Genomic DNA, 57,671 nt, shown 5'->3' on the forward strand with positions numbered 1-57,671 from the left:
ACCGTCTGCCGCCGGCAGGCTGGCGTCCGGAGGGCTGGACCCCGCCGCAGTCGAAGGCCACCACCATGATCACCCAGCACCATGTGCATCTGAACAACGCGCACAAGACGCCGCAGTTCTGGATGATCTGGATCGTGCTCTGCATGAACGTCTCGGCGGGTATCGGTGTGATCGGCATGGCCTCGCCCATGCTGCAGGAGATCTTCTCCGGCAAGCTGATCGGCCTGCCCGAACTCACCTTCACCGATCTGTCGGGCGAACAGAAGGCCGCCATCGCGGCGATTGCCGCAGGCTTCACCGGCCTCCTGTCCCTGTTCAACATCGCGGGCCGCTTCTTCTGGGCCTCCCTGTCGGACCGGATCGGGCGGAAGAACACCTATTTCACCTTCTTCCTGCTCGGCATCGTGCTCTATGCGCTGGCCCCGACGGCGGCGCAGCTTGGCAACCAGCTGCTGTTCGTCGCCATCTTCGCGGTGATCCTGTCCATGTATGGCGGCGGCTTCGCCACAGTACCGGCCTATCTCGCCGACATCTTCGGCACCCAGTTCGTCGGGGCCATCCATGGCCGCCTGCTGACGGCCTGGGCAACGGCCGGCATCCTCGGCCCCGTGGTGGTGAACTACATCCGTGAGGCGCAGATCAATGCCGGCATCCCCCGGGCGCAGGTCTATGACTTCACCATGTACATCCTCTGCGGCATGCTGCTGATCGGCCTCATTGCCAATGCGCTCGTCCGGCCGCTGGACAAGAAATGGTACATGTCCGAGGCGGAAGTTGCGGCCCTGCAGGCCAAGGCCCGCACGGCGGATTCCAGCATTACCCATGGCTCCTTCGGCATCGGCAAGGGCGGGCTCGACGGCAAGGCGGCGCTCGCCTGGGCCGTGATGATCATCCCGATCCTCTGGGGTGTCTGGATCACGCTGGAAAAGACCGCCGCCCTCTTCGGCTGAGGCTTTTTCCTGCTAGAACAGGCCGGCCGGGCACTTTCCGCCCGGCCGGTTCCCAGAAATGGAACTGCAGTGACCCTGCCGGTAGCGGACCCATGATCGACAAGCTGGAAATGTTCATCGCCCTTGCCAACGAGCAGCACTTTGGCCGCGCCGCCGAAGTGATCGGCGTGACGCAGCCAACCCTTTCATCTGCCATGAAGCAGCTGGAAGATCAGCTGGGCGTTCAGCTTATCCATCGTGGTTCCCGGTATCAGGGACTGACACCGGAAGGCGAAAAGGCATTGGAATGGGCGCTGCGCATCGTCGCCGATGCAAGGGCGCTGAAGGCCGACATGCGGCAAGCGCGATCGGCACTGTCGGGCAATCTGCGCATTGGCGTCATCCCTACGGCCCTGCCGATGGTGACGGACCTTTCCGTGCCCTTCACCGAGCGCCACCCCAATGTGCGCGTCTCCATCCTGTCGCGCACCTCCGCCGAAATCCTCGAACAGCTGGAGCGGCTGGAGCTGGATGCCGGCATCACCTATCTCGACCCGCCGCCCGCCCGCCGCCTGACGGTGACGCCGCTTTACCGGGAGACTTACCGTCTGCTGTGCCGCGCCAACTCAGAGGTAGCACGCAGGGGCTCGCTGACGTGGGCGGAAGTCGGCACCCTGCCCCTCTGCCTGCTGTCAGGCGACATGCAGAACCGGCGCATCGTCGACCGCTATCTGCAGGAAGCAGGCATCAGCTCCATGCCGATGGTGGAATCTAATTCCATCATCGTGCTGGCCTCGCATGTGATGACCGGGCGCTGGGTCTCGGTGGTGCCGGAAAAGCTCGCCGTGCATTTTCTGGACCGCAAGGATCTGGCCGCCGTGCCCATCACCGCAGACCTGCCAGAGGACAAGATGCCGGGACAGGATGTCGGCCTCGTCATCGCGCACCGCGAGCCGCTGACGCCGATGCTGACCGCATTGCTCGACCTTGCCCGCAAGTTCAACGCCGCCCTGGAGGAGGGCCGCAACGATAGAAGGTTTCAATCAGCTGACGAATAGCCGGAATTGAAGTGGGAGAAATTCCGCCTAACATGCGGAATTGAGAGGAAAAACACATGACGGCACATCTGTCTGCCGCCACGATTCGCTCCCTGACGCAGGAGATCGTGACGGCCCATTCGGCTCTGGAAGGGCCGCTTTTGCCCATTCTCCATGCTGTTCAGGAGGCCTTCGGCTACGTGCCGCAGGATGCCCTGCCCGTGATCGCAGACGGTCTCAATCTGTCGCGTGCGGAAGTTCACGGCGTGATGAGCTTCTACCACGACTTCCGCCCGGAGCCTGCGGGCCGCCACGTGCTGAAGGTCTGCCGGGCTGAAGCCTGCCAGTCCATGGGCACGGATGCGCTGGCCGAAAGGCTGAAAGCAAGGCTCGGAATCGACTGGCACGGCACCACGAAGGACGGCGATGTGACGCTGGAACCGGTCTATTGCCTCGGCCTCTGCGCCCAGAGCCCTGCCGCCATGCTGGATGGCGAGCTTTACGCCCGGCTGGATGACGAAGGCATCGACGAAATGCTGGGAGGGATCGGCAAATGACCGTGACCGTTTTCGTCCCCCGCGATGCAGCCGCACTGGCCGTTGGCGCGGACAAGGTGGCCGCCGCCATTGCGCGGGAAGCCTCTGCCCGAAATCTCGATGTAAAGATCATCCGCAACGGCTCACGCGGCATGCTTTGGCTGGAGGTGCTGGTCGAGGTGCGGACCCCGCAAGGCCGCGTTGCCTATGGCCCGGTGAAGGCCTCGGATGTGCCTTCCCTGTTCGATGCCGGGTTCCTGACCGGCGGTGCACACCGGCTCGCCCATGGTCTCACCTCGGAAATTCCTTTCCTCAAGGGCCAGACGCGCCTCACTTTCGCCCGCTGCGGCGTCACTGATCCGCTGTCGCTGGAGGACTACCGCCACTACAAGGGCATGCGCGGCCTTGAAGCAGCGGTTGCCATGTCGCCAGCCGATATCGTGAAGCAGGTCACCGACAGCGGCCTGCGCGGACGCGGCGGCGCAGGTTTTCCGACCGGAATCAAGTGGAAGACCGTCGCTGACGCCAAGGCGGACCAGAAATACATCGTCTGCAACGCCGATGAAGGCGACAGCGGCACCTTCGCCGACCGGATGATCATGGAGGGTGATCCCTTTGTGCTGATCGAGGGCATGGCCATCGCCGCCATCGCCGTGGGCGCCGCAAAGGGCTACATCTATACCCGCTCCGAATATCCGCACGCCATCGCGGTGATGCAGGAGGCGATCGAGATTGCCCGGCGTGAGGGCATTCTCGGCGCATCGGTGCTGGGCTCGCCGCATGCCTTCGACATGGAAGTGCGCGTCGGTGCGGGCGCTTATGTCTGCGGTGAGGAAACCTCGCTTCTGAACAGTCTGGAAGGCAAGCGCGGCATCGTGCGCGCCAAGCCGCCCCTGCCCGCGCTGGAAGGCCTTTTCGGCAAGCCGACAGTCGTCAACAACGTCATGTCGCTGGCCTCCATCCCGGTCATCATGGACCGCGGGGCCCAGTTCTACCGCGACTTCGGCCTTGGCCGCTCCCGTGGCACCATCCCGATCCAGCTGGCTGGCAACCTGAAGCACGGCGGCCTTTACGAGACCGCCTTCGGCCTGACGCTTGGCGAACTGGTGAATGATATCGGCGGCGGCACGATCACCGGCCGACCGGTGAAGGCGGTTCAGGTGGGCGGGCCGCTCGGCGCCTACTTCCCGCAGGCACTCTTCGATACCATTTTCGACTACGAGGCCTTTGCCGCTGCCGGCGGGCTCATCGGCCATGCGGGCATCGTCGTCTTCGATGACACGGTGGACATGCTGGCGCAGGCGCGCTTTGCCATGGAATTCTGCGCCATCGAATCCTGCGGCAAGTGCACCCCCTGCCGCATCGGCGCGGTGCGCGGCGTGGAGACGGTGGACCGGATCGCCCGGGGCGATGCCGCCGCCATTCCGCTGCTCGAAAGCCTGTGCAGCACCATGAAGGCCGGATCGCTCTGCGCCCTGGGCGGCTTCACGCCCTACCCGGTCATGAGCGCCCTGACCCATTTCCCGCAAGATTTTGACAGGATGAAGGAGGCCGCGGAATGAAGGACTCCCGTTTGCTCGACCGTGACTTCGGCACCCCCGCCGCCCGGTCCGAAAAGATGATCGCCCTGACCGTCGATGGCTTCGAGGTCAGCGTGCCGGAAGGCACCTCCGTCATGCGTGCCGCATCCGAAGCGGGCATTTCCGTGCCCAAGCTCTGCGCCACCGACATGCTGGATGCCTTCGGCTCCTGCCGCCTCTGCCTTGTGGAGATCGAAGGCCGCGCCGGAACGCCAGCCTCCTGCACCACACCGGTGGCGCCGGGTATGGTGGTCCACACCCAGACCGGCAAGCTGAAGGACCTGCGCAAGGGGGTGATGGAGCTTTACATCTCCGACCATCCGCTGGACTGCCTGACGTGCGCTGCCAATGGCGATTGCGAGTTGCAGGACATGGCTGGTGCCGTGGGCCTGCGCGATGTGCGTTACGAGGCCGTTGACACCCACTTCCGCGCCCGCAATGCCGGGGGCGATGTCAATCCGCAATGGCTGGCGAAGGACGAGAGCAACCCCTATTTCACCTATGATCCGTCCAAGTGCATCGTCTGCTCCCGCTGCGTGCGGGCCTGTGAGGAAGTTCAGGGCACCTTCGCGCTGACCATCGAGGGCCGTGGCTTTGACAGCCGCGTCTCGGCGGGCATGATGAGCGACACGTTCCTCTCTTCCGACTGCGTCTCCTGCGGTGCCTGCGTTCAGGCCTGCCCGACGGCGACGCTGCAGGAAAAAAGCGTGATCGAGATCGGCACGCCCGAGCGGGCCGTGGTCACCACCTGCGCCTATTGCGGCGTCGGCTGTTCCTTCAAGGCGGAAATGCGCGGCGACGAGCTGGTGCGCATGGTGCCCTACAAGGATGGCAAGGCCAACCGTGGGCACAGCTGCGTCAAGGGCCGCTTTGCCTGGGGTTACGCCCAGCATCAGGACCGGATCCTGAAGCCGATGATCCGCGAGGCGATCACCGATCCCTGGCGGGAAGTCTCCTGGGACGAGGCGCTGGGATTTGCCGCAGCCCGCATGAAGGCCATTCAGGAAAAGCATGGCCGCCAGTCTGTCGGCGTCATCACCTCCTCCCGCTGCACCAATGAGGAAACCTATCTGGTGCAGAAGCTGACGCGCGCCGTGTTCCGCAACAACAACACGGACACCTGCGCCCGCGTCTGCCACTCGCCCACCGGTTACGGCCTCGGCCAGACCTTCGGAACGTCTGCGGGCACGCAGGACTTCGACAGCGTCGAGCACACGGATGTTGTCATCGTCATGGGTGCCAACCCGACGGACGGCCACCCGGTCTTCGCCAGCCGCCTGAAGAAGCGCCTGCGCAAGGGGGCCAAGCTGATCGTCATCGATCCGCGCCGCATCGATCTGGTGAAGTCGCCGCATATCAAGGCAGCCCATCACCTGCAGCTGAAGCCCGGCACGAACGTGGCCGTGGTTTCCGCCATCGCCCACACCATCGTCACCGAAGGCCTGTTCGACGAAGCCTTCATCCGCGAGCGCTGCGACTGGGACGAGTTCCAGGACTATGCCGAATTCATCTCCGATCCACGGCACAGCCCGGAGGCGACGGCGGCGCTGACCGGCGTTCCGGCGGAGGAGCTGCGCGCTGCCGCAAGGCTTTATGCCCGCGGCGGCAACGGGGCGATCTATTACGGCCTCGGCGTCACCGAACACTCGCAGGGCTCCACCACGGTCATCGGCATCGCCAACCTTGCGATGATGACCGGCAACATCGGCCGCAAGGGCGTGGGCGTGAACCCACTGCGCGGGCAGAACAATGTGCAGGGCTCCTGTGACATGGGCTCCTTCCCGCATGAGCTGCCCGGCTACCGCCATGTGAAGAACGACCACGTGCGGGAGATCTTCGAAAGCCTGTGGGGCGTGGAGCTGGACAAAGAGCCGGGCTTGCGCATTCCCAACATGCTGGACGCCGCCGTCGATGGCACGTTCAAGGGCCTTTACTGCCAGGGCGAGGACATTCTCCAGTCCGATCCGGACACCAAGCACGTGGCAGCCGGGCTTGCCGCCATGGACTGCGTGATCGTGCATGACCTGTTCCTCAACGAAACGGCCAATTACGCCCATGTGTTCCTGCCCGGCTCAACGTTCCTGGAGAAGGACGGCACCTTCACCAATGCCGAGCGCCGCATCAACCGCGTGCGCAAGGTGATGGCCCCGAAGAACGGCTATGCCGACTGGGAGATCACCCAGATGCTGGCCAATGCCATGGGCGCCAACTGGACCTACACCCACCCCTCGCAGATCATGGCGGAAATCTCGCTGACGACGCCGTCCTTTGCCGGTATCAGCTACGAGAGGCTGGAGGAGCTGGGTTCGGTGCAGTGGCCCTGCAACGAGAAGAACCCGGAAGGCACGCCCTTGATGCATATCGACGGCTTCGTGCGCGGCAAGGGCAAGTTCATCCGCACCGAATATGTGGCAACGGACGAGCGCACCGGCCCGCGCTTCCCGCTGCTGCTGACCACGGGCCGCATTCTCAGCCAGTATAACGTGGGTGCCCAGACCCGGCGCACCGCCAATACGGTCTGGCATGCGGAGGATCTGCTGGAAATCCACCCGCATGATGCGGAAAACCGGGGCCTCAAGGATGGCGACTGGGTGCGCCTTGCCAGCCGCTCGGGCGAGACGACCCTGCGCGCCAAGGTCACCGACCGGGTGTCGCCGGGTGTGGTTTACACCACGTTCCACCATCCGGACACGCAGGCCAACGTCATCACCACCGACTTCTCGGACTGGGCCACCAACTGCCCGGAATACAAGGTCACAGCGGTGCAGATCAGCCCGTCCAACGGCCCCTCCACCTGGCAGGAAGACTATGCCGCGCAGGCAGCCCAGTCCCGCCGCATTCTTCCGGCGGCGGAATGAGCAAGACCAGCGCCAGCATCCCGCGGCTGCGCATTTCGCGCGGCCGCAGCGGCAAGGGAGAGCGCAGGCTGCCGGCGGAAGTGCCGGTGGCCCTGTCCTACAATGGCTCCACCCATGCGGTGATGATGGCAACCCCGGCGGATCTGGAAGACTTCGCCTATGGCTTTTCGCTGAATGAAGGCATCGCGGAACCGGACGAGATCCGCGAGCTTGAAGTTGCGGAAACGGAAGACGGCATCGACCTGCGCATCTGGTTGAGCGAGAGCGCAGGCAACCGCCACAATGACCGGCGGCGCACGGTCACCGGGCCGGTGGGCTGCGGGCTCTGCGGGCTCGACAGCCTGAAGGCGGCCCGCCGCCCCCTGCCCCCGGTGCCGGATACGGGCTTTGCCATGAGCGAAGCGGAGGTGCTTGCCGCCGCCGCGAGCCTTACCGCCCATCAGCCGCTGCAAGACGAAACCCGCGCCGTACATGCCGCCGCCTTCTGGCAGGGCGGACAGATCATCGCTGCGCGTGAGGACGTTGGCCGCCACAATGCACTGGACAAGCTGACCGGCGCGCTGCTGCGGCAGGATGCAGGCCAGAGCCGCGCCGGAGCCTTCATCATCACCTCGCGCATTTCCATCGACATGGTGCAGAAATGCGCGAGCTTCGGCGCGCCCGTGCTCATCGCCGTCTCCGCCCCGACGCTGGCCGCAGTGGACCTTGCGGAAGACTGCGGCATCACACTGGCGGCACTGGTGCGTGCGGACAGTTTCGAAATTTTCACCCATCCCGACCGGATCAAGCTGCAAGAGGACGCCCATGTCGCCTGACAAGCTCGTCTACATGGCCAACCAGATCGCCAAATTCATGGAAACCAAGCCCCACGCCGAAGGCGTCGAGGGCGTTGCGTCCCATATCAACGACTTCTGGGAACCGCGCATGCGCCGCCAGTTCTTCGAAATCATCGACACCGGCGGCCAAGGCCTGCGCCCGCTGGTGCTGGAAGCTTCAGAAAAAATCAGAAGGCCGCAGTAGGTGCTGCATTCCCCAGCAGCACGCGCATGCAACTCAGGACAGCAGCAGCACCCCGGTTTATTTGCCGGATACACCTCTCCCCTGAAGTTGAAATCAAAATACAACTTTTCAGACAAGCTCGAAAGGACATAACTCTTCAGACAAATCAGGAGATAGATATAAATCTAAAAATATACAACAGGCACAAAAAACTCTTCTGCAGCAAGATATAGCGTAATGTAATTTTGTTACAAAAAGTATTCAAGTCAAACCACAAGGACTGTTATATCAACGTCATACTGGGGGCTTATGCGGATCAACGTTAGATCTGCTCATGAGGCTCTCCATGCGTAAACTTCTTCTTGCTCTTGCATCTGCCACCATGCTGGCGGGGACGGCAAATGCCGCCACCGTATATCCGATCGACCGCGCCACCGTGCTGGCGGGCTCCCCGTTTGATTTCAAGGTCGAGTTCAACTCGGTCATCAAGCCGGAGGACGTGAAGGTCACCGTCAACGGCAAGGCCTATGATGCCGTATTCGGCAAGAAGGCTGACTTCGTGGCCGAGGAAAAGGGCAAGGAAGACAAGATCCTTGGCTCCGCCCTCATCCTGCGTGACCTGACCATTGCCGCTCCCGGCGCCTACACCGTTGAAGTGACTGCCGGCGGCGAGACCAGGTCCGTCACCTGGGACGTCTACGGCACCAGCGCGACGCCCAAGGCCAAGAACATCATCTTCCTGATTGCCGACGGCCTGTCTGTCGGTCATCGCACCGCTGCCCGCATCATGTCCAAGGGCATGACCGAGGGCAAGGCAGACGGCCGTCTTGCCATGGATGACATTCCGCTGGCCGCGTTCATCGGCACGTCCTCGACCCATTCCATCGCAACCGACAGCGCCAACACGATGTCGGCCTACATGACCGGCCACAAGGCCCGCGTGAACGCGCTCGGCGTCTATGCCGACCGCACCCCGGCCACGCTGGACGACCCCAAGGTCGAGACCATTGCCGAAGCCCTGCGCCGCACCACGAAGAAATCGATCGGCATCGTTTCCACTGCTGAAGTGGAAGACGCGACGCCCGCCGCAGTGGTCGCCCATACCCGCAGCCGAGGTGACAAGGCTGCCATCGTTGGCATGCTCTATGGCGTTCAGCCTGAAGTCCTGCTGGGTGGCGGTTCTGCCTATTTCCTCAGCAAGGACGTTCCCGGCTCCAAGCGGAAGGATGACAAGGACTACATCGCCATGTTCAAGGATGCCGGCTACACGCTGGCAACCGACAAGACGGAACTGACCGCTGCTTCCGGCAGCAACAGCGGCAAGCTGCTCGGCCTGTTCCACACCGGCAACATGGACGTGACGCTGGACCGAGACTTCCTCAAGAAGGGCACGGTTGAAAAGTTCCCGAACCAGCCCGGTCTCGTGGAGATGACGCAGGTTGCTCTCGACCAGCTGTCGAAGAACCCGGAAGGCTTCTTCCTGATGGTAGAATCCGGTTCGGTCGACAAGATGAGCCATCCGCTGGACTGGGATCGGGCCATCATCGAAACCATTGAGTTCGACAAGGCCGTCGCCGTTGCCCGTGAATTTGCAACAAAGAACCCGGACACGCTGATCATTGTCACCGGCGACCACACCCATGGCGTCGGCATCATCGGCACCGTGGATGACAACAAGCCGGGTGAGGAAATGCGCGAAAAGGTCGGCACCTATGACGATGCCGGCTTCCCGAACTACGAAGACAAGAACGGTGACGGTTATCCGGACAGCGTTGACGTGTCGCGCCGCCTGTTCATGGCGGCAAACAACGGCCCGGACCATTACGAAACCTTCCGTCCGAAGCTCGACGGCCCGTTCGTTCCCGCCATCAAGAACGAAAAGGGCGAATACGTCGCCAACGAAGCCTACAAGGACGTTCCGGGTGCGGTCTTCGTGCAGGGTAACATCCCGAAAGACGGCGACTCGGGCGTGCATGCCGTGGACGATGTGGTGCTGCAGGCCACTGGCCCCGGCTCCGAGGGCTTCCGTGGCTACATGGAGCAGAGCGACGTCTACAAGGTCCTGGCGGACACCTTCGCCCTGGGCGCTGCGGCCAAGTAATCCGGCCTGAAACTGGAAAACGGGACAGGCGGCGAAACGCTGCCTGTCCTCTTGCACTTGAGACAAGGACACAGGAGCCTGACCGTGACCTCAATACCCCGTGGCCTGATCACACGCCGTCAGATGCTCGGCAGCCTTGCAGCGTTGCCCTTTCTGGGAAGCGCGTTTCCCGCAAATGCCAGCGAGACTCTGACTTTCAACGAGCTTTACAAAAGCTTTGGGGTGTTGGGTTTGCAGTTTTCGGACAAGGTGATCCGGCTGAAAGGCAGCGCGGTCTCGATCAGCGGCTTCATGGCACCACCCCTCAAGGCGGAAGCCAACTTCTTCGTCCTGACAGAAATTCCCATGTCGCTCTGCCCCTTCTGCTCCTCCGATGCAGACTGGCCGGACAACATCATGGTCGTTTATCTGGCCCGCAAGCAAACCTTCGTGCAGTTCAACAAGCCGATCATGGCCACCGGTGAACTGGAAAACGGTTCCTGGACGGATCCGGACACCGGCTTCGTCAGCCAGCTGCGCCTGCGCAATGCCTCCTTCGAGACGGTCTGATCAGATGCTTTCACTTGATATTTCTCAGCTGGAGATGCGGTTCGCGGGTCTCACCGAACCGGTTCTCGCCATTGCGCAACTGCATGTACCCGCCGGCGGGCGCATTGCCATTACGGGCGCGTCGGGCTCCGGCAAAAGCACGCTCGTCAACACCATCACCGGTCTGGAGCCTGTGACAGCTGGCAGGATCACCTGGGGCAAGAGCGAGCTGACATCCCTGTCCACAGGCCAGCGCGACGCTTTCCGCGCCCGCAACATCGGCCTGATCATGCAGGACTTCCACCTCTTCCCCGGCCTCTGCGCTCTCGACAACGTTCTGCTGCCAGTGCGCCTGACCCGGAAGGTCAAACCTGAAGAGCGGGCCCGTGCGCTCGCGCTGCTGGACGCCACAGGCATCCGCCGCCCCCGGCAGAGGATTGAAACCCTGTCGCGCGGCGAGATGCAGCGGGTTGCCGTCGCGCGTGCCCTGCTCTCACGCCCCGGCGTGATCGTCGCCGACGAACCGACCGCCAGCCTTGATGCAAGCTCCGGCGCCGGTGTTGCGGAGCTGCTGCTTCACCTCTCCCGCGAAGAAGGCGTCACGCTCATCACCGTCACCCATGATCCCGCACTTGCAGAACAGATGGACCGTACGATCCGCCTGGAATCCGGCCGGATCGCCACGGACACGGCCACCGCCACGGAAAAGCAACTGTCAGGCCTGCCGGGAGAAGCCTCATGATTTCGTTCATTCTCGCCGACATCCGCCGCTTTGCGGGCGGAGCCATTGCCGTTGCGCTGCTTATCGCCCTGTCCGTTGGCCTTTGCGTCACCGTGACACTTCAGGAGCGGGCGCTCCGGCTCGGCTCGGCACGCGCAGCCGAAAAGTTCGACCTTGTTGTTGGCGCAGCAGGCAGTGAAACCCAGCTGACGCTTTCCACCGTCTTCCTGCAGGCCGCGCCGCTGCCGCTCATGCCGGGTGAGGTGCTGGCACGGCTTTCCGCCGACCCGCGTGTCAGCCTTGCAGCGCCCGTCGGCTTTGGTGACAGCTTTGAGGGCTATCCGATCGCAGGCACCACCACCGCCCTCATTTCCTCCCTCTCCCCGGAGCTGGCGGAAGGAAAGATGTTTGCGCGCCTGGGCGAAGCAGTGATCGGCTCGGATGTGGACCTGACGCTGGGCAATGAGATCAAGCCTCTTCACGGCACGCTGGAAAGTGGCGGGCACACTCACACCGAAGGCACCTACACCGTGACCGGGCGCATGGCTCCGACCGGCACCGCCTGGGACCGCGCCATTCTGGTGCCCATCCGTGCTGTCTGGCAGATCCATGGCATGGAAGCCGGCGAAGGCCACGATCAGGACCATGAGGCCGGTCATGAAGCTGGTCATGAGGATCATGCTCACGGCACTGAGGAAGCAGCGGCCACGGAACATGGCCACGATCATGAGGCAGCCGCTGACGCACATGATCATGACCACGCCTCTCACGGCGCGGCGCCCGCCACACTCCTGGCGCAGCCGGAAACTTCGGAGGAAGAAAAGCCGGAACCGGCTGCGACGGACATGGGCCATGATGACCATGACCATCACGGCCATGTCGACCCGGACGCGCCGCTGGACGAGGTCTTTACGGCAGACACGCCCGGCCTTCCGGCAGTTCTCGTCAAACCGAAGAGCTTTGCCGATGCCTACAAGCTGCGGCAGGAATACCGCAGAGGTGATACGCTTGCCGTCTTCCCGGGTGAAGTGCTCACACGGCTTTACGGCACGCTGGGGGATGCACGCAGCATTCTGCTGGCGCTGGCTATCGGCACACAGGCCATTGTCATTGCCGCCATCCTGATGGTCACCATCATGCACGTAGGGGCAAGACGGCGGCAGATTGGCGCGCTGCGGGCCTTGGGTATCCCCCGCAGGTCCGTGCTGCAGATCGTCTGGGGTGAGCTTTTCGGGCTGTTCATCGCCGGGGCCGCTCTGGGCACTGGCGTTGGTTACGGTGCCGCGCTGCTCCTGTCCGAAGGCCTTGCGGCAGCAACGGCGGTGCACATGCCGGTCGAGTTCGCCAGCGAGGACATCCCCCTTGTTCTCGGCTTCCTTGCGGTGGCAGCCATCGTCTCCATCGTTCCGGCCTGTGCGGCCCTGCGCATCAGCCCGGCACAGGCCCTGCGCGCCTGAGCAGGCGGCAACCACAAAGACAGACAGGGCGCGGAGCTCTCCCGCGCGCCCTCTTCCGGCAAGCAGCCCGAAGACAGAAGAATGGATCACCGCGCGCGGGGGCGGTTCCAGTTCATGTCTGCAAGGCGGGGGTCAGCCGTGAAGTCCGAGGCCGAAAACTCCAGACCAAGCCTCGGGAACTCACGAAGCGCCTGGGCCCCATTGGAGCCAATGCGGATGCGCCAGGTCTGGCGCTCGGAAGGCTGCGATTGTGCAAAGGCTGCGCAAGTCAGCACCGCCAGATTTGCTCCTCCTGCTGGGTCCCTAACCGAGGCGTAACGGATGATCTCTGCGCCAATTGCCCGCCCCTCATCCGCCAGATCCTGACACGGGGCATAATTCATCGGATGCGTCCAGGCTGCATGGTCTGCGGCAAGCCCACCCTGCATCAGATCAATCGCCAAGGCTGTCCTAACCTTCACGGAAAAGGCGGTGTATTCAGCTGCATCATCGGGAAAGGGCGTGTCCGGGCTCTCCGCATAAAAGCAGAACCGGTAAAAGACGATTTCCGCTGCAGCTGTCTCCGGCGCTTCCGCGCCATACCAGACACCCTCTGTCAGGCCAGCCCGGCGGAAGCGTGAACCGTTTGGATAGGGACGGTAGCGGAACGGCGTTGTCAGAAGATAATCGAGGCCCCGGCAGCTTTGCGGCACCGGCGGCTTGCCGAGTTCCAGAAGCTCTTCAAGCGTGGCCTGTTCCGCCAAGCTATCGACGAGTTTCAGTGTCGAAACACGGTGCTGAGCTTCAACGAACCGCCAGGCAAGGCCCTCATAAGGGCGCGCCTCAGAGCGGAGCGCGTCTCGCGTCCAGATAGGCAGTGACATCAACAAGCCCCTGTATCTGCATCATGCGGTCAACCGGCTTTGCAGCCAGTGCCGTATTGTGGGCAGTCAGCCAGCGCCTTGCCACAGCCTCATCACCGCCGGTAATCGCATCCAGCGAACGGAAGGCACGAACAAGAAGAACGGCCAGCTCAAAGGGCTTCGTTCCCGGCTCCAGCAGGCTTTCGCCCCGCTTCCAGCGGGACACGGTTGCCTCGGACACGCCGACGATATCGGCCAGCTGACGGCCAAGCAGACCAAGCCTTTCAGCCGCCCGCAAGGCAGCCTTGGTCAGCACGGCACCTGCCTCTGGCTTTTGCAAGATCTGATGAGCAAGCGTCATGACACCTCACTTTCCGCAGAAAGAATAGCACCATATACTTTCATGTGAAAGGGACTAAATTCACCTCACCCGCGAGGACACATCAATCTCCCGCTGCCATTCGCGCCACATGGCGACCAGCAGGGCCATCAGCACCGGGCCGACGAAAAGGCCGACGATGCCCATGGTTTTCACCCCGCCGATGAGGCCGAAGAAGGTGGGTAGGAACGGCAGTTTCACCGGGCCGCCGACGAGCAGCGGGCGGATGGTCTTGTCGACGATGAAAAGCTCCGTCGTGCCCCAGAGGAACAGGGCAACGCCGGCAACCGTGGACCCACTGGCCACCAGATAGGCCGACACCAGCGTGAAAGCCAGCGGCGCGCCGCCGGGAATGAGGGCCATGAAGCCGGTGATGACGCCAAGCGTCACCGGTGACGGAACACCGGCAATGGCATAGGCGATACCGAGGATGATGCCCTCGCCGATGGCGATCAGCGTCATGCCGGTAACGGTGGAACTGATGGTGGCGGGTACGACGCGGGACAGCCGGTCCCAGCGCTCGGGCAGGATGCGCTGGCCCACGCGGTCGATCTGCGCGGCGATCTTCTCCCCGTCCCGGTAGAGGATGAAGAGGGCAATCAGCATGAAGACGAGCGTCAGCGCCAGATGGAAGACCAGTGTGCTTGCCGTGAGGATGCCGCGATAGATGGTGCCGATATTGGCGCCGCTGACGAGCTGGATGAGTTCACCGATCGCGCCCGGATGGCCGATATACTTGTCCCACTGGATGGTGAGCCAGGGCCCCACCTGCGGCAGGTTGGCAATCCAGCCGGGCACTTCCTCCCCCTGCTGGTTCACCGCGATGGCCCAGCTGATCCAGGACTGGGATTCGCCCACCGCATAGACCATGGCATAGGTGACCGGCGCGACGATGAAGCCGATGATCATCAGCACCATCAGGCTTGCGGCCAGTATGCGCCCGCAAGCAAGGCGCCGCTCGATCAGCCGCAGCAGCGGCCAGCTGGCAAAGGCAATCACGGTTGCCGCCAGCACCGGCACGATGAAGCCGTGGAAGAACCAGATGGATGCCCCGAGCACGAACAGCAGCAGCCACCGTGCGGCGGCCATGTCTGTAATCAACGGGCGGCGCACACGGCCTGTCACATCCTGTGTGACTGGCACGTTTTCCTTCACTGAATGATCCATGACGGAATCGGGTCCGATCTCTTCCTGCTCCGGCGTCCCGGCCGCCCATTGCGGGCCTCGCTGCGGGCCGTTTCTCCCGCCCGCGCAATCTGCCGCCGCCTCGTGCCGGAAAGATGGCAAATCGCGGTGCCGATTGCCACCGCCTTCACCCGATTGGGCCAAAAAATTCCATTGAGTGCAAATGATTGGTCAACTTGCCGCAGACCGGCCGCCGCATAGGCCGCTCCTGTCCGTCTTTTCGCTGGGCAGCCTGCCGCCTTTTTGCGCTGAACCAGCCTTTGAATGAGGCGCCGGGGGCTCGCCAGCTTCCGGCTTTCCGGTCTAAGGTGACACGAAAGGCCCGCCAGGGGCCTGCCTGTCTTCACACAGAGTTTTCAAACGGACTGGACAATCGCATGCTCACACAGGATCGAATGAAGAACCCCGAGTATTGCCGCAGCGTCCCTCTCCCCCCTTGAGGGGGAGATGTCTGCGCCAGCAGACAGAGGGGGGTGGCAGCGCTTCAGAGCAGAGCCACCTCTCTTATGACCGGACAGGCCGCATACCCCCCTCTGCCCCCTGCCGGGGGCATCTCCCCCTCAAGGGGGGAGAGGGTTTTGCGCCCCACCGGTAACCCATAAAGAACAGTGCTTCACCTTTGAGAGACATCATGTCCGGTTATCATGTGCCTCAGGGCGGTCTTCCGTCCCAGACGACCCTTCACACGGGCCGCGCCCTTTTCACGCCTGCCTATGCCGTCATTCCCAAAGGCGTGTTTTCCGACATCGTGACGTCGTGCCTTCCCGGCTGGACCGGCCTGCGCTGCTGGATCATCGCCCGGCCCATGAGCGGCTTTTCCGAGACCTTCAGCCAGTATGTGATGGAACTGCAGCCGGGCGGCGGCTCTTCCGCGCCGGAACCGGACGCGCAGGCGCAAGGCGTGCTGTTCGTCACCGAAGGCACGCTCAGCCTCACCGTCGATGGCACCACCCACATCATGGAGCCGGGCGGCTTTGCCTATCTGCCGCCGGAAAGCGGCTGGACGCTGACCAACCCCGGCAGCACGGCCGCCCATTTCCACTGGGTGCGCAAGGCCTATGAGGATGCCCCCGGCATCGCCCGGCCGAAGGCTTTCGTCACCAATGAAAAGCAGATCGAGCCCGTGGCCATGCCCGGCACCAATGGCGCCTGGGCGACCACCCGCTTTGTCGATCCGTCAGACCTTTCCCACGACATGCATGTCAATGTGGTCACCTTCCAGCCGGGCGGGCTGATCCCCTTTGAAGAGACCCATGTGATGGAACACGGGCTCTATGTGCTGGAGGGCAAGGCCGTCTACAAGCTCAATCAGGACTGGGTGGAAGTGGAAGCGGGCGACTTCATGTGGCTGCGCGCCTTCTGCCCGCAGGCCTGCTATGCGGGCGGACCCGGCCGTTTCCGCTACCTGCTCTACAAGGACGTGAACCGCCACGCCAAGCTCTCCGGAGTGCTGGGCCGATGACACGGGCCGCGGAAACGGCATCCGGGGCCACCCTGCCCCGGATCGTCACCGAGCCGTTGACGGCAGAAGCCTTCCGTCCCTTCGGCGATGTGCTGGAGGCGGAGGGCGCGCCGGACCGGTTGATCAATCAGGGCCTGTGCGGCCGCTTTCACGACCGGGCGCGGCTTGATTTCGGGCCGGACGGGCGGGCTGGGCTTTCCCTCTTCAAGGCCGAGCCGCGCACCCTGCCCTACCGGCTGGAGATGCTGGAGCGCCACCCGGACGGCAGCCAGGCCTTTGTGCCGATGAGCCTCACGTCCTTTCTCGTCATCACCGCAGAGGACCAGAATGGCCGCCCCGGCACGCCCCGCGCCTTCCTCACGCAGCCCGGCCAGGCCATCAACCTTTTGCGCGGCACTTGGCATGGGGTGCTGACGCCGCTGGAGGCCCCGGGCCTCTTTGCCGTCATCGACCGCATCGGCAGCAGCGCCAATCTGGAAGAGCACTGGCTCGACACGCCTTTCGAGGTCACCCGCGGCTGAGCGGATATCCTCCGGCCGCCCAATCTGCCCCAAGCGTTTTCCAGTCTTTTCATGTCTTTCCCCGCTGCCTTCTTCCACCGTGGTGAATAAAGCGTCACCACGGTCCGGAGAAGTGTAAGCAACGGGAGCTGATTCCAAACTGCTTTCAGCCGAATCCTGCTTAAGCAGATGTGAATTTTACATCTGGTTAGAGTCTTGTTTGAATTGCATTAAGTTAAAGTTTTAACGGCCCTTTCAGTCCGCCCGGGCAGTATTTCCCTCAAGGACGCAGGCAATCTCCGCAAAGACGGAGCCGCTTCCAGACCAAGGCACACAGAAGCCTCAAAGAGCGCCGGGCCGAAGTCATCAACAGGGACGACAGAAAACACTGCAAAAGGCAGGAGCCCCGCAAACCGGGGTTTGGAGACAGGAGCGGCAAATGGCACGTTTTGAAATGCACGAGGCCGGGATGGCCATCATGGGCGGGGCTTCCATGGATGAAGCCCTGATGGAGGCAGGCGCAGCTTCCGCCGGCATTCTCTTCCAGATGGGCCTTGACTGTGCCGCCGGCCGCGCGGGCACCGCCGATCTCGTCAGCGCCCACAAGTGGTTCAATCTCGCTGCCATGAAGGGCAACACGGAAGCCGCGCGCTACCGTAAGGAAATCTCCGGCGAAATGACGGCCGCAGACATCGCCACGGCCCAGCGCCTCGCCCGCGAATGGCTGCGCCTGCAGTGACGCCCCGGAACAAGCGTCACCATACCAAGCGTCATCAGAACGGGACTCACCAGCCCGGACAGCACCTCCCGGCAAGGCTTGCCGCAACACCGGCCAAGCATATTGCCCCGCATGCAAGATGACGGGCTGACCACCAGCCACAGGTCACCCCGTCGCTTTCCCTGCTTCTTTCCCTCTGCCGGCCCAGAGTTTTCCCCAAGCCGCTGAACCGCCTTCCAGAATCCACAGCCCGTTGCGCAAATCACTTGCATTCAGCGCAAGATCCTTTATCAGGGTCTCCACCGGAGAGGTGGCCGAGTGGTCGAAGGCGCTCCCCTGCTAAGGGAGTAGGCGTCAAAAGCGTCTCGTGGGTTCGAATCCCATCCTCTCCGCCACTCCCTTTTAAAAGCCCAAAACAGGTTCTTAACGAGCCTTTTCCTTAGTGTGGCGAGCGACGCGCGAGGTCACCCAAGTTTGGGAGAGATGCTTGCTGCGCAAAATCGGTAGCAGCGAGACTGATTCAAAGACCCCTTTCTTCAGAAGCAACTGACAAATTCATGGTGCGCACGGAGTTTGCGAGGCTGCCATCCTCGATACGGAGGGGCGCGCGGCACGGATAGCGTGCTTGTTCGCGAAGTTCGGAACACAGTCACGAAGTCTCTGATGACAAAAGCACTTTCCTGTCTTACCGTGCGACGCTCAAGCTTGGCACCCACTGTTTTGCCAATCCGCCCGCGTAGCCTGAAAAGTCTCAACTGATCCGGATTTTGACAATGCGTTTCGCTGCCGAAGACCTTCTATCCGCTCTTCTGGAAGCGGCGCCTCGCCCGACAGTTCAGGCACCACGCGATTCACGGGGTCTTTATGGCCTCGTCGATCACAGGGGCGACCTCCGTTACATCGGTTCGACCAGCTCGACCGATCAAACCTTTTATGAGCGTATCCACCAGCGCCATCGGACCGGGTCTGAGGGTATGAGCCACTACTTCTCGCATATGTACAATACCGGCAGAATGTGGCGGGATCGAAAGGATTCGCTTAACAAGGCCGATGGCGACATCGCAAAGGCATTGCGCAACGAATTTGTCTCCGATCACTGCCGCGCTGTCTGGATCCAAGTGCCGGACACTGCGGATATCGTACGATTAGAGGCCGAGGTTCTTGCCCTTGCTCCCGACTATGCAATTGCGTGGAACCGGCGCCGGATGCAGCCCTATGACGAACCCGCAGACTTGGTCGAGGCCACGCTGAAACGCCTCGGTTGGGGCAACCAGGAGCGAGCCGCCGTCGACCGGCAACGCCTTCGTTTCATTACCTCAACGGCCAGCACCGCAGAGACACCGAAGGCGGCCACCGTCCCGCAGAGACCTGTCCCACCGTTTCCCAAAGGCCCATTCCGTTTCTTTGCACTGGACGTCGAGACGGCGAACAATGACCGCGGCAGCATATGCCAGATCGGTGTTGCCTGTGTCCGCCATGACAACTCCATCGAAACTTGGGTGACCTATGTCGACCCGCAGGTGGATCAATGGGTTTTCACGTACCTGCACGGGATCAGCGCCCGTACAGTTCAAGGCGCTCCAACTTTTGCTGAAGTTCTGACCGTTCTTCGCAATGCCTTGGCGGGCACGGTCATCTACCAGCACTCAGGTTTTGATCGCAGTGCGGTTGCAGCCGCTTGTGGAAATAACGGCTTGGCAATCCCACACTGGGACTGGCGCGACAGCGTGCAGGTCGCACGCACTGCGTGGCCAGAATTGCGGGGTAACGGAGGTCACGGCTTGGCAAACCTCAAGCAGCATCTTGGGCTCGTGTTCGATCATCACGATGCAGGCGAGGATGCGCGGGCGGCAGCTGAAGTTGTGCTCCACGCCGAGGAGATTCAATCCACTCGGACCCAACACCCGGCGAGGCCTGTCCCAGTTGCAAGAGCAAACGATAAGACTCGCGAAATCATCGTCGGCACTGGAAGTGTGGCGGCCGTGCCCAAGCCTGCGATTTCGGCGGTGCTGTCGGACACGATTTCGCATGGGCGGACCGAGCGTCACATTGGAACGACAGAAATCACCCAAGGCAACATCAACAACAACCACATTTATCTTCGTGCTTTCTTCGAAAAGTTCCCGGATGACGCAATCGGTGGTTCAAACCGCGAATCGGCTGCATCGCGTGAAATTGCCGTCGACTGGGGCGGAGAGGCGGTAGTGATGACAGATCTCGATGGTGCCAAGAAGTTCTTCCGTAAGCGCGGATGGATCCGCGAGTTTTTCGAGCAGCGCGGAGTTCGTGCTGGGGACATTGTTACAGTCGAAGAGATAGCACCGTATAGCTATCGAATTTCTCATCAAAGGCGTTCCTGGAGATAGATCAACAAATGGAGGCTTGGCTACCGACTATTGAAGATCAACGCCAATTTTCTCTGCTTCAGACTGCCGAGGCCAGCCCACTGGAGACACATCTGTAAAAATCTGATCAGGGCCCTGGGTTAGAGCCTTGTATCATCTGCAACGCACACAGCTGAGGTCTCAGTAGCGACAGTATAAAAGCCGGCAAGACCGGCGGCCGTCGCCAAGATCTGGATTCTGGCGAATTTGCACGTCTTTATGCGCAGCGCTTTCTCCGCCGGCTGCTTCGAGACAGCTTGATACTCCCTCCCGCCGCAATGGACCGGAAGCCCTGCCCGATTGTACGGCGTTTTTTTTCGCGCGGTTAGGAGTTAGTACAGCCATCGTCTGCCACCGTCCGGGCAGGAAAGCCCTCCTTAAGAGAGTACAACAGCGCCAGTGGAAAGCACTTCCTTTGCTCAGGATCAATGCCATCACGCCTGAATGCGGCTACAGGGACAAGACTGGAACCGTACTGTCTCGCAAGAGATCGGATGATGCCATGCCGTCAATTACGAAACGGAGGGTCACTCATGCGCTTCCCAGATGGCCGACCGATGACCGAAAAGCCCGCAAACACTCCTCATGCACCTCGCAAATGGCTGCCAGCCTGCCCGGCATCTGACCCGGCTTTGCCCCAACCTGCGGCTTCGGCCCCTGCTGCCTCGGCTGCCCCTGCCGTTGCCCGTGCCGCTGCCCCAGTCCTACGGCAGGGCGCCGGGACGCCAGAGCATCCGCATCAGAATCTCGACCGGGGCGTGCGGGCCGCATTTGCCCGGCTGAGCGCAGGCGTTTCGCTGCATGCCTTCATCGAGGCCGGCAGCGACTGGGCATTCCATATGAGCGAGTCGCCGGGCCGGCAGCTGGAACTGGCCGAACGTGCCATGCAGAACGCCATGAAGCTCATGCCCCTTGCATCGGGGGCAGGTCTTGGCGGCCCGCCGCCCTTCGCCCCCAAGCCTTACGATCACCGCTTCAGGCATCCCGGATGGCAGGCTCCACCGTTCCTTCTCTGGCAGCAGGGCTTCCTTGCCATTCAGGACTGGTGGGACCACGCAACGGATCATCTGCGCGGCCTCCGGCCCGAAAATGCCGACCGCACCCGGTTCATGGCCCGTCAGATACTGGACACAATGGCCCCGTCGAATTTTCCGGCCCTGAACCCGGAGATCATCGAGGCCTTTCTGGCCAGCGGAGGACGCAACCTGACCGATGGCGCCGGGCATTTCCTGCGGGACATGGTGAAGACCCTCACACAAACACATGATCCTGCACCGGAAGGCTTCCGGATCGGAGAGGATCTGGCCTGCACCCCGGGCAAGGTGGTGTTCCGCAATGATCTGTTCGAACTGATCCAGTATGACGCGCAGACTGCAGAAACAATGGCCGAGCCTATCCTGATCGTGCCGGCCTGGATCATGAAATATTACATCCTCGATCTGTCGCCCCACAATTCGATGGTCAACTATCTTGTCCGGCAGGGCTTTACCGTCTTCATCATCTCGTGGTGCAACCCGACCGCAGAACAGGCTAACCTTTCGCTTGAGGATTACCGGACGGCGGGGGTCATGGCGGCGCTGGATGCCGTGGGCCGGATCGTACCCGGCAGCAAGATCCATGCAGCCGGCTACTGCCTGGGCGGAACGATGCTGGCCATCGCCGCAGCAACGATGGCCCGCAATGGCGATGACCGGCTGGCAAGCATCACACTCATGGCCGCACAGGTCGACTTCGCCGAGGCAGGCGAGTTGCTGCTCTTCGCGGATGAAAGTCAGGTGGCTTTCCTTGAGGACATGATGTGGGATCAGGGCTATCTCGACCGGCCGCAGATGGCCCGGACCTTTTCCACCATCCGCTCCGAGGACCTGATCTGGTCGAGAGCCGTGCGGCGCTACTTCCTGGGTCAGGAGGAACTGCCCACCGACATGGGCGTCTGGGTGGCCGACACGACACGCATGCCTGCGAAGATGCACGGTCAGTATCTGCGTGGCCTGTTTCTGGAGAACCGGCTGACAGCCGGGCGCTTCGCCGTCGAGGGCCGGGTGATCGCCCTGAAGGACATTTCCACCCCGATGTTTGCCGTTGCAACAGAGACCGACCACATCGCGCCCTGGAGGTCCGTTTACAAGACGAAGCTGTTCACCGATTGCGACCTTGTCTTCGTACTGGCCAGCGGCGGCCACAACAGCGGCATTGTCAACGAGCCCAGTGACCGCCGCAGCCACTACCGCCTGACCCACCGTCCGGCCGGAGGCCTCTACACCGGGCCTGATGACTGGATCGCCGGTGCCTCCCCGCAGGATGGCTCATGGTGGCCGGCATGGAAGGACTGGCTGCGGGAACAGAGCAGCGGTTCACGGCAGGCGCCTGCCACCGGCGCGCCGGCAAATGGCCTGCCACCGCTTGAGCCGGCTCCTGGCCGGTATGTCTTGCAGATGTGACTGTGCCCGCAGGAGCAGGAAAGGAACGTCCGATGAACCCTCCCCGCCTGACCTTCCACGGTGCCGCCGGAGGTGTCACCGGATCGTGTTTCCGGCTTGAGACGGACCACGGCCAGATCCTGATCGACTGCGGCATGTTTCAGGGATCGAAAACGGAAAAGGAGCTGAACTACCGCCCCTTCCCCTTCGCTCCGGACCGCATTGCAGCCGTGATCCTCAGCCATGCCCATATCGACCATTCGGGCCTGCTGCCGAAACTGGTGCGCCATGGCTTCACCGGCCCCATCCACGCAACACCTGCAACGGTCGGCCTCGCCGGTGTCATGCTGCCTGACAGTGCGCATATCCAGGAGATGGAGGTCGAACAATTCAATCGCAGGGCCGCACGCCGGAACCGGGGCCGGATCAAGCCGATTTACGACACCAGTGATGCCGAGGCATGCCTCCGCCTGTTTCAGCCGCATCGATTGAACGAATGGTTCCCGGTCATCTCCGGCCTTCGTGCGAGATTATGGAATGCGGGACATCTGCTCGGCTCGGCATCGGTGGAGATCGAGACCGGCGGAGACAATGGCAGTCCGCCGCTGAAGATCCTGATCTCGGGCGATATCGGACCGGATTGCAAGCTGATGCATGCCGACCCGGAGGGACCGGCAGGCGTCGATTACCTGATCTGCGAATCCACCTATGGCGATGAAGACCGGCCCGAAGCCACCCCAGCGTCCCGGCGCCTCTTGCTGCGGGACGAGGTGCGTGCCGCAATGCATCCGGATGGGGCACTGCTGATCCCCTCCTTCGCCGTGGAGCGCACGCAGGAACTCATCAGCGACATCGGGCGCCTGATCGCCGAAGGCGAGCTTCCGGACATCCCGGTCTATGTGGACAGCCCTCTTGCAAGCAAGGCAACACGGATATTTGCCAATCATCACCGCGAACTCGAAGAGGGAGCGGACCTGATGCGCGGCCTGAGGGCCGCCAACCTGCATTTCACGGAAACCCGCGAAGAAAGCATGGCACTGGATGGTGTCCGGGGCTTTCACATCATCATCGCCGCCTCCGGCATGTGCGATGCCGGGCGCATCCGCCACCGGCTGAAGAACTGGCTCTGGCGAAGCACGGCAACAGTCCTGTTTACCGGCTATCAGGCGGAAGGCACGCTGGGGCGCATTCTCCAGAGCGGAGCGCAGGTGGTCCGCATCCAGGGCGAGGAATTCAGTGTACATGCCCGCATCCGGTCGCTCGACCTCTACTCCGGGCACGCAGACCGCACGGAACTGGTGGACTGGATCAAGGCGCGGCTGCCGCTGACCCATGAGCTGTTTCTTGTCCATGGCGAACCGGATGCCCGCGAAAGCCTCGCAGCGGGCCTGAACGGGATTGTCAGCCCCGGCAGAATCCTGCGGCCCGAACTGGACGAAACCTTCGAGCTGACGGGCACAGGCGGACACCGGGCCGCAAGCCCCGGCCATCCGCGGCTGCCGGCCGGAAAGGTGGCAAGGCTGGACTGGCACAATGATGTCTCGCGCCTGATCCTTGATATCAACGATGCATTGGCCGCAAGCCCGAGCGAGAAGCAGAGAGCCGTCATGATCCGGCGGCTGCGCTCCGCACTCGAAGGCCCGGACGAAAAACCGCACACCGGAGCTTGAAAGGTTGAGGGACGAAGCATCTGGCACAACAGTGCTTCCCTTACGCCGCGGTGTCAGAAGCTGCCGAACACCGTGCCGATGGCCACCAGCACCACAAGGGCCAGCACGGGGATGGCGACCGCGACCATGAAAATGTCCCGGTAGGCTTCCCGGTGTGTCAGCCCGCAGATGGTCAGCAGGGAGATGACGGCGCCGTTGTGCGGCAGTGCGTCCAGTCCGCCTGTCGCCACCGCCGTCACCCGGTGCATGAGCTCGGGAGACACCCCCGCCGCCTGCCCCATGGCCAGATAGGTCTCACCCAGCGTCGACAGCGCAATCGACATGCCGCCCGAGGCCGACCCCGTTATCCCCGCCAGAAGGCTTGTGCCGGCCGCCAGCGAGATCAGCGGGTTGTCCCCGCCAAGCGTGACCACCCAGTCACGGATCAGCCCGAACGCCGGAAGGGAAGCGATCACGGCACCAAAACCGACGAGGCTTGCCGTGTTGAAGATCGGCATGAGTGCATCCTTGGCGCCTTCATCCAGCGTCCCGGACAGGCCAACCACAAGACGGCGCCAGTTCATGGCCACCAGAGCCAGAGAAGCAAGGGTCAGCGCCGATATGATCGACCAGACCCCGCGCAGTGCGCCCACATCGGTTCCGCCAAACTCGGGCTGCGCCAGATAACCCGTGTCCATCGCCGGGATCACCAGGAAGGTGAAGCCGAGATTGAGCGCCAGCACGAGCACCAGCGGCGCGGCCGCCACCAGCAGTGCGGGCGACGCGCCCGCATCAGGCCCGCCCGCATCAGCGTCCGGCTCTCCGTAACCCGGGCCAAGGGCGCGCGTGCGGTATTCCAGCCAGGCCCAGCCCAGCCCCAGCATCAGCGCCCCGCAGATCAGCCCCAGTCCGGGCGCTGCAAAGGGCGTGGTGCCGAAATAGGGCATCGGGATCGCGTTCTGGATCGCAGGTGTGCCGGGCAGCGCACTCATGGTGAAGGTGAAGGCCCCGAGGGCGATGGTCGCCGGGATCAGCACCTTGGGCAGAGCGGCCTCCCGGAACAGCGCGGAAGCAATGGGCCAGACGGCAAAGGCCACGACAAACAGTGACACCCCGCCATAGGTCATCGCGGCGCAGGACAGGATCACCGCCAGAATGGCCCGGCTTGGCCCCAGCCCGCGAATGATGCCATCGGCCAGAACCCGCGCCGAGCCGGAGGCCTCCATCAGCTTGCCGAACACCGCCCCCAGCAGGAACAGGGGGAAATACTGGATGATGAAGCGGCCGGTGGCCTGCATGAAGACCTGCGTGTAGCTGGCCAGGAGCGGGCCGCCCTCGGCAAAGAACACCGCCAGCACCGCCATGGCCGGGGCCAGCAGCAGCAGACTCACCCCGCGATAGGCCAGAAAGATCAGGGCGGCGAGGGTCAGCAGGATGACGAGGATACCCGTCATGGCCTAAAGCCCCCTGCCCTGAGGCGTCAGGTTCATCTTCTTGCTAGTCTTGGCGTTGCCCATGTCATCCTCATGCTGCATCGCAGCAACATATCCGGACGGGCCCGGCGGCAACACCCGGAGTTTTACCGATCCCGGCCTGTAACAGGCATGCCATACCAAGGCGCCGGGTTGCCGGGGCATCAGCCTTGAAAAGGCTCTGGCAGGGCACGGGCCTCAACACATTCCATCCGAAGACCGGAAAGGGCCGGAGTTTCCCCGGCCCTGCGTGTTCATTCATTTTGCCCGGTTTCTCAAGGCGGCGGCGTCAGATAGCATAGCGCAGGATTGCGGCCAGTTCGCCCCCTTCCGGGATATCCTCCCTGCGGGCGGCCAGCACCCGGCCGCCATTGGCAAGCACGCGTCCGGCAATTTCGTCGATCACATCGTAGCTGGCGGCGCTGTCCGTCTTTTCGAGCGAGATGGCCCCGGTTGTCTCGTCGACAAGGCCCGGAACCACGCTGTCCATGTCCACAAGAAGGGTATCAACCGCGCCAAAAGTTGCAGCACGCGCGGCGCGGCCCACATCCGAAACAGCCCGGTTCTCCGCCCCTCTTTCATTGAAGAGCGCGCCGAACCCGGCGATGGCCGCCGCATTCAGTTCATCCATGATGGCACGCGCCTGACTTCCAAGCTCATGGGCCGGCAGGTTGACCGGGCTCGTCTCGATTGCCGGGCCGGCGAGATGGCCGTAGCTATTGACCGAACGGTACATCGAAAGCAGCGGCTGCGTTGCGGCCAGTATGAGCGGCTCGGACCGGCCGGACATGAAGCTTCTCAGGACAGCATCAATCTGGCGGCAATACTGGCGCAGATGATGCTTCTGGCCCTCACCTCCACCCAGACGGCCTGAATAGCTGCGGGAATTCACGTTGGCGGTACCGGCAACCGAAGCGGCATCCTTCGGGAGATTGGGAACACGGATCTCCTGCGCGGGCTGGTCACCCAGCAGCTCGATCACGCGCACCTCGTTCTCGGCCAGCGCCAGAATGAACGCATGCTGCGGCAGCGAGACGGCGCGCAGAAGGGGTTTCAGATGAAAGCGGTCAGCCACCTGAACGGTTTCGCTCAAGTGGTTGGGCAGCCGGTAGCTGCGCAACCAGTCCGGCGTCACAAACACCGCGAGGCTGTTGGCCTGAAGGCGCCAGAATTCGTCATCATCCATCAGATCATGCAGCTGTTCTTCGATGGGCCAGATTGTGCGCTTGGCAACGCCTGCCGCCTCAAGCTGCGCGACGGCCTCTGCGGCCATCTGCTTGAGACGTGTCCGCGCCGCGTCAATGTGCTGGGTCTCAGCTGTGGTTTTTACGTAGATACTGACCAGAGCCTCCCCGCGCTCGGCAACAAGTTTGGTGATCTCGGAGTGCGCTGGAATATCGACATAGAGCATTTGGATGTTCTCTTTTGCAAGTTGCGGTGACTTTACGCTCGAGCCTCTGGCTCACGCGCCCGAAATACATTTCGCGCAACCGCCCCGCCGCATGGATGTCATACCGGAAGCAATCCCGCTCCTTTTGTATCTATGCACTGCGGCGGAAAATATAAGAGTTGAAGGGCGAAAAAGAGACCGCAGATGCATTGCCGTTCATCGCCAGGCCTGCCTGCCAACCGGGGCAGCACGATGTGCCCCGCCGGAACGTCCGTATCATCACAGGCACTCTCCGGTTCCTTGGCCACGATCTTGTCTTCGTGTCCATCAGACCGCACCCGGCCAGTGCGAAGTTCGCCTGGTCGGAGAGGCGGCGACTGACACACAATGGTTCGAGCTCCATGAACCTGGCCAAGAACTTGATCGACACAGAGAAGAACCTCGCGGTAGCCGTTACCACGAACTTCCCAAGGCCAAAAGCTGACATGGCAGCAACTTCAGCTCTTGAAAATCTCTACAAAAAATATGCATAATAAGGGAGAAGCTTCTAAATTCACAAGAATCAAGATTTATAAATAAAGAACGCCAGTCAAAATACAATAAAATATAGCATTATACTTTTAAAATGCGGAAACACGGTACTGAAGCAGGGTAAAATATTGAGATCGAACCATCTGGCACACAAAGGCTCCCAGCTGGAGCGCGCCAGAGGACAGCTCATCTGTCCGGGTTTCGAAAGGAAGGATAGCCCAACACGGGGGTCCTGGTTTCTATGGAGGGAATATCATGTGTCAGGAGTGTTCAGGTTTTTCCATCGCTCGCCGCAACCTTCTAAAGGGCGGGTTGGCTCTCGGGCTTGCCGCGCCATTCATGTCTTCCGCCTATGCCAGCGACACTGCAGCTGCGGCATCCCCCCGGCCGCAAACAGCCAGCGAGGCACTGCAGGCTCTTGCTGACGGCAACGCCCGTTATGTTGCCAACGCAGCCATCAACACGGACCATTCGGCGGGCCGCACAGCGCGGTCTGAAGGACAGCAGCCCTTTGCTGCAATCGTGACTTGCGCAGACTCCCGTGTCGTTCCCGAACTGATCTTCGACCAGGGCCCCGGAGATCTGTTCGTCGTCCGCGTTGCCGGAAACTTCATCAATGAGGACGGCCTGGCCAGTCTTGAATACGCTGCGGCGGTTCTCGGCATCAAGGCAATCCTCGTGCTGGGACACTCATCCTGTGGTGCGGTGAGCGCGACGATCAAATCGATCCACGACAATACCTTGCCGCCCGGCCACCTGCCGAGCCTTGTGAATGCCATCCGGCCAGCGGTTTATGACGTCATGGCGGAAAATCCGGCAGACCTGCTTGCCGCTGCAACAGCTCAGAATGCGCGGCTCAACGCCCAGAAGGCAGAGACGACCGGACCGATCTTGTCGGACTTCCACACGTCCGGCAAAATCAAATCCGTTGCTGGCGTCTACGAGATTGCAACCGGCAAGGTCGCCATTCTCTGACAAGCCGCACTGGCCGAGCACGGCAGCACGCAATGCCCCACGGCCCGGGGTGCCTGAGGATTGTTGTTTTCAGCAATCCCCGCGCACCCTGGGCTTCTCATGGCCGCACAGCTTCACTCCGGCAGACCATCCAGCAAATCATGGATCAGCTGCGCCGTGATCAGATCGAGGTGGGCGCCGCCGCCGTTCTTGTAGAGGGTGATCTCGGTGTCCGCCTCCCGCCCGGCACGCCCCGCCACGAGGTCGAAGAGGTCGCCCGCCACGTCACCGGCGGTGATGAGCCCGTTGCGGATCGGGATCAGCAGCTCGCCGATCTCGGCCACAGTGGTATCGCGGCAATCGACAAAGAGGCGTGAGCGCTGAAGCGCGGTATCATCCGCCTCCCGCATGTCCGGGCGGTAGGCGCCGACGAGGTCAAGGTGGCAGCCTTCAGGCAGCGCATCGCCCGGAATGAAGGGCGTCTGCGCCATCGTGGCGCTGCAGATCACATCGGCCTGCCCTATGGCTGCGCGCAGATCACTGCAGACCGTGACATCGGCAGGAATATCTCCAAGCCTGCCGGCCAGCGCTTCCGCCCCTTCCCGGCTGCGGTTCCATAAAAGAACAGTGCTGTAAGGCCGCACCGACAGATGTGCCCGGATCAGGGGTTCGGCCATGGCACCTGCCCCGATCATCAGCAGAACCCTTGCATCCTGCCGGGCGAGAAGATCCGCACCCAGAGCCGAATCTGCGGCCGTCTTCCATGCGGTGATGGCCGCGCCGTCGATGACGGCCACTGGCGCACCACTGTCTCCGTCGAACAGGATGAAGCTGCCCTGAACCGCCGGGCGCGGCGGCGTTGCGCGCGGATTGTCCGCAAACACCGTGACGGCCTTGACGCCAAGCATCCTGCCCGGGAACCAGGCGGAGCGGACGAGGAGGTTGCCGCTGCCGGACGCAAGATGCATGTCCCTGACCGCCGGTTCATCAAACCGGTGCGCCGCGCGCATGGCCTCAACAAGCGCAGGCCAGGTGAGCGCCTGGTTGACCTCTTCGGCCCCAATCAGCTTCATGTGCGCCTCCCGGTTTTGGCTTGCCCCTGCAGGGCGCCCGGTGTCAGTCAGTCAGTCAGTCAGTCAGTCAGTCAGTTTCACCTCATGTCGCAGCAGACTGGTTGACCCGCTTCATCAACGCTTCGGCGCTTTCCTTGCGCTCGGAATAACGGTCCACCAGATAGTCCGACCGGCCGCGCGTCAAGAGCGTGAACTTCACCAGTTCCTCCATCACATCGACAATCCGGTCGAAGAGGGGTGACGGGCGCATCCGCCCCTCGTCGTCGAATTCCTGGAAGGCTTTCGGAATGGAAGACTGGTTGGGGATCGTCAGCATCCGCATCCAGCGGCCAAGGATGCGCATCTGGTTGACCGCGTTGAAGCTCTGCGAGCCGCCCGAGACCTGCATCAGGGCGAGGGTCTTGCCCTGTGTCGGCCGCACGGCGCCCTCCGACAGCGGGATCCAGTCGATCTGCGTCTTCATCAGGCCGGTCATAGCACCATGGCGTTCCGGGCTCGACCAGACCATGCCCTCCGACCAGGCCACCAGATCGCGCAGCTCACGCACCTTCGGATGGCTGGCATCGACCCCATCATCCACCAGCGGCAGGCCAGAAGGGTTGAAGAACCGCACCTCGGCGCCAAACCGCGTCAGAATGCGCCCGGCCTCCTCCGCCGACAGGCGGCTGAAGGAGCGTGGCCTGAGCGACCCGTAGAGGATCAGGATCCGTGCCGGATGGGTGCTGACGGGCGCAGAGAACAGCCGGTCCTCGTCGATGGCTGCAAAGCACGTCTCATCGATCTGCGGAGTGGAATGGGAGGCAGCAGGATCAGACACTCGAGTTTCCTTGTCGCTTCGTTGATTGGCCGGGGCCAATGCCGGAGGCTGATACGGCAGAGACGGCGGGCTGCAGCATGCCCCTGCCTGCTTCGCAGGCCCGGATGGCAGATCCCGCCAAGGCTTTCGATGCTGCCGCATCATACCTTGAAACTGCCCAAGCGCCGCATCGCTCTTTACCAACTTGCCCCTCAGGCAAGCGCTGCTGGAGCCGGAACAAGACACTGCCATAGAAAAAGCCGCCGGGCGCTTATTGGCCCGGCGGCTCTTGTCAGGATCAGCCGCCGAAATCGTCCAGCATGATGTCTTCGCGGTCGACGCCCAGGTCGAGCAGCATCTTGATCACCGACTGGTTCATGATCGGGGGACCGCACATGTAATATTCGCAGTCCTCGGGCGCGGGATGGTTCTTGAGGTACTGCTCGTACAGCACATTGTGGATGAAGCCGGTGTAGCCCTTCCAGTCGTCCTCAGGCAGCGCGTCGGACAGGGCCACATGCCATTCAAAGTTCGGGAATTCGGCGGCAAGACCGTCGAAATCCTCGACATAGAACATTTCGCGCTTGGAGCGGGCACCGTACCAGAAGCTGATCCTGCGGTCCCGGTTCTTCAGGCGCTTCAACTGGTCGAAGATGTGGCTGCGCATCGGCGCCATGCCCGCACCACCGCCAATGAAGATCATTTCCTTCTTGGTGTCGCGGGCGAAGAATTCGCCGAACGGACCCGAAATGGTGACCTTGTCGCCCGGTTTCAGGTTGAAGATGAAGGACGACATCTTGCCCGGAGGCACGCCTTCAGAGCGCGGCGGGGGCGAGGCAATACGGACGTTGAGCATGATGATGCCCTTCTCGTCCGGATAGTTGGCCATGGAATAGGCGCGCTCAAGCCCCTCGTCCACGCGTGATTCATAGCGCCAGAGATTGAACTTGTCCCAATCCTCGCGGTACTCATCGGCCACATCAAAGCCGCTGTACTTGACCACATGCGCCGGAGCCTCGATCTGGATGTAGCCACCGGCGCGGAAGTTCACATCCTCGCCCTCGGGCAGTTCCAGAACGAGTTCCTTGATGAAGGTCGCAACGTTGTTGTTGGAACGGACGGTGCATTCCCACTTCTTGACGCCGAAGACCTCGTCGTGGACTTCGATCTTCATGTCCTGCTTGACCGCAACCTGACAGGACAGGCGGTCGCCGCAGGCCGCTTCGCGCTTGGTGATATGGGACGTTTCGGTTGGCAGGATCGAGCCGCCGCCTTCCAGCACACGCACGCGGCACTGCGCGCAGGTGCCGCCGCCGCCGCAGGCGGAGGGCACGAACAGCTTCTCAGCCGCAAGGGTCTGCAGAAGCTTTCCGCCTGCGGGAACCGAGATCGTCCGCTCCCCGTTGATGGTGATGTTGACATTGCCTGAAGACACCAGCCGCGCACGCGCAAGGATGATGAGCGTGACCAGCGCCAGCACGATCAGGGTGAAGAGAAGAACGCCGAGGGTGAAAGTCTGCATCTGTCCAGCCTCAGAGGTTCACGCCCGAGAAGGACATGAATGCCAGAGCCATCAGCCCGGCTGTGATGAACGTGATCCCCAGGCCCTGCAGGCCATCGGGAACGTCGGAATATTTCAGCTTTTCACGCACGCCCGCCATGGCGGCAATGGCCAGTGCCCAGCCGAAGCCGGAGGACACGCCATAGACCGCAGCCTCGGGAAAGCTGTAGTTGCGTTCGACCATGAACAGGGAGCCGCCGAGAATGGCGCAGTTCACCGTGATGAGGGGCAGGAAGATCCCCAGCGCGTTGTAGAGCGGCGGGAAATACTTATCGAGCGCCATCTCCAGGATCTGCACCATGGCGGCAATAACGCCGATATAGGCGATCAGGCCAAGGAAGCTGAGATCAACATCCGGGTACCCGGCCCATGCCAAAGCGCCGGGCGCCAAGATATAGGTCAGCAGCAGGTTGTTGGCCGGGATCGTGATGGTCTGCACGACCATCACTGAAATGCCCAGACCAAGAGCCGTGGTGATCTTCTTGGACACAGCCAGGAAGGTACACATGCCCAGGAAGAACGACAGTGCCAGGTTCTCGACGAAGACCGCCTTCACCGCGAGGGACAAGAGTTGCTCCATCAGTGCTGCTCCACGACCTGAATGCGGTATTCGCGTTTCTCGACCTGCTTCGGCTTCCAGCTGCGGAAGGCCCAGATGATCAGCCCGATGACGAAGAAGGCGGAAGGCGGCAGAAGCAGCAGGCCATTGGGCACATACCAGCCGCCGTTGTTAACGGTCTGCAAGATGGTCACGCCGAACAGCGTTCCGGACCCGAACAGTTCACGGATGAAGGCCACCATCATCAGGATCAGGCCATAGCCCATGCCGTTGCCGATACCGTCGATGAACGAGGCCACCGGCGGGTTCTTCATGGCAAAGGCCTCGGCCCGCCCCATGACGATGCAGTTGGTGATGATCAGGCCCACGAAGACCGACAGCGTCTGCGAAATCTCGAAGGCATAGGCCTTGAGCACCTGATCCACCACGATCACCATGCTGGCGATCACGACCATCTGCACGATGATGCGGATGGAGGTGGGGATGTGGTTGCGCAGCATGGAGATGAACATCGAGGAGAACGATGTCACGAAGGTCACTGCCAGCGCCATCACGAGCGAGAGCTGCAGAGAGGTTGTCACCGCGAGGGCCGAACAGATGCCAAGAACCTGCAGGGTGATCGGATTGTTGTCGACCAGCGGGTCGACCAGCATGGACTTGCGTGATTGCGCCATCAGATTTCTCCTGCGCGAACATGAGCGAGGAAGGGAGCATAGCCTCTCTCGCCCATCCAGAAGCGGACGAGGTTCTCAACGCCGCGGCCCGTCAGCGTAGCACCGGAAATCGCATCAATGTGGTGCTCCTGCCCCCGGGCAGGCGCCATGCGCGAAATCGTGATCGCCACGTCTCCGGCGTCATTGTAGATCGACTTGCCGTTCCACTGGGCACGCCAGCGCGGATTGTCGACTTCGCCGCCAAGGCCCGGCGTTTCGGCGTGCTGATAGAACTGCAGACCATAGATCGTCTGGCCATCCGCCTCGATGGCGACATAGCCGTACAGCGTGGACCACAGGCCGTAGCCATGAATGGGCAGGACCACCTTGTCCACGCCGCCATTGGCATCGCGCAGAATATAGACGGACACGAAGCGGGCCTGACGCACGATCGAAGCCGGGTCATCGGTCAGGGCAACGGAGAGTTCCGGGTCCTTCGCGGCGGCACGGTCATCAAAGGAGGCCGGGTCGAACCTGTCAGTCAGGCGCCCGGTTTCCAGTTCAAGTACCGCCGGCTCAAACGCGGCAAAGGCCTTGGCCACGTCCTGGCCGGGCTCGTAAAGGCCGGCGACCTGCAGAATGTTGATCTGCTGGTTGCGCAGGGCATTCTGCTGCTGCAGCGGCCTCAGGCTGACAGCCGCCAGAGACACCACCATCGAGGCGACGAGGCAGAGGACGACCGCCACAAAGATCGTCTTCGGCGTTGAATCGGCAGGCAGGGCGAAGAAGCGGCCGATCGGCCCCTTCTGCGTGTTTGCCGTGAGCGTTTCGCGTTGGTCAATCATAGACGCCGCGCCCTCCGCTTGATGTTGGCCTTGACGACGAAATGATCGATCAAGGGCGCGAAAACATTTCCGAACAGGATCGCCAGCATCATGCCTTCGGGGAAGGCCGGATTGATCACGCGGATCATCACCACCATGACGCCGATCAGCGCTCCATAGACATAGCGGCCGGTGTTCGTATGGGATCCCGAAACGGGCTCCGTCACCATGAAGGCCAGTCCAAAGGCAAAGCCGCCGGTCACGAGGTGCCAGTACCAGGGCATGGCAAAGGCCGGATTGCTGTCCGATCCGACGAAGTTGAGCAGGGCCGAGAAGCCGATCATCCCCACCATGCAGCCCAGCACCATCCGGTAATTGGCAATGCGGGTGAGCAGCAGGAAGGCGAGGCCGATCATGCAGGCGAGCGTCGATGTCTCACCCATGCTGCCCTGCATGGTGCCGATGAAGGCATCCATCCACGTGATGCCATAGGCGGCAAGCTGCTGATGGCCCTCGGAGGCAACGACGGCCAGCGCCGTAGCGCCGGAGAACCCGTCAACGGGCGTCCAGACCGCGTCTCCCGACATCTGTGCAGGAAATGCGAAATAGAGGAACGCGCGGCCGACCAGCGCCGGATTGAGGAAGTTTTTGCCCGTACCGCCGAACACTTCCTTGCCGATCACCACGCCAAACGAGATGCCGAGCGCAACCTGCCACAGCGGCGTCGAAGCCGGCAGGATGAGAGTATAAAGCATCGAGGTAACGAGGAAGCCCTCGTTCACTTCATGACGCCGGACCGTGGCAAACAGGACTTCCCAGATGCCACCGACGGCGAGCGTGACGATGTAGACCGGCAGGAAGTACAGGAGGCCATGCAGCATGTTGGCCAGAGGGCTGGCGGCATCGAAGCCGATCCCCAGAGCCTCGATGATGGACGCGCGCCAGCCGCTCGCGCCATGGCTGGCAATGGCAAGATTGACCTGAAGCCCCGTGTTGTAAAGCGCCATCAGAACACAGGGGATGGTCGCGATCACCACGTAGGTCATGATCCGCTTCATGTCGATGTAGGACCGCGCATGCGGTGCCACAGTCGTCACTGTGCGGGGGGTGTAGAGGAAGCTTTCCACCATTTCATAAAGCGGGAAGAACCGCTCATAGCGGCCTCCCTTGGTGAACTGCGGCTCGATCCGGTCGAAGAAACTGCGCAAACCCACGCGATCAGCCCTCTCTTTCGATCTTCGTCAGGCAATCGCGCAGGGCAATGCCGTATTCATATTTGGCAGGACAGGCAAACCCGGCCAGGCCGAGGTCCTCCTCGTCCAGCTCCAGCGCCCCGAGTGCCTGCGCCTCGTCGGTGTCCATCACCAGAAGCGCGCGCAAAAGCTGCGTCGGCAGATAGTCCTGCGGCATCAGCTGCTCGAAGGTTCCGATCGGGACCATGGCGCGCCGGCCGCCGTTCAGATTGGTGGTCAGTGCATAGAGCTTGTTCGTGAAGGCCGAGCCCAGCACCGGCTGCACGGCGAACTTGGAAGCCATCGGCCGGATCCAGCCGAGAGGGATCTGCCTGTGATCTTCTTCGATCAGCGTGACCTGCCGAGCATAACGGCCGAGATAGGCTTCAACACCAGCACCAGCCCGGCCGCTCAGCACCGATCCGGAGATGAGGCGCACAGGCACGCCGGCCGGGTGCTCGCCGGCCGCAAGTTCGGTCATCGACGCGCCGGCAATGGTGCGCACCAGACGCGGATTGGACGCCAGCGGCCCGCAGATTGCCACAACGCGGGAGCCGTCCAGATAGCCGGTCAGCAGCAGCTGGCCGATGGCGATGACATCGGCATAGCCAATGCTCCAGACAGTGCGCGCTGCGCTCGGCGGCGCCAGAAAATGCATGTGGGTTCCGGCAAGGCCTGCAGGGTGCGGCCCGCTGAACTGCGCCACCTCGACACCGGGCACCGATGCGCCCGGCAGGCTCGCGCCGTCCTCATGACACAGGAAAGTCTTGCCCTCGGTCAGCATGGCGACCGCCTGCAATCCGCGCTCAAACGCTTCTGCACGTGCGGCAATCACGGGCACCGGATCTGCCGCTAGAGGCTCGGTGTCCATTGCCGTCACGAAAATCGCAGCAGGCCGGGATTCGGGCAAAGGCACCTTCGAATAGGGACGGGTGCGGAAAGATGTCCACAGGCCGCTGGCACAAAGCCGCTCCACCACGCCCTCTGCCGTGCTGATGTCTCCGGTCTGCCCGAAGTACACCGGCTCGGCGGCTGCCGGATCAACCGAAATCTCGACACTGATCAGCTTGCGCTGCGCGCCCCGGTTGATGGCCTTGATTCGCCCGCTCACAGGCGACGTGACCATCACCTCGGGCGTGTCTTTATGCGTGAGGATGGGCGCCCCTGCCCCGACCGCATCACCTTCAGCAACCAGAAGCCGCGGTTTTAGACCAATGTAATCCGCGCCCAGGATGGCGACGGTGCTGACAGCCGGACCGTCCTGCTCACCCCCGCTAGGGGCACCAAGGATCGGAAGCTGGAGACCTTTGCGAAGCGAAAATTTCTGCACCTGAATCTCTACCCAGTGATTTTACCCCCTTATGCCTTCACTTCTCCGAAAACGGAACCTTTTCCGGGACATGTCCGGTTTTTTTTTGCCCAATTACGGTTTCAGTTGCAGAGACTGGCATCAGGACGTATTCACGACCAAACTCGTGGCGCTTTGTGCCCCCTGCATTCATAAAATGGAGAAACTCCAGTGTCTGGTCTGACCTCGATTTCCCGGCGATCCTTCCTGATCATGACGGCCGCACTCGCTGCCTGCAAGCCGGGGTCTGAGCTGCTGAAGCTGACGGGACAGACCATGGGTACAACCTGGAATATCACGGCTGTGAGCCACGGACAGGACGTGGACGCGAAGGATCTGACCGCAAAGGTTCAGGCAGCGCTGGCGGATGTGACCCGCGCGATGTCGAACTGGGACAAGGCCTCCGATCTGTCGCGCATCAACGCCGCCGCTGCCGGTGAGCCGCTGAACCTGTCGCCGGGGATGAACACCGTACTCAGTGCCGCACAATCCGTGCATCTGGCCAGCGAAGGCCGGTTCGACATCACGTCCGGCCCGCTGATCGACCTCTGGGGATTTGGCGCGGCGCAGGTGCAGCAGCGCGCGCTGCAGGACGCGGAAATTGCTCCGGTTATGGACATCGTGGGCCAGTCCCGCATGCTGACGCTGGCCAATGGCTCGCTCGTCAAGTCGGCTTCCCGCACCAGCATCTACCTCTCGGCCATCGGCAAGGGATATGGTGCCGACCAGGTGGCAGAGGCACTGCGCACGGCAGGCCTGACTGATTTCATGATCGAGATTGGCGGCGACCTTTACGCATCGGGCCGCAACGGCGCGGGCCTGCCCTGGCAGATCGGCATCGAGATTCCGCTCGCAGGCGAGGCCGGAGTGCATCGCAAGATCGGCGTGTCCGGGCTTGGCATGGCCACGTCGGGCGACTACCGCAACTATTTCGAAGCTGACGGCAAGCGCTACTCGCATATCATCGACCCCACCACGGGCCGTCCGATCACCCACGCGACCGTGTCTGCGACCGTTCTGGCCGAAAACGCAATGCTGGCGGACGCATGGGCTACGGCCATGCTGGTGCTGGGCCGTGAGCGCGGGCTGGAAATCGCCGAGGCGCAGGGCCTTGCGGTCATGTTCATCGAGACCTCCGGCGCCAAGCTCATCACCAGCGAAAGCAGCCGTCTGGCATCCCTGACGGCCTGAACAGGCAAGGACAGCACCCATGGCAACCCTGGCGATCGCTTTTGTTCTGTTCCTGATTGTGGTGCTGGGCATGGCGGTCGGGGTGATCGTGTCGGGGCGCACCATCAAGGGAAGCTGCGGCGGACTGAACGCGATTTCCGGCGCCGATCATTGCCTTGTGTGCAAGCGCGAGATCGATCCGAACAGCCCGCTGCATGAGCGCATGGCCTGCCCGCGCAAGCGCCAGAAGATGGCGGAGGCCAATCAGGCCTCCTGACCGCCCTGCTGCCTCACCAGACTTTGCCGGTGCCAAATACCTCAGTGCCCCGGCACCTCAGCGGCCTGGCACCAGAGGCACGAAAGCCAGAACCAGCAGCGTTGTTGCGGCCAGCAATCCGTAGAGCCAGAGCTGCCATCTGGGGCCTTCCGCCTTCCACACACGCCTGTAGCTGTAGCCTGCCAGACAGGCCACGATGAACAGAACCGTTGCAACAGCCGGCGTCAGATGGATATCGGGCAAGCTCGGGCACTCCTCGGGCGGCTGCAGGTTTCCGGAGGTGAAGCTCTAAGCGAGTTTGTGCCGCTTGGCCACAGCCTTTCTCCAGGCCGGGTGGGTCCGGCCCGAAAGTCCGGCCGGGAGTCCGGAAGCGCCTCTGACAGCACCGCCACCGCTCCAGTCCCATCCCCGGCACCCGCAGCAGCGGCTTCCAAAGCAGTATAACCTCTGCCTGCAAAGCTCTGGGATCTCAGATATACCGCCTCAGGCCAGGATCATTTCCGGCACGTGGTCCGGAATGATGAGCCTTGCGGCTGTGGCGGCAACAATCGCCTCGACACTGACGCCCGGCGCCCTTTCGCGCAGGAACAGGCCCTCATTCATCGGCTCGATCACCGCCAGATCCGTCACCACCAGATCGACACGGCGCAGCGCCGTCAGCGGCAGGATGAGTTCCGGCACGATCTTCGATTCCCCGCGGGCAGCATGCTGCATGGCGACCACGACGCGCGCCGCGCCCGTCACCAGATCCATGGCGCCACCCATGCCCGGCACCATCTTGCCCGGCACCTTCCAGTTGGCCAGATGCCCGGCCTCGTCGACCTGCAGCCCGCCCAGAACCGTCATGTCCAGATGCCCGCCCCGGATCAGGCCGAAGCTCATGGCGCTGTCGATGCTGGCAGCCCCCGGCACAGCCGTGACAAAGCCGCCGCCCGCATCCGTCAGATGCCGGTCTTCCATGCCTTCCGGCGGACGGGCGCCAAGGCCGATCACGCCGTTTTCGGCTTGGAAGAACACACCGGCAGACGACGGCACGAAATTCGCCACCATCGACGGCAGGCCAATGCCGAGGTTCACCAGCGATCCCGGCCGGATTTCCCGCGCAACACGGCGGGCGATGAGTTCCTTGCTGTCCATGCTGGCCTCCCTCACGCTGCCCTGACCAGAAGATGGTCGACCAGTACACCCGGCGTCTTCACCCCATCCGGCGGGATCACGCCAACGGGCACAATGCTCTCGGCCTCGGCGATGACCGTCTTTCCGGCCAGCGCCATCACCGGGTTGAAGTTCTGCGCCGTCAGCAGATAACTGAGATTGCCCACATAATCGGCCTGCCAGGCACCGATCAGGGAGAAATCCGCCTTCAGCGGGGTCTCCACCAGATAGCGCTTTCCTTCGACCTCGATCACCTGCTTGCCCTCTTCCACCTCGGTCGCAAGGCCCGTGGGCGTCAGCACGCCGCCAAGCCCCATGCCGCCGGCGCGGATGCGCTCCACCAGCGTGCCCTGCGGCACCAGCTCGCAGTCGATCTCGCCCGCGATCATCCGCGCCTGTGTTTCGGGGTTGAGGCCGATGTGGCTGACGATCAGGCGGGAGACCAGCCCGGCGGTAATCAGCTTGCCGATCCCCTTGCCCGGCATGGCGGTGTCATTGGCGATCACCGTCAGACCACCTGCCCCGCGCGCCACCATGGCGTCGATCAGGCGCTCAGGGCTGCCAACGGCCATGAAACCGCCGATCATCACGCTCGCCCCTTCCGGGATCAGCGCCGCTGCTGCATCCGGGCTGAGTGCACCCTTCATGCCGTGTCCTCCGATGGCCCGCCGCATTCTTCGGTCTGACAGGCGCCTTGTATCTCATCTCATACCAGTTCCCGCAGACGGGGTTCACGCCTAATGCGGCAGGTTGCCTGCGGCCTGTTCGCCCGCGCCTTCGCTGGAGATCACGGCCAGCGGATCTTCGGCCACGTCGCCGGTCACCGGCGCCAGCTGCAGCACCTGACGGAACCGCTGCAACAGGGCGAGGGTGCGCGGTGACATTTCCTCGATGGCACCAGGGATATATTGCACCACCTTGAGGGCCAGCTCGCGCTCTGCCGGGTCACGCAGCAACAGCGGCAGCGTCTCGATGGCCCGTTCGGTCTCGTAGGTGGCTATCAGGGTCTGCTGATGGATGATCATCGCCCGGTGTTCAGCCCCAAGCGAGCGGAAGGGCTCGTCCTTGGTCAGCACGTGGGCCGAACGCTCCAGCCGGTCGCGGCGGACCTCTCCCCGGTTCTCGGCCAGCAGCACCAGCATGCGGATCACCGCCTCGGGGAAACCGCCCTGCTCGATCTGCATCAGCGCATTGGCGACTTCCGGCAGGCCGCGCAACTCGCCCAGGCTCTTCAGCGTGCGGCGGGTTTCATGCGTGCGGCCAAAGGCGCGGGCCCAGGGCGTGCCCCACATGGAATGGAACGTCAGTTCATAGGCCATGTCGCGGGTGTCACGCCAGAAGTCGATCGCCTGCTCGGTGGCCTGCACCCAGAGGGCTTCTGCGGCAAGGAACGGATTGCCGGGAGCTGCCTTGTTGCGCTCCGCCTGCACCTTTCCGGCAAGGGTTTCGACCGGCCGCATAAGGGGATTGCGGCTGGAGGCCAGCGCCCGGTTGAGACGCATGGGGTGGAGAGCCCGGCTCATTTCAGCAGCCGTGCCGGAAACCATCTGCCGGACCACCGGCCGCACTGCCATGTCATAGGCCTGAGCCTGAATTTCGGCGGCGCGGGCAACGGCGGCGAAGGGGCGCTCGTCGGCCACGGTGTCATCCAGCGCCCGGATGTCATCGAAACTGCGCTCGGCGAAGCCGACGGTAAAGTGTTTCCGACCGTCCTTTTCCGTCACATCCTCGATGCGCATTTCATAAAGGCCCGGCGCCAGCGCCTCGATGGTCTTGAGCGTTGAGGCGACCTCGGAATGCTCCTTCCGCGCGATCTGCGAGGACACGAAAATGCCCAGGTGCCCGACCTGATCATGCACCATATAGACAATCCGCTGGCCACGGATGCGGATCTCGTTCACATCCGCATAGGTCTCGATAATCCAGTTGAGCGCCTGCTGCGGCGGCGTGATGTTGTCGCCGTGGCTGGCAAAGACGATGATGGGTGCCCGGATCTGCTTCAGATCCACCGGGCGGCCCGGCTCGATACGGGCCTCGTTCTTGACGAGGCGGTTGCCGACGAAAAGCTGCTCGACGATCCAGCGGATCTCGGGCTCGGTCATCAGGAAGAAGCCGCCCCACCATTTTTCGAACTCGAGGAAGGCCTTGTCGCCCTTGTCGATGTCGCGGAACAGGTCCGTGTACTTGCGGAACAGCGTGCGCCCCGGATTGAGCATTTCGAAATTCTGCACCAGATGCGCGCCGTCAAAGATGCCGCCGCCCAGATCCGACAGGAACATGGGCACCCAGGTGCCGCCCAGAACGCCTGCATTGTAGCGCATGGGGTTTTCCCCCACCTTGCCCGCCCAGGCGGCAACCGGCGCGCCATTGATGACGACAGGCCCGGTCAGGTCCGGGTTGGTGGCGGCCAGCAGCAGCACCGCCCAGCCGCCCTGGCAGTTGCCCGTCACCACGGGCCGGGAAGCCTTCGGATGACGGCGCATCACTTCGCGCACGAACTCGGCCTCCGCCCGCACCACATAGGACAGGTACTGCCCCGGCTCCGGCATGTGGCGGAAGGCAACGAAATAGACCGGGTGCCCTGCGCGCAGAGCAACGCCCACCTGGCTGTCCGCCTTGAACCCGCCGATGCCCGGACCATGACCGGCACGCGGGTCGATGATGATATAGGGGCGGCGGTTCTCATTCACCGTCACGCCTTCCGGCGGCACGATGCGCAGCAGCATGTAGTTGGACGGATAAGGCAGATCCTTGCCGTCCATGACGACTTCATAGTCATACATCAGCACGGGCGGGCAACCGGCCGCCTCATGCTCCAGAAAAATGTCGCCGCGCTTGCGCAGCGTATCGGCCGTCAGCACCAGGCGCTCCAGCGCATCACGGGCATATTCGGCAAGGTCATGGGCAAGAGCGCCATCCCTCTGGCGCAGCAGCAGGCCGTCAACCAGCGCATGGGCTGCGGCCACCGTTTCCTTGCCGCGCTGCGAATGCACTTCGGAAATCCTGCGGGAGTGGATCGCCACGGCCGTGTTAAGGATGTCCACCGTAGCCGATGCGGCGCCGATCTCGGTTTCACTTGAGGCGAGCGCGCCCTGCAGCGCGGCCATTACATCGCCCTCCGCTCGCGGGACCTGCGGCTGGAGGAAAGGATCAAACAGATCAAACACATTGGCCATGACGGCGTCTCCTCAAGCGGTGATCGAAAAACCGCCGTCGATGTCATGGACACCACCGGTCAGGTTGCGGGCTGCGGGGGAAGCGAGGAAGGCGGCCATAGCCCCCACATCCTCAATGGTGGCAAGCTGATGTGTGGGCGCCCGCTCGGAGGCAAGGCTCAGAAGCTCGTCGAAGTGTCCGATGCCGCTGGCCGCGCGAGTCTTCAGCGGTCCGGGCGAAAGGGCGTGAACGCGGATGCCCTGCGGGCCGAGTTCGGCTGCGGCATAGCGCACTGCGCTTTCCAGCGCGGCCTTCACCGGACCCATCATGTTGTAGTGGCGCACGACGCGGGACGAACCGAAGAAGCTGACGGACAGGCAGCAGCCCCCTTCCGGCATCAGCGGCTCGGCCAGCCGGATCATCCGCAGGAAGGAGTGGACCGACACATCCATGGCCAGCGAGAACCCGCCGGACGAGCAGTCGATGACCCGGCCATGCAGATCCTCACGCGGGGCAAAGGCGATGGAATGGACAAGCGTGTCCAGCCGCCCCCAGCGCTCGGTTATGTCCTGAAAAAGCGCCTCAAGCTGGCCTGGCTGGGCGACATCGAGCGGCGCAACGATTTCCGCCCCCAGTTCCTCTGCCAGCGGCCGCACATAGGGCTCCGCCTTGCTGTTCAGCCAGGTGACCGCCAGATCGGCGCCCTGGCTCCTCAGCGCGCGGGCGCATCCGTGGGCGATGGAGTTTTCATTCGCAATTCCAACGACAAGTGCCTTGTGACCTTGCAGCGAAAACACATTTCACCTCCGCGTAGCCTGCGCATGCATCCTGCACCCGGATTGTTGCGGTGGCTTGGCACTTCCATGACAGTTTGCCACGGGGTTGCCACCAGCCGGCGGGATGATGCGGCAAGGCAGAAATCAGGGTTGGGATCAGGCCGCACACAAAGGCTTGCGCGGGCCTGCCCTCGGGCAAGTGGTCAGGGAAAGTCCGGCTCTGAGGCTCTTTCAGGCTGCACACTGCCGTGGGGAGGACGGCGCGGCGCGCAAACTCGCAGGGGCTCGCAGGCCCGGCGAAGTCAGCACGAAAGCCGCAAGGCGGTCAAACTGGTAGTATTCCGCATGCCGCTTCCCTGCCCTTGCGGCAAAAATCAGCGCAAAAGCAGAGCCACAGCGCCCGCAACAGCGGCAAAGGCAACGGCAAGCATGACGCCTGCGCGCGGCAAAGCGGCAAGCCCGGCCGGACGGTCGAGATCTTCCGTCGCCGAAAGGCGGGCGAGCGCGGGAGCGCTGAACAGCCCTGCCCCCTTCGGTGCCATGGGGGCGGTCTTTTCCGGCGTTGGAGCTGCTGTCTTATCAGGCTTTTGCGTCACGCGCCGTTTCCTCACCGCCGATTGATGCTGCCGGGACAGATTGAGACAGATTGCAGGCTGGCAGCCCCGGCGCAAGGCTTGCATGCGGCCGCCAAGTCCTCCATCACTCTCCAGGGACGAAGCAGGCGCAAACTCCTTGCCCGGACCTTGACCCGAAAGACCACCAGCCGCCGCGCTGCACCATGTCCGGCTTCTTCATGCTGCCCCTTCTGCCCCGATTGCGAAACCGCCAGAAAGACCGTCAGAAAAACCGCCAGAACCGGGTCTCCCGCACGCCGGATATCCGGCAGGGCGAAACCTCAGAATGCGGCATCGCGGCGCTGGCGATCATGCTCGCCCATCACGGCAGCACCGTGACGCTGGAGGATCTGCGCCAGCAGGCAGGCTCGACGCGGCTCGGTCTCACCGCCCGCCAGCTTATTACGCTCGCCAGACAGAACGGCTTTCATGCGGCCGCCTTCCGCCGGACGCTGGAAGATCTGCGCCGCAAGCCGCTGCCGGTGATTGCCCACAGCCGATTCATCCATTTCGTCGTGATTGAGGCGGTGACGGACAGCCATGTGCGCATCAACGACCCCGGCTGCGGCCCTCTGTTGCTGCCGCTTCACGAATTTGCCGAAGATTACACCGGCATCATTCTGACGGTGCAGCCGCTGCGCACCGCTGAGGCTGAAAGACCGCAACAGCATCCGCTTACTGCCGTGCTCCGCCCCATGCGGAAGGGCCTTGCTCTGGCAGCGCTCGCCGCCTTGACGCTGCAGGGAGCGGTGGCGCTGGCGGCCTTTCTGCTCGCAAGCAACGGCCCAGCCCTGACGCAAACCGCAACGCCGCTGCTGCTGCTCTCCGCTGCCGGGCTTGCCGGCGGAACGGCCGCTCTTGCCCGCCACCGGGCGGGACAGTCGGCAGGGCGCGCCCTGGCGCAGACGGTGGAGCGGCAGACGCGCGCCTTCATGGCCACGCAGGACCTGGACTGGTTTGCCCGCCGGACGTCCGGCCAGACGGCAAACCTGATGACATTTCCGGCCGCAGCCGAGGCGGCAGGCTGCCGGGTTTCGCGCACGGCCGATGCCCCCGGCCTTCTGCTTCTGGCCCTCGCCGCTGGCATGGGTTTCGGCCTTTCAGGGCTCGCGGTTGGCCTCTGCGGGCTTGGCGCAGCGCTGCTGACACTGACCATGACAAACCGCCGGGGCACGCTGCTGTCGCGGATGGAAGGCTCGCTGGAAGAGCTGGCTCAAACGCCGCCTGCCGTTCCATCTCCAGCGATGCTTGCCGGAATCGAAACATGGCTTTGCGGCGGGCGCAGTGATGAACTGGCGCTGCGCCTTGCGGGCTCCCATGCGGTCAGCCTTGATCAGGCGCAGCGGGCGGGCGGCAGAACGGCAAGGCTCAACGCCCTTCTTGCGCTGCTGTTTCTGGTCTCACTTGGGGCCGCCGCCGTCCACGGGCTTGCAGGCGCCCCGGCCGGCAGCGTTCTGGGGCTGTCGCTTCTCGCCGCCACTCTGCACCGGCAGGCCGGAAAGCTGAGCGGGCTTGCTCCGGCGTTGACGCAGCTGCTCGCCCTGGCTGCCACCTTGTGCGATCTGACGGACGGTACACGCCCGCAAACCGCCGAAGTCCTGCCGCGTCCGGCCTCCGCCGAACTGACACTGCGCCTTGACGGAGAAACGATAGTCCTGAGGCCCGGTGAAACGCTGGCCGTGACGGGGGCAGCAGGCAGCGGCAAGTCGCGTCTGCTGCGCGCCATCGCCGGGCTCGAGCATATGCCGGGCGCAGACATCTCGCTGAACGGCACGCCGATCAGCACGGCGGCGGAACAATGGCCCGGCCTCGTTCTGCATGAAGACAGGCCCCTGCCGCCTTTCGCAGGCACCGTGGCGGATAATCTGCGGCTCGGCCAAAGCGGCTTGGCTGATGAAACGCTGATGGCCGCGCTTGAAACGGTGGAGCTGTGGCCGGTGCTGGCCCCGCGCGGCGGCCTTGCGCTGATGCTCACGCCTGCACGCCCCGGCCTCAGCGGCGGGCAATTGCGCCGCCTGATGGTCGCCCGCTGTCTCCTGCGCCGCCCGCAGGTTCTGGTGCTGGACGAGACCCTTGATGCGCTGGAAACGGATCTGGAAGAGCGCCTGCGCCAGCGGCTGACAGCCTCCGGCATGGCCCTCGTCCTGTGCGGCGCAAGGGCGCTGACGGCGGACGCGGTCACACACACTCTTATGCTGGGAGGCCGCGATGCCTGACACCGCACAGCGCCTTGCCCGCCTTGCCGCACAGGCGGACCATGCCAGCGAAGAGGACCTGCGCCGTGCCGCTCTGGATGAAGGACTGCTTCTGCGCCGCGTCCGGCTGATGCCCTCACCAGACGGCAGGCAGCAATGGCCCCTGCTGGATGCCGGGTTGATCATCGTCTTTGCGCAGGACAGTGGCCGAGCAAAGGTGATCGACACACGCAACGGCATGCCGGTTCTGGTGCAGGCCGATGGCCGCAGAAGCCGCGCGCCGGTCCCCGGCGATGTGATGCCACAAGCGCTCGCGCTTGTTGCGCCGCTGGGGCGCGCCGTTCCACTGTGGCAGGAGGCATGCGCCGCCCTGCTGGCGGGACTGGCTTTCAATGCCCCTGCTGCTGCCCTGATCCTCGCCGCCTCCCCGCTCTCCGCTGGCGCCGGGCTTGCCTTGATGGCGGCGGGCGGGGCACTTGCTGTGGGTCTGAGGCAGACTGCGGATCTGCGCCGCCTTGGGCTCGCGGATCTGGCCAGCGCCTCCGCCATCTGGCAAAGGCTGGCAAGGGCCACGCCTGCACAGCTGAACCAGTCCTCGGCGGCATCTGTTGCGGATCATCTTGCAAACAAGGTCGTAAAGGCGCGCAAAGCCAGCCTGCGCAAGGGCGGGCGGCTCTCCGGGCTGGGCCTTGCGCTTCCCGCGCTCGGCCTGCTGGGAGCCACCGGCCTTGCCCCCCTTGCCGCAGCTGCTGCCGTGATACTGCCCGGACTTGCCCTCCGGCACTGGCTGATGCGGCGGGAGCTGCGCCTTGAAGCGGTGATGAAACATCCCGCGGCAGAGCTGCAGCAAACCTCAAGCCTTGCCGCAGCCGCCCTGCCGCAGTTGCGGCTGATGGGCGAAGCGGACTGGCTGTTGCAGAAGACGGGAAAGCTCGAGGCAGAGGTCAGGCTCCTGCACCGGCGGCACCTGCGGGTCGGCGCGTACCGCTCTGCCCTCGAAGTCCTGCTGACGGGTGCAGCGGGATTTGCGGCATGGCTTGCCGCAGGCCCGGAAGCCTCCCTTGCCGTCGCAGGAGGAGCAATCGCCGCTGCCACACTGGCCGCGGCCGCCCTGCAGGCGAGCCCCCCGCTTCTGCCGCACAATCCGCAAGGGCTAGACTGGCTGGAGGACAGCACGGCCGGCGCTGCCTTGCCGGCAGCCATTGCACCCATTGAAGAAATCCGCTGCGAAGGCCTGAGTTTCCGCTATCACGGGGCACAGGAAAAGGTTCTGGAGAATGCCAGCCTGACATTGCGGCGCGGCGCGGTCACAGTCCTCACCGGGCCCTCCGGCTGCGGCAAGTCCACGTTGATCCAGCTGCTTCTGGGCTTCCAGAGCCCGGAACGCGGACGCATTCTGGTGAACGGCCAGCCGCAGGACCGGCTCGACCCGGCAAGCTACCGGCGCCGCATCGGTTGCGTCTTTCAGGACGAAAGCATCAGTCTCGACACGATCCGCGCCGCCATACTGGGCATGGCACCGCTCCGGGACGAGGCCATCGCCCGCGGCCTGCACGTCACCGGACTGGATGATGAAATTGCCACGCTGCCCATGGGCGTACAGACGCTGGTGGCTGAAGGAGTGGTTTCGCAAAACCTTGTACAGCGGCTGCTGATTGCCCGGGCCGTGGCACGCGAACCTGACTTCCTGATCCTGGACGAGACCGTCACCGGCCTCGATCCGGACCAGATTTCAAGGCTGCTTGAAGCCCTGCGCAAAGACGGGACCGGGGTTCTGATCGTGACCCACAATCCCGCCATTCTGGCTCAGGCCGATGCCGTGGTGCGGCTCGGCAAGGGTGGCGGCTGAAGCTGCTTAGCCGAAACTGATCTTGCTACCCTTTCCAAAGTCTTTCATCGACGGCCTCGGAGGAATACCACCGGCCACGAGGTCCAGTTCACTGTCAGCCAGCGAGTCATCCGGAGCAAGCCCGGCCGTCCAGCCCTTGTCACCCTCGAAAACAACCATCGGCACCGGCAGATCAAGGCCATAATGGGCCTTCACAGCTGCATTCAGATCCGCCTTGGCCTCGGCCAGAAAGGCTGCATCCTCATTCAGGCGTGCGCGTACCTTCTCAACCGTGTCGACGCCGAAGAGGACGTTCAAGTCAATCTTTTCCATGCTTATTCTCCTGTTTGAAGGGCGCAGTGGTGCCCTGATACCAAGTTTTCGATGCTGACACATGACGCCTTGAAACAGCTCAAGCTGTTTCGATGTTCTGGCATGCCAAGGTCTTGTTCATGCGCCAGTGCTCGTCGACCTGCAGCGCAATCGGCCCGAACCGGCGGCGCACCATGGCCGCCATGCGGGGAATAGATGTGTGAAAGACGGCAATGGAGCCCGGACCATAGGTGTTGACCTGCGCCTCAAAGGCAGCCCTGTATGCACCCACCAGCAGCCCGGTATGCCAGAGCCTCTGGGTGAGATAGGCAGACCGGTAGCACACGCCTTTCCTCCCCCTGTAGGCATCCAGCGTGATCACGGGCAGCGACTCTGCCACCACCCAGCCCAGAAGCTGGCCACTCCGGCGCACAGCGACGGAGCAGGCTGGGTCGAAGGTCTCGGGGTCAGCCTGCGGCGCCATGCCGGGCACATAGCCCGGTTCGCGTGACAACGCCTCCACGGCCGCAAGATCCACGCCGTCCAGTTCGCGCCAAGGCTCGAGACTTGCGCTCTCCGGATTGCGCAGGCGCTTCATGATGCTGGGCCACTGGTTCACGGCGTCAAGCATCGCCCCGGCCTCGCCCGTGGTGATCAGTTCGGCCAGTTCCGGCACAGAAAAGCCGGCCGCACCAAGACACCGCACCAGAGCATCCCGCTGGCCGATCCGCGACGAAAAGCCAATGTCCACGATCACCGCTCCCCGCGTCTGCGCCTCCGCTGCGAAGGCCTCAGCCAAACCGCGGCCATAGCCTTGGTCCCTCAAGGGCGCGGCAACCATCAGCGAGAGAAGGAGCGCGGTCTTATCCTGCACCACACCAAGAGCGAGCCCCGCCGGAATACCGGCGATCCTGAGCCCAACCGCAATCCATGGCGCATTGACGGGCGACAGACGCGATGCAAGCCGGGGGAACCCAAACACAGCAAAACCGCCCGCTTCACCTTCAAGCAACTCGACGGCCATGCCGGGAGATGCCGTCTCCATCAAGGTGCTGTTGCTGGGGACACGGGCGTTCAAGGCATCTTCTCCCTGTGCGGGGCAGATCCCCGCTTCACCAGTCCATCTAGAGCCGGACCAGCCCGCAGGGCAACGGCACATTTGGGGTGGATCTCATATGGGTCACCAATGAGCATGAAGCACCGGAAATCCGGCATCAGGAGCCATGCAGCCAGTACCGCAACCGGCCTGCCCAAGCAAAAATCCCGCCGGCAGCGCCAGTCTGCCGGCGGGATATATTTAGAAAATCCGGGCCTTAACGGCTCTCCGCTCTGCCCGTCTTCCAGAGTGAGAAGAAGGTCCCTGCGCCCAGGATCGCGAAGGTAATTCCAAGCGACCATTCCGGCGGGAACTTCTGCCAGCCCATGAACTCGGCAATGAAGATCTTCGAGCCGATGAAGACCAGCAGCAGCGACAGCGCATATTTGAGATAGGCGAAGCGGTGCAGAATGGCAGCCAGCGCGAAATAGAGGGCGCGAAGGCCCAGGATGGCGAAGATGTTGGAGGTGTAGACCACGTAAGGGTCGGTGGTGATGGTGAAGACGGCCGGAACCGAATCCACTGCAAACACCACATCAGCGATCTCGATCACGATCAGCGCCAGCAGCAGCGGCGTGACGAAACGCTTCAGACGGCCCGTTGCCGGATCCTTCTGCTTCACGATGAAACTGTGGCCGTGGATCTCGTCCGTCACCGGCAGCCGCCGCTTCAGGAAGCGGATTAGCGCGTTCTCCTCGATCTTGTGCTCCTCGTCGCCGGCAAACAGCATCTTGATGCCGGTGAAGATCAGGAAGGCGGCGAAGAGATACAGCACCCAGTGATATTGCTCGACGATGGTGGCGCCGAGGCCGATCATGATGCCGCGCAGCAGGATCACGCCCAGAATACCCCAGAACAGCACCCGGTGCTGATACTGGCGCGGAATGGCAAAGAAGCTGAAAATAAGCGCGATGACGAAGATGTTGTCCATCGCCAGCGTCTTTTCGACCACGAAGGCGGTCAGATACTGCGCGGCCGCTTCCCCGCCCATCTGCCAGAAAATGAAGCCGGAGAAAGACAGGCCGAGAATGATGTACATGGCCGAAAGCTTGAGACTTTCGGCAACCCCGATCTCGTGGTCATCCTTGTGCAGGACACCAAGGTCGAACACCAGAAGCGCAATGACCAGAGACAGGAAGACGAGCCACATCCAGAGCGGCTTGTCGAGAAACAGCAGAAACAGGATATCCAAGATTTGCCTCACTCGCGTGGCGGCGCCGTGTCATGACACGTGATTGTCCGCGTGGCGGCAGTCCGGGCATGGCATCAAGCGCACTTGATGCGGTCCGACATCACGAGGCGCCTGCTCTTGGAGTTCAGTGCGCATCGCCAGAGGGGCCCGGCCCGCTGCGCGATAGATAACAGGGAATTGAAGAAATACAAGCCTCAGCCAAACTGGCGCCGCTTAGCCTGCGACGCTGCGAATGCCGGTTTCCGGCAGGTCCGGGTCTTCGCCGGCCAGAAGCAGGCGCGGCCCGCTTTCTTCCATGAAGAGCGCAGCGTCATCAAGGGTCAGCACTTCCGTCTCGACGGAGAGGCCGCGCAAGGTGCCTTTCCAGAGCGGCAGCAGCGCAGGGGCATTCAGGCCTTCCGCCACCGAGCCGCTGAAGGCAAGGCGCACGGCGGCTTCCTTGGCAATGGTCTCGATGCGGCTGGCGGTGTTGACGGTGGTGCCCATGACAGTGAAGGAACGGCGCGTCTCACCGCCGATATCGCCCACCAGTGCGGGGCCTGCGTTGATGGCGATGCGCAGATCCAGTCCGGGCTGACCGGTGCGGCGGCGCAGCTCCGGCAGCATGGCAACCACCGCAAGGGCGCAATCCACCGCGTGCTGCTCGGGCGCCTCCACGTCGTTCGGCGCGTTCCAGATCGCCATCACCGCATCGCCGATATATTTGTCGATATAACCTTCGAAGCGGGTGATCTCGCCGCCGATGGCTTCGAAACAGGTGTTCACCACCTTCACCACCTCACGGTCGGGCAGCTGTTCCGACATGCGGGTGAAGCCGACGATATCGATGAAGGCGACGACGACGCGGCGGGTTTCGCCGCCCAGATCCGACAGGCGCTCCTGCTCGGCCATGGTCTTGATCACCTGCGGCGACAAGTAATGGCCGAAGAGGCGCACCAGCTCACGCTCGCGGCGCTTGAGCACGGCCACCTGCGCCACACCGGCCACCATCAGCGCGATGAAGCCTGCAAAGGGTGCCGCCCCGGCGGGCAGGACACTGCCCCCCATCAATGCCGCAAAGGCGATGGCAACGCCGCCGCCGATGAGCCCGGCCGCCACGAAAGGCAGGCTCGGCAGCGGCAGGTTCAGCCCGGCCAGCGCACCGGCAAGCGCAAAGGCGATGATCAGCCCCGCTACAACAGCAAAGGGCGCATCCGTGGCAAAGCGGCCGGTCAGCGGCGCGCCGATCAGATCGGCCAGAATGAAGACGCCCGAGGTCGCGGTGCGCACCGGCGGGCGGCCCATGGCGCCCTCGATTGCGCCCGGAACGCCTTCCCGCGGCAGATAGCGGTCGAGGTAAAGATGCTCGTCCTCATTCGGCAAGGTGCTGCCGAAGAGAATGGCGCGGCCATCGGCAAATTCATGCAGCTTCGCCCGGCCCTCTTCGCTGTCCATCATGTCCAGCACATCGACCAGCGACAGGTAAGGCACGGTCGAGGCCAGCCGGGCGCCGGGAAGCGGCATGTAAGGCTCGGTGATATTCGCGCCCATCAGCGAGAGCATGGCATCCACAAAGGCAGGCGAGTTCTCCAGCGGCACCGCCGGTCTGTGGCGGCGCACCACTCCGTCGTTGCTGGTGAAAATCTCGGTGGAGCGCACCCCCTCATTGCCCGCCGTGGCCGAAATGGACCGGTGCGGCACACCGGTTGATGTGCGCGCGACGACGACACGGCCCCGGTTCTGATACAGGAACTGCAGGAACTGGCGGTCATAGCCGCGCAACCGCGCCTCACCTGTCTGCGGGTCGGCAAAGGAATCGGCGCTGAAGGCAAAAACAAAATCGAGGCCGATGGCCTTTGCCCCCGCCTCGAACAATCCGGACCCCGCTTCGGCAAACGCCTGGGACATGAACACGCGCGGGATCGCTTCAAGCCGTTTGGATGTCAGCGATGCCTGGTCAAGGCCGACGACAGCCACCGGAAACCGGTCCTGCGGCAGAGGTTCGGCAGCGGCGCGCAGTTGCATCAGCCGGTCGGTCATCCAGCCTTCCCAAATCGCATGGATCGAGGCAAAGCCGGACGCAAGACCAAGTGCGGCCGCGATGAGCACCATCGCGGCCTTCAGCCTGATACGTTCTGTTGCGGCGGTCTGCGCCCGCCCGGGCCCGGTCATTTAACGAGGATCATCCGGCTCAGTTCATTTCACCACGACAACAGCAGTATCGCGGCCAACGCCCGAGGGGTCGAGCGTAAACTGACGCACTTCAGCGTCCCCTGCGCCTTCCTTCGGCTTGAACATCAGCTCAACCGGCACGGAGTTGCGCACGGTGCCGCCAGCCATGGCCGCAGCCGCATCTTCCGGAGTCGTCAGCGGCATTTCCGGCAGTGCGGCATCGTCGAGCTTGTATTCCTTCGGCTCACCGCCATCGACGGAGATCATGACGCTGTCATAGCGCTCCTTCAGATCATCGCCGAAGCGCAGCATCAGGGACGCAGCCACCTTGTTTTCCGGACGCACGCTGCGCAGGGTCGTGGCGAGACCCTTGCTGGCATCCGTGTCGGCATTGGTGGTCTGCTGCTGCAGGCAGTTGCCCGGACGCAGTTCCGTCTCCTGCCCTTCCACCACTTCAAGGCCTGAGCTGGCAGCAGTCACCGTTCCGCCCGTCACACGCACTTCGCGGCAGGAGGTGTAGTCAAGCAGATCGACATAGCCTTCGCTGCCCAGCGCGACGGCGTCACCGGGGAAGAGTTCGGTAAAGGCAGATGCCTGAACGCCCTCAGAACGGTCCAGCACCATGGCGACCGGGTCTGCGGCGAGGGCAGAAACGCTGCCGAGAAGGGACAGCCCCAGACCCAGCGCCAACCCTCGCGCCGCGCTGTGCGGCGCAAGCGAGCGGCTGTTTGAGGGGGCCTTTGTCTTGAGTGCCATTCCAGTACTCCTTTGAAATCCCTTTTTCCGGCCCGATCGGACGAGCCGGATTCGGGGACGGCGAATCCTTGTTTGCAGATACAGCATTTAGAGAAGAATGCGTCCGGAACTGTGGCAGAAATCACAGGATCTGTGGTTTCTTTAAGGTGATTTGGAGCGGCTGCCGCCACAGCTGTTGCCAAGGCGCCCATGCGGGCGCCGGCTGGTTCGACAGGCTTGCAAAGAATCAAAAGACCCGCAGCGCAAATCCGCCGCGAGCCTTGCAGATTTCACTCGCTCAAAAGCATGCAGCACAGGCCCTTACCAGGACCGCTCCCAATGGTAATCCCGCCTGCGCTCGTAATCCCTGTAACGGTCGCGGTGATGATGGGGCGGACGGTAGCCCGGCGGAGGACCCGGCCGGTAATAGGGAGGCGGGGCCGGACGGTAATAGGGAGGCGGCACCACGACCACGGGCGGCGGGGGCGGAGCGGGCTGATAGTAGCCGCCGCCACCCACGGGTGCCAGGTAGCGGGCACTCACGAAGCCGCGGTAACCGGCGAAAAACACCTGACACCAGCTGCTGCAGGCGCCCGCTTCGACCACTGCACCGCGCGGGATGACCAGAAGGGGCGCATAGCCTGTGCCAGGCCCGGAGCGCATGTTGATGTCCGCCGTTGCCTGAGCCGTCCAGGCGTTGGCAACACCGGCACTCAACATTCCCACTGCAAGAGTGAGCGCAAAAGCAATCTTACGCATCCCTGAAACCTCTCGAACCCCGAATGGCCCACATCAGATCCTACTACACAAGGCTTGAGCAGAACATGCCAATCCCGGCGGCAAGATGGCAGCCACCGGCGGTATGAACAACGCTGATGCCTGCAGCATAGGAATGAATTGGAACCGGAGAAGGTTCCGTCCTATGGAAGAGGCCCAACAAGACAAGGTCAGGCCCATGGCGATGGATACGCCCCCCGTTCCGCAGCAGACCGGCGACACCCCCAAGGGTTTTGCCTATGCCCTCACCGCTTACGGCCTGTGGGGCCTGCTGCCGATCTATCTGAAGGCACTGGGGCATATCTCGCCTTTCGAGGTGCTGGCCCACCGGGTGGTCTGGTCCGTGCCCTGCGCAGCGCTGATCCTGCTGGCGACACGCCGCATCGGAGATCTGAAAGCTGCCGTGCGCTCACCCCGCACCATGGGCATGGCCGCACTCACCGCCAGCCTCATCACCATCAACTGGTGCACCTATGTCTATGCAGTCGGCTCAGGCCAGGCGATCGAGGGTGCCCTCGGCTATTTCATCAATCCGCTTTTCAGCATCCTGCTGGGCGCCATCGTGCTCAAGGAAAAGCTGACACGCACGCAGATCGCAGCGATCGTGCTTGTCGCCGTGGCCGTCGGCATCCTGACGTGGGATGCAGGACGGCTGCCGTGGATTTCGCTGACGCTGACCGTCAGCTGGGGCTTCTATGCCTTCCTGCGCAAGACGCTGCCGGTGGGGCCCAATCAGGGCTTCTTCCTGGAGGTCGCGCTGCTGAGCATTCCCGCAGTGCCCTTCATTCTGTGGCTGGAAAGCTCAGGCACCGGCCACTTCACCCATGGCACCCGGCTGGACACATGGCTTCTCGCCTCGGCCGGGGTTGCCACCGCCATTCCGCTGATGATCTATGCCAATGCGGCCAAGATGCTGCGGCTTTCGACCATTGCCGTGATGCAGTACATCACGCCGACAATCATCTTCCTGATCGCCGTCTTCGTGTTCCGCGAGCCGATGAATCCGGTGAAGCTCTCCGCCTTCGTGCTGATCTGGTCGGCGCTGGCGCTTTACAGCTATTCGATGCTGCGTGCCTACCGGGCGCGCTGACACGTCCAAGATAACAAGGGCAGTACCATGCAGATGAACGGCATTCCCTTCGGCACCACGGACTGGGACACCGTGGAGCGGACGGAACACAAGGGCGAGACCGGCGCCGCCTTCTGGCGCACGCGTCACTTCGGCGGCATCCGGGTGCGCATGGTGGAATACACACCCGGCTATCTCGCCGACCACTGGTGCACCAAGGGCCATATCCTCCTGTGCCTCGAAGGTCAGCTTCTGACCGAGCTGGAGGATGGCCGCACCTTTCTGCTCAAGCCGGGCATGAGCTATCAGGTGGCCGATGGCGCCGAGCCGCACCGCTCCTCCACCACCACCGGAGCAAAGCTCTTCATCGTCGACTGATCAAGCTACCTGCACCAGATGCCCTTTCGAGACCTCGCGGTACTCCCGCACCGGCGGCTGATAGCCATTGGCGCGCACGGGGCTTCGCAGTTCATCGGCAGCAATGCCGCGGCGAATGCCCCGGCGGGCCGGATCGGGCACCGGCACGGCCGCCATCAGCTTCTTCGTGTAGGGATGCTGCGGGTTCTCAAAGACGGCAGCGCGCGGACCGATCTCGACGATCTCGCCGAGATACATCACTGCCACGCGGTGGCTGACACGCTCCACGACGGCCATGTCATGGCTGATGAAGAGGAAGGCCAGATCCAGGCTTTCCTGCAGGTCCATCAGCAGGTTGCAGACCTGCGCCTTGATCGACACATCGAGAGCCGACACGCTTTCGTCCGCAACGATCACTTTCGGGTCCAGCGACAGCGCCCGTGCAATGGCGATACGCTGGCGCTGGCCGCCAGAGAACTCATGCGGGTAGCGGTTCTTCATGGATGCCGATAGCCCCACCCGCTCCAGCAGATAATCCGTCTTTTCAGCCGCTTCCCGAACGCCGCCAAGCTTATGCTTCAGGAAGGGTTCCGCAACGGCCTGACCTACCGTCATGCGCGGATTGAGGCTGGAGAACGGGTCCTGAAAGATCATCTGCACGCTCTTGCGCATCCGCTGCAGCTCCACGGCGTCCAGTTTCCGGACGTCGAAGCCATCAAGCTGGATATCCCCGGACGAGGGTTCGATCAGCCGCATGACAGACCTGCCCGTGGTGGACTTGCCGCAGCCTGATTCCCCCACAAGGGCAAGCGTTTCCCCCTGGCGCAGATCGAAGGAAATATTCTCCACCGCATGCACGGCGCCGGTCTGCCGGTTGAAGAGGCCCGAGCGCACCGGGAAGCGGGTGACGAGGTTTCTCACCTGCAGCACGGGCTGGCTGTGCCCGGGAAGCGCAGCCGGAGCAGGCGGAGCGGTGATGACGCCGGTGGCCGTGTCCACAACCGGGAACCGCAAGGGTGCCGCCTCGCCTTCCATGGAACCAAGCCTCGGCACGGCAGACAGAAGCGCACGGGTATAGGGATGCTGGCCGCGATAGAAAATATCCCCGGTCAGACCGGTCTCCACCGCATCGCCCCGGAACATCACCACGGTGCGGTCGGCAATCTCGGCCACCACGCCCATGTCATGGGTGATGAAGAGAACGGCCATGCCTTCCTCGTCCTGCAGCTCCTTGATCAGATCGAGGATCTGCCCCTGGATCGTCACGTCGAGCGCGGTCGTCGGCTCATCGGCAATCAGCAGCTTCGGGCGGGAGGCCAGCGCCATGGCGATCATCACACGCTGGCGCATGCCGCCGGAAAACTGGTGCGGATACTCGTCGAAACGGGCAGCGGCATTGGGAATGCGCACCCGTTCCAGCATACGGACCGTCTCAGAACGGGCTGCGGACTTCGTCATGCCCTTGTGACGCGTCAGCACCTCGGAGATCTGCCGCCCGATGGTGAAGATCGGATTGAGCGAGGTCATCGGCTCCTGAAAGATCATCGAGACCTCGTTGCCGCGCAAACCCCGCATCGCCTTTTCGGACAGGTCAAGAAGGTTGCGGCCATTCAGCACCACCTCCCCTTCGATCCGGCTGGACTTCGGCGCCAGCAGCCGCATGACCGACAGGGATGTGACGCTCTTGCCCGATCCACTCTCCCCCACGATGGCCAGCGTCTCTCCGGCTGAGACATCGAAGGACACATTGCGCACCACCGGCCTCCAGCCACCATCGGCCCGGAAGGCGGTGGTCAGGTTGCGGACGGAGAGAACGGGCTGGCTGGTCAGGTCAGGATTGGTCATGACGGCGTCCACGGCGTCGCGAAGGAGGAAGAAGCACGTCCGGCCGCCTGCCGTTCGGCTTCGAGGCTTGCGATTTTCCGGTCGATTTCGGTCCGGTCGATGAGGCCATGCGGGTTTTCCCGTGTCGGCATGGTCTCGGCCACATGCAGGTAACGCTCCTGCGCCACCCGGTAGAGCCGCCAGAGTTCCGGCAGCGGCTCAGCGTGGTCATCGGCGCGGATGCTGAGCCAGGCGTAATCCTGATCCCGGTAGATCACGAGCGCGGCAGACTGCTTGCCGCGCTTGTCG

The 57,671-nt window shown here is 63.0% G+C and carries 52 protein-coding genes and 1 tRNA gene (2 of these 53 cut by a window edge); 26 read left to right on the plus strand and 27 right to left on the minus strand.

The genetic code is table 11. The features are described from left to right. From H163_RS0111510 to H163_RS0111560, 11 genes are all read left to right on the plus strand, one after another. Positions 1–950: the 3' portion of an OFA family MFS transporter gene (locus tag H163_RS0111510; RefSeq protein WP_019964733.1), read on the plus strand. It extends 709 nt beyond the left edge of the window; the window shows 950 of its 1,659 coding nt (coding positions 710–1,659); its start codon lies beyond the left edge, outside the window; it ends in the stop codon at positions 948–950. A gap of 92 nt (positions 951–1,042) precedes the next feature. Beyond that, positions 1,043–1,987, plus strand: coding sequence for a LysR family transcriptional regulator (locus H163_RS0111515; protein WP_019964734.1), 945 nt, complete (start codon positions 1,043–1,045; stop codon positions 1,985–1,987). Positions 1,988–2,043: 56 nt separating this feature from the next. Further along, a complete protein-coding gene (locus H163_RS0111520; protein WP_019964735.1) occupies positions 2,044–2,523 on the plus strand; it encodes a formate dehydrogenase subunit gamma in 480 nt (159 codons plus the stop codon). After that, positions 2,520–4,064, plus strand: coding sequence for a formate dehydrogenase beta subunit (locus H163_RS0111525; RefSeq protein WP_019964736.1), 1,545 nt, complete (start codon positions 2,520–2,522; stop codon positions 4,062–4,064). The genes H163_RS0111520 and H163_RS0111525 overlap by 4 nt, the downstream gene beginning before the upstream one ends. Next, complete coding sequence (fdhF, locus tag H163_RS0111530) at positions 4,061–6,940, plus strand: formate dehydrogenase subunit alpha (RefSeq protein WP_019964737.1); 2,880 nt, start codon at positions 4,061–4,063, stop codon at positions 6,938–6,940. The genes H163_RS0111525 and fdhF overlap by 4 nt, the downstream gene beginning before the upstream one ends. Next, positions 6,937–7,755, plus strand: coding sequence for a formate dehydrogenase accessory sulfurtransferase FdhD (fdhD, locus tag H163_RS0111535; RefSeq protein WP_019964738.1), 819 nt, complete (start codon positions 6,937–6,939; stop codon positions 7,753–7,755). Before fdhF ends, fdhD begins: the two co-directional genes overlap by 4 nt. After that, positions 7,745–7,960, plus strand: a complete 216-nt coding sequence (locus tag H163_RS0111540) for a formate dehydrogenase subunit delta (protein WP_019964739.1) — start codon at positions 7,745–7,747, stop codon at positions 7,958–7,960. Before fdhD ends, H163_RS0111540 begins: the two co-directional genes overlap by 11 nt. A 325-nt stretch (positions 7,961–8,285) precedes the next feature. Continuing rightward, positions 8,286–10,040: an alkaline phosphatase gene (locus H163_RS0111545; RefSeq protein WP_026355744.1), complete on the plus strand. Its 1,755-nt coding sequence runs from the start codon at positions 8,286–8,288 to the stop codon at positions 10,038–10,040. 123 nt (positions 10,041–10,163) lie between these two features. After that, positions 10,164–10,589 (plus strand): hypothetical protein, encoded by a 426-nt coding sequence (locus tag H163_RS0111550; RefSeq protein WP_019964741.1) that lies wholly within the window; start codon positions 10,164–10,166, stop codon positions 10,587–10,589. 4 nt (positions 10,590–10,593) lie between these two features. Beyond that, complete coding sequence (locus tag H163_RS0111555) at positions 10,594–11,310, plus strand: ABC transporter ATP-binding protein (RefSeq protein ID WP_019964742.1); 717 nt, start codon at positions 10,594–10,596, stop codon at positions 11,308–11,310. Beyond that, positions 11,307–12,746 carry an ABC transporter permease gene (locus H163_RS0111560; RefSeq protein WP_019964743.1) on the plus strand — a complete coding sequence of 480 codons (1,440 nt, stop codon included), beginning with the start codon at positions 11,307–11,309 and terminating at the stop codon, positions 12,744–12,746. Before H163_RS0111555 ends, H163_RS0111560 begins: the two co-directional genes overlap by 4 nt. Positions 12,747–12,832: 86 nt before the next feature. Here H163_RS0111560 and H163_RS0111565 read toward each other — a convergent pair whose 3' ends face one another. From H163_RS0111565 to H163_RS0111575, 3 genes are read right to left on the minus strand one after another with little or no spacing between them, the layout of a single operon-like run. After that, positions 12,833–13,609, minus strand: coding sequence for an RES family NAD+ phosphorylase (locus H163_RS0111565; RefSeq protein WP_026355746.1), 777 nt, complete (start codon positions 13,607–13,609; stop codon positions 12,833–12,835). Further along, complete coding sequence (locus H163_RS0111570; protein WP_019964745.1) at positions 13,569–13,949, minus strand: antitoxin Xre/MbcA/ParS toxin-binding domain-containing protein; 381 nt, start codon at positions 13,947–13,949, stop codon at positions 13,569–13,571. Before H163_RS0111570 ends, H163_RS0111565 begins: the two co-directional genes overlap by 41 nt. 60 nt (positions 13,950–14,009) lie before the next feature. Continuing rightward, positions 14,010–15,134: an AI-2E family transporter gene (locus H163_RS0111575; RefSeq protein WP_019964746.1), complete on the minus strand. Its 1,125-nt coding sequence runs from the start codon at positions 15,132–15,134 to the stop codon at positions 14,010–14,012. Positions 15,135–15,783: 649 nt separating this feature from the next. Here H163_RS0111575 and H163_RS0111580 point away from each other — a divergent pair. The 7 genes from H163_RS0111580 (at position 15,784) to H163_RS0111610 (ending at position 24,306) form a co-directional block, all read left to right on the plus strand. Further along, positions 15,784–16,614 (plus strand): bifunctional allantoicase/(S)-ureidoglycine aminohydrolase, encoded by an 831-nt coding sequence (locus H163_RS0111580; protein WP_019964747.1) that lies wholly within the window; start codon positions 15,784–15,786, stop codon positions 16,612–16,614. Beyond that, positions 16,611–17,135: an ureidoglycolate lyase gene (locus H163_RS0111585; protein WP_019964748.1), complete on the plus strand. Its 525-nt coding sequence runs from the start codon at positions 16,611–16,613 to the stop codon at positions 17,133–17,135. Before H163_RS0111580 ends, H163_RS0111585 begins: the two co-directional genes overlap by 4 nt. Positions 17,136–17,553: 418 nt before the next feature. Beyond that, the gene (locus H163_RS0111590) at positions 17,554–17,853 is read left to right on the plus strand and encodes a hypothetical protein (RefSeq protein WP_026355748.1); all 300 of its coding nucleotides are present in this window, start codon (positions 17,554–17,556) and stop codon (positions 17,851–17,853) included. 283 nt (positions 17,854–18,136) lie between these two features. Further along, positions 18,137–18,227 (plus strand) — tRNA-Ser (locus H163_RS0111595). 378 nt (positions 18,228–18,605) lie between these two features. Then, entirely contained in the window at positions 18,606–20,198 is a 1,593-nt protein-coding gene (locus H163_RS0111600; RefSeq protein WP_019964750.1) for a 3'-5' exonuclease, read from the plus strand. 650 nt (positions 20,199–20,848) lie between these two features. Then, complete coding sequence (locus H163_RS0111605; protein WP_244296131.1) at positions 20,849–22,657, plus strand: PHA/PHB synthase family protein; 1,809 nt, start codon at positions 20,849–20,851, stop codon at positions 22,655–22,657. 32 nt (positions 22,658–22,689) lie between these two features. Continuing rightward, entirely contained in the window at positions 22,690–24,306 is a 1,617-nt protein-coding gene (locus H163_RS0111610) for an MBL fold metallo-hydrolase (RefSeq protein ID WP_019964752.1), read from the plus strand. Positions 24,307–24,359: 53 nt separating this feature from the next. Here the strand turns inward: H163_RS0111610 and H163_RS0111615 are convergent, their stop codons facing one another. Together H163_RS0111615 and H163_RS0111620 are read right to left on the minus strand one after the other, a co-directional pair. After that, positions 24,360–25,739 carry a GntP family permease gene (locus H163_RS0111615; protein ID WP_019964753.1) on the minus strand — a complete coding sequence of 460 codons (1,380 nt, stop codon included), beginning with the start codon at positions 25,737–25,739 and terminating at the stop codon, positions 24,360–24,362. A gap of 307 nt (positions 25,740–26,046) precedes the next feature. Then, positions 26,047–27,168 carry a baeRF11 domain-containing protein gene (locus tag H163_RS0111620; protein WP_019964754.1) on the minus strand — a complete coding sequence of 374 codons (1,122 nt, stop codon included), beginning with the start codon at positions 27,166–27,168 and terminating at the stop codon, positions 26,047–26,049. A 158-nt stretch (positions 27,169–27,326) separates the two neighbouring features. On the opposite strand from H163_RS0111620, the gene H163_RS0111625 reads away from it, so the two are divergent. Then, positions 27,327–27,680, plus strand: a complete 354-nt coding sequence (locus tag H163_RS0111625; RefSeq protein ID WP_019964755.1) for a hypothetical protein — start codon at positions 27,327–27,329, stop codon at positions 27,678–27,680. Between the two features lie 337 nt (positions 27,681–28,017). Then, on the plus strand, positions 28,018–28,653 hold the full coding sequence (locus tag H163_RS0111630; RefSeq protein WP_019964756.1) for a carbonic anhydrase: 636 nt from the start codon (positions 28,018–28,020) through the stop codon (positions 28,651–28,653). Positions 28,654–28,766: 113 nt separating this feature from the next. Here H163_RS0111630 and H163_RS0111635 read toward each other — a convergent pair whose 3' ends face one another. From H163_RS0111635 to H163_RS0111670, 8 genes are all read right to left on the minus strand, one after another. Continuing rightward, the gene (locus H163_RS0111635; protein WP_019964757.1) at positions 28,767–29,705 is read right to left on the minus strand and encodes an ornithine cyclodeaminase family protein; all 939 of its coding nucleotides are present in this window, start codon (positions 29,703–29,705) and stop codon (positions 28,767–28,769) included. An 82-nt stretch (positions 29,706–29,787) separates the two neighbouring features. Next, positions 29,788–30,522: an arsenical resistance protein ArsH gene (arsH, locus tag H163_RS0111640; RefSeq protein ID WP_019964758.1), complete on the minus strand. Its 735-nt coding sequence runs from the start codon at positions 30,520–30,522 to the stop codon at positions 29,788–29,790. A 277-nt stretch (positions 30,523–30,799) separates the two neighbouring features. After that, positions 30,800–32,023, minus strand: a complete 1,224-nt coding sequence (nqrF, locus tag H163_RS0111645) for an NADH:ubiquinone reductase (Na(+)-transporting) subunit F (protein WP_019964759.1) — start codon at positions 32,021–32,023, stop codon at positions 30,800–30,802. 10 nt (positions 32,024–32,033) lie between these two features. Then, positions 32,034–32,642, minus strand: coding sequence for an NADH:ubiquinone reductase (Na(+)-transporting) subunit E (gene nqrE, locus H163_RS0111650; RefSeq protein WP_019964760.1), 609 nt, complete (start codon positions 32,640–32,642; stop codon positions 32,034–32,036). Beyond that, a complete protein-coding gene (locus H163_RS0111655) occupies positions 32,642–33,295 on the minus strand; it encodes an NADH:ubiquinone reductase (Na(+)-transporting) subunit D (RefSeq protein ID WP_019964761.1) in 654 nt (217 codons plus the stop codon). The genes nqrE and H163_RS0111655 overlap by 1 nt, the downstream gene beginning before the upstream one ends. After that, positions 33,295–34,119, minus strand: coding sequence for a Na(+)-translocating NADH-quinone reductase subunit C (locus tag H163_RS0111660; RefSeq protein WP_019964762.1), 825 nt, complete (start codon positions 34,117–34,119; stop codon positions 33,295–33,297). The genes H163_RS0111655 and H163_RS0111660 overlap by 1 nt, the downstream gene beginning before the upstream one ends. After that, positions 34,116–35,312, minus strand: a complete 1,197-nt coding sequence (locus H163_RS0111665) for an NADH:ubiquinone reductase (Na(+)-transporting) subunit B (RefSeq protein ID WP_026355751.1) — start codon at positions 35,310–35,312, stop codon at positions 34,116–34,118. Before H163_RS0111665 ends, H163_RS0111660 begins: the two co-directional genes overlap by 4 nt. Positions 35,313–35,316: 4 nt before the next feature. Then, positions 35,317–36,660: a Na(+)-translocating NADH-quinone reductase subunit A gene (locus H163_RS0111670; protein WP_019964764.1), complete on the minus strand. Its 1,344-nt coding sequence runs from the start codon at positions 36,658–36,660 to the stop codon at positions 35,317–35,319. A gap of 189 nt (positions 36,661–36,849) precedes the next feature. Between H163_RS0111670 and H163_RS0111675 the strand changes: the two genes are divergently transcribed. Together H163_RS0111675 and nqrM are read left to right on the plus strand one after the other, a co-directional pair. Further along, positions 36,850–37,869: an FAD:protein FMN transferase gene (locus tag H163_RS0111675; RefSeq protein ID WP_040678704.1), complete on the plus strand. Its 1,020-nt coding sequence runs from the start codon at positions 36,850–36,852 to the stop codon at positions 37,867–37,869. Positions 37,870–37,888: 19 nt separating this feature from the next. Continuing rightward, positions 37,889–38,125 carry a (Na+)-NQR maturation NqrM gene (gene nqrM, locus H163_RS0111680; RefSeq protein WP_019964766.1) on the plus strand — a complete coding sequence of 79 codons (237 nt, stop codon included), beginning with the start codon at positions 37,889–37,891 and terminating at the stop codon, positions 38,123–38,125. A gap of 57 nt (positions 38,126–38,182) precedes the next feature. Here nqrM and H163_RS0111685 read toward each other — a convergent pair whose 3' ends face one another. The 6 genes from H163_RS0111685 to H163_RS24380 all read right to left on the minus strand — a co-directional run bounded on the left by H163_RS0111685 (position 38,183) and on the right by H163_RS24380 (position 43,754). Beyond that, the gene (locus H163_RS0111685) at positions 38,183–38,368 is read right to left on the minus strand and encodes a hypothetical protein (protein ID WP_019964767.1); all 186 of its coding nucleotides are present in this window, start codon (positions 38,366–38,368) and stop codon (positions 38,183–38,185) included. Between the two features lie 240 nt (positions 38,369–38,608). Continuing rightward, entirely contained in the window at positions 38,609–39,262 is a 654-nt protein-coding gene (locus tag H163_RS0111690) for a 3-oxoacid CoA-transferase subunit B (RefSeq protein WP_019964768.1), read from the minus strand. A gap of 11 nt (positions 39,263–39,273) precedes the next feature. Beyond that, on the minus strand, positions 39,274–39,927 hold the full coding sequence (locus H163_RS0111695; RefSeq protein WP_026355753.1) for a CoA transferase subunit A: 654 nt from the start codon (positions 39,925–39,927) through the stop codon (positions 39,274–39,276). A 90-nt stretch (positions 39,928–40,017) separates the two neighbouring features. Next, a complete protein-coding gene (locus H163_RS0111700) occupies positions 40,018–42,456 on the minus strand; it encodes a DUF3141 domain-containing protein (protein WP_019964770.1) in 2,439 nt (812 codons plus the stop codon). Positions 42,457–42,468: 12 nt separating this feature from the next. After that, positions 42,469–43,233 (minus strand): enoyl-ACP reductase FabI, encoded by a 765-nt coding sequence (gene fabI / locus H163_RS0111705; protein WP_019964771.1) that lies wholly within the window; start codon positions 43,231–43,233, stop codon positions 42,469–42,471. Positions 43,234–43,586: 353 nt separating this feature from the next. Continuing rightward, on the minus strand, positions 43,587–43,754 hold the full coding sequence (locus H163_RS24380) for a hypothetical protein (RefSeq protein ID WP_019964772.1): 168 nt from the start codon (positions 43,752–43,754) through the stop codon (positions 43,587–43,589). 251 nt (positions 43,755–44,005) lie between these two features. Here H163_RS24380 and H163_RS0111715 point away from each other — a divergent pair, with 251 nt between their 5' ends. Continuing rightward, positions 44,006–46,042, plus strand: a complete 2,037-nt coding sequence (locus H163_RS0111715; protein ID WP_169445924.1) for a cysteine peptidase family C39 domain-containing protein — start codon at positions 44,006–44,008, stop codon at positions 46,040–46,042. Next, positions 46,035–47,870, plus strand: coding sequence for an ATP-binding cassette domain-containing protein (locus tag H163_RS0111720; protein ID WP_019964774.1), 1,836 nt, complete (start codon positions 46,035–46,037; stop codon positions 47,868–47,870). The genes H163_RS0111715 and H163_RS0111720 overlap by 8 nt, the downstream gene beginning before the upstream one ends. A 6-nt stretch (positions 47,871–47,876) precedes the next feature. On the opposite strand, the gene H163_RS0111725 is transcribed toward H163_RS0111720, so the two are convergent. The 6 genes from H163_RS0111725 to H163_RS23685 form a co-directional block, all read right to left on the minus strand. Beyond that, entirely contained in the window at positions 47,877–48,182 is a 306-nt protein-coding gene (locus H163_RS0111725; protein WP_019964775.1) for a hypothetical protein, read from the minus strand. A gap of 79 nt (positions 48,183–48,261) precedes the next feature. Further along, complete coding sequence (locus H163_RS0111730) at positions 48,262–49,239, minus strand: hypothetical protein (RefSeq protein ID WP_147290427.1); 978 nt, start codon at positions 49,237–49,239, stop codon at positions 48,262–48,264. Positions 49,240–49,474: 235 nt separating this feature from the next. Continuing rightward, complete coding sequence (locus H163_RS0111735; protein ID WP_019964777.1) at positions 49,475–50,449, minus strand: TerC family protein; 975 nt, start codon at positions 50,447–50,449, stop codon at positions 49,475–49,477. 213 nt (positions 50,450–50,662) lie between these two features. After that, positions 50,663–52,600 carry an adenylate/guanylate cyclase domain-containing protein gene (locus tag H163_RS0111740; protein WP_019964778.1) on the minus strand — a complete coding sequence of 646 codons (1,938 nt, stop codon included), beginning with the start codon at positions 52,598–52,600 and terminating at the stop codon, positions 50,663–50,665. A gap of 24 nt (positions 52,601–52,624) precedes the next feature. After that, positions 52,625–53,356 carry a hypothetical protein gene (locus tag H163_RS0111745; RefSeq protein WP_208975378.1) on the minus strand — a complete coding sequence of 244 codons (732 nt, stop codon included), beginning with the start codon at positions 53,354–53,356 and terminating at the stop codon, positions 52,625–52,627. Between the two features lie 300 nt (positions 53,357–53,656). Then, entirely contained in the window at positions 53,657–54,094 is a 438-nt protein-coding gene (locus H163_RS23685) for an SH3 domain-containing protein (protein ID WP_051105375.1), read from the minus strand. Between the two features lie 196 nt (positions 54,095–54,290). Between H163_RS23685 and rarD the strand changes: the two genes are divergently transcribed. Together rarD and H163_RS0111760 are read left to right on the plus strand one after the other, a co-directional pair. Then, the gene (gene rarD / locus H163_RS0111755) at positions 54,291–55,202 is read left to right on the plus strand and encodes an EamA family transporter RarD (protein WP_026355754.1); all 912 of its coding nucleotides are present in this window, start codon (positions 54,291–54,293) and stop codon (positions 55,200–55,202) included. A 27-nt stretch (positions 55,203–55,229) separates the two neighbouring features. Continuing rightward, a complete protein-coding gene (locus tag H163_RS0111760; RefSeq protein WP_019964782.1) occupies positions 55,230–55,559 on the plus strand; it encodes a DHCW motif cupin fold protein in 330 nt (109 codons plus the stop codon). Here H163_RS0111760 and H163_RS0111765 read toward each other — a convergent pair whose 3' ends face one another. Together H163_RS0111765 and H163_RS0111770 are read right to left on the minus strand one after the other, a co-directional pair. Next, positions 55,560–57,383: an ABC transporter ATP-binding protein gene (locus tag H163_RS0111765; protein WP_019964783.1), complete on the minus strand. Its 1,824-nt coding sequence runs from the start codon at positions 57,381–57,383 to the stop codon at positions 55,560–55,562. Beyond that, positions 57,380–57,671, minus strand: the final stretch of a protein-coding gene (locus H163_RS0111770) for a DUF1028 domain-containing protein (RefSeq protein WP_019964784.1). 467 nt of this gene lie beyond the right edge of the window; 292 of the gene's 759 nt are visible here — the last part of the coding sequence; its start codon lies beyond the right edge, outside the window; it ends in the stop codon at positions 57,380–57,382. The genes H163_RS0111765 and H163_RS0111770 overlap by 4 nt, the downstream gene beginning before the upstream one ends.

It is taken from the genome of Pannonibacter phragmitetus DSM 14782 (genome assembly GCF_000382365.1).
Lineage (GTDB): Bacteria > Pseudomonadota > Alphaproteobacteria > Rhizobiales > Stappiaceae > Pannonibacter > Pannonibacter phragmitetus.

Coding starts and splice junctions, on each gene's coding strand:
- H163_RS0111725 (WP_019964775.1), bottom strand. CDS start 48,182: ATGGAAAAGATTGACTTGAACGTCCTCTTCGGCGTCGACACGGTTGAG.
- H163_RS0111600 (WP_019964750.1), top strand. CDS start 18,606: ATGCGTTTCGCTGCCGAAGACCTTCTATCCGCTCTTCTGGAAGCGGCG.
- H163_RS0111630 (WP_019964756.1), top strand. CDS start 28,018: ATGTCTTCCGCCTATGCCAGCGACACTGCAGCTGCGGCATCCCCCCGG.
- H163_RS0111660 (WP_019964762.1), bottom strand. CDS start 34,119: ATGATTGACCAACGCGAAACGCTCACGGCAAACACGCAGAAGGGGCCG.
- fdhF (WP_019964737.1), top strand. CDS start 4,061: ATGAAGGACTCCCGTTTGCTCGACCGTGACTTCGGCACCCCCGCCGCC.
- rarD (WP_026355754.1), top strand. CDS start 54,291: ATGGCGATGGATACGCCCCCCGTTCCGCAGCAGACCGGCGACACCCCC.
- H163_RS0111765 (WP_019964783.1), bottom strand. CDS start 57,383: ATGACCAATCCTGACCTGACCAGCCAGCCCGTTCTCTCCGTCCGCAAC.
- nqrM (WP_019964766.1), top strand. CDS start 37,889: ATGGCAACCCTGGCGATCGCTTTTGTTCTGTTCCTGATTGTGGTGCTG.
- H163_RS0111545 (WP_026355744.1), top strand. CDS start 8,286: ATGCGTAAACTTCTTCTTGCTCTTGCATCTGCCACCATGCTGGCGGGG.
- H163_RS0111655 (WP_019964761.1), bottom strand. CDS start 33,295: ATGGCGCAATCACGCAAGTCCATGCTGGTCGACCCGCTGGTCGACAAC.
- H163_RS0111745 (WP_208975378.1), bottom strand. CDS start 53,356: ATGGCACTCAAGACAAAGGCCCCCTCAAACAGCCGCTCGCTTGCGCCG.
- H163_RS0111590 (WP_026355748.1), top strand. CDS start 17,554: ATGGCACGTTTTGAAATGCACGAGGCCGGGATGGCCATCATGGGCGGG.
- H163_RS0111555 (WP_019964742.1), top strand. CDS start 10,594: ATGCTTTCACTTGATATTTCTCAGCTGGAGATGCGGTTCGCGGGTCTC.
- H163_RS0111610 (WP_019964752.1), top strand. CDS start 22,690: ATGAACCCTCCCCGCCTGACCTTCCACGGTGCCGCCGGAGGTGTCACC.
- H163_RS0111700 (WP_019964770.1), bottom strand. CDS start 42,456: ATGGCCAATGTGTTTGATCTGTTTGATCCTTTCCTCCAGCCGCAGGTC.
- H163_RS0111570 (WP_019964745.1), bottom strand. CDS start 13,949: ATGACGCTTGCTCATCAGATCTTGCAAAAGCCAGAGGCAGGTGCCGTG.
- H163_RS0111740 (WP_019964778.1), bottom strand. CDS start 52,600: ATGACCGGGCCCGGGCGGGCGCAGACCGCCGCAACAGAACGTATCAGG.
- H163_RS0111720 (WP_019964774.1), top strand. CDS start 46,035: ATGCCTGACACCGCACAGCGCCTTGCCCGCCTTGCCGCACAGGCGGAC.
- H163_RS0111620 (WP_019964754.1), bottom strand. CDS start 27,168: ATGCTCTATGTCGATATTCCAGCGCACTCCGAGATCACCAAACTTGTT.
- H163_RS0111580 (WP_019964747.1), top strand. CDS start 15,784: ATGTCCGGTTATCATGTGCCTCAGGGCGGTCTTCCGTCCCAGACGACC.
- H163_RS24380 (WP_019964772.1), bottom strand. CDS start 43,754: ATGGCACCGAAGGGGGCAGGGCTGTTCAGCGCTCCCGCGCTCGCCCGC.
- H163_RS0111550 (WP_019964741.1), top strand. CDS start 10,164: ATGCTCGGCAGCCTTGCAGCGTTGCCCTTTCTGGGAAGCGCGTTTCCC.
- H163_RS0111565 (WP_026355746.1), bottom strand. CDS start 13,609: ATGTCACTGCCTATCTGGACGCGAGACGCGCTCCGCTCTGAGGCGCGC.
- H163_RS0111525 (WP_019964736.1), top strand. CDS start 2,520: ATGACCGTGACCGTTTTCGTCCCCCGCGATGCAGCCGCACTGGCCGTT.
- H163_RS0111695 (WP_026355753.1), bottom strand. CDS start 39,927: ATGAAGGGTGCACTCAGCCCGGATGCAGCAGCGGCGCTGATCCCGGAA.
- nqrE (WP_019964760.1), bottom strand. CDS start 32,642: ATGGAGCAACTCTTGTCCCTCGCGGTGAAGGCGGTCTTCGTCGAGAAC.
- H163_RS0111635 (WP_019964757.1), bottom strand. CDS start 29,705: ATGAAGCTGATTGGGGCCGAAGAGGTCAACCAGGCGCTCACCTGGCCT.
- H163_RS0111515 (WP_019964734.1), top strand. CDS start 1,043: ATGATCGACAAGCTGGAAATGTTCATCGCCCTTGCCAACGAGCAGCAC.
- fdhD (WP_019964738.1), top strand. CDS start 6,937: ATGAGCAAGACCAGCGCCAGCATCCCGCGGCTGCGCATTTCGCGCGGC.
- nqrF (WP_019964759.1), bottom strand. CDS start 32,023: ATGCAGACTTTCACCCTCGGCGTTCTTCTCTTCACCCTGATCGTGCTG.
- H163_RS0111575 (WP_019964746.1), bottom strand. CDS start 15,134: ATGGATCATTCAGTGAAGGAAAACGTGCCAGTCACACAGGATGTGACA.
- H163_RS0111715 (WP_169445924.1), top strand. CDS start 44,006: ATGCTGCCCCTTCTGCCCCGATTGCGAAACCGCCAGAAAGACCGTCAG.
- H163_RS0111690 (WP_019964768.1), bottom strand. CDS start 39,262: ATGGACAGCAAGGAACTCATCGCCCGCCGTGTTGCGCGGGAAATCCGG.
- H163_RS0111585 (WP_019964748.1), top strand. CDS start 16,611: ATGACACGGGCCGCGGAAACGGCATCCGGGGCCACCCTGCCCCGGATC.
- H163_RS0111540 (WP_019964739.1), top strand. CDS start 7,745: ATGTCGCCTGACAAGCTCGTCTACATGGCCAACCAGATCGCCAAATTC.
- H163_RS23685 (WP_051105375.1), bottom strand. CDS start 54,094: ATGCGTAAGATTGCTTTTGCGCTCACTCTTGCAGTGGGAATGTTGAGT.
- H163_RS0111615 (WP_019964753.1), bottom strand. CDS start 25,739: ATGACGGGTATCCTCGTCATCCTGCTGACCCTCGCCGCCCTGATCTTT.
- H163_RS0111520 (WP_019964735.1), top strand. CDS start 2,044: ATGACGGCACATCTGTCTGCCGCCACGATTCGCTCCCTGACGCAGGAG.
- H163_RS0111560 (WP_019964743.1), top strand. CDS start 11,307: ATGATTTCGTTCATTCTCGCCGACATCCGCCGCTTTGCGGGCGGAGCC.
- H163_RS0111760 (WP_019964782.1), top strand. CDS start 55,230: ATGCAGATGAACGGCATTCCCTTCGGCACCACGGACTGGGACACCGTG.